This is a genomic window from Shewanella sp. GXUN23E (genome assembly GCF_050865035.1).
Lineage (GTDB): Bacteria > Pseudomonadota > Gammaproteobacteria > Enterobacterales > Shewanellaceae > Shewanella.
In genome coordinates this window covers 1-57,671 of record NZ_JBOZWP010000027.1, presented here as the reverse complement: position 1 = coordinate 57,671, position 57,671 = coordinate 1, and the positions used below count along the sequence as shown (strand labels likewise).

Here is a 57,671-nt window from a genome sequence, read left to right as displayed (position 1 = left end):
CAACTGGCCTAATAAGGTAGCGTTAATACTCATAACGACACACCTCCTCTATTCGGGAAATCCAGATTAGTTGCCAAGTTGACCTAAGAATGGGTTCGCGAATACGAAGAACAGAGCCACACCAACAGCGATCATAGAGATAGCGTCGAGCAGACCAGCAACGATGAACATCTTGGTTTGCAGAGCAGGAGCCAGTTCTGGCTGACGAGCAGAAGCTTCCAGGAACTTACCACCCAGGATAGCAAAGCCGATAGCAGTACCCAGAGCAGCCAGGCCAATCATCAAAGCAACAGCAATAGCAGTAAAGCTGATTACAGTTTCCATTATTCTCTCCGTAAAAAATAAGCTAACAAAAGTAAAGTTGAAAAATTATCAATGATCTTCATGTGCCATGCTGAGGTAAACCACAGTCAGCATCATGAAAATAAACGCCTGCAACACAATGACCAAAATGTGGAAAATTGCCCAGGGCACAGACAGTGCAAATTGGGTCCACCATGGCATCAGTGCAATCAGAATAAATATCAACTCCCCTGCGTACAGGTTACCGAACAGACGAAGTGCCAAAGAAATTGGCTTCGCAATCAGGGTGACTGTTTCCAGGACCAGGTTGACCGGGATCAGAGCCCAATGATTGAAAGGCTGCAGTGTCAGTTCCTTCACGAAACCGGACACACCCTTAACCTTAATGCTGTAATACACAATCAACAGGAACACGCCGATGGAGAGACCAAAGGTAATGTTCAGGTCGGTTGTGGGTACAATCTTCAGGTAAGGTACGCCCATCAGTCCGGCGGCATGGGGAATAAAGTCAACAGGGATCAAGTCCATCAGGTTCATCAGGAAAACCCAGACGAAGATGGTCAGGGCAAGCGGTGCGATAACAGGGTTGCGACCGTGGAAGGAGTCACGAACGATGCCATCGATAAATTCCACCATCATTTCAACGAAACACTGAAACTTAGTAGGAACGCCTGCTGTTGCCTTTTTACCTGCTCTGTAGAACATCCACAGGAACAGGGCACCCAAGCCAACTGAGAACAGGAGTGAGTCGACGTGCCAAGTCCAGAACCCTTCACCCACTGCCAGATTGGTCAGGTGGTGTTGGATATAACTGGAAGCAGTTAGCGCTTCACCTTGAGCAGCCATTTTTCATCCCGTTTTTTTGTTGAAAAGGAAAGGCGCTGTCCAATGCACTGCTAAGGCCAAAGTGTAGGTGGTAAACAAAGGCGCGAAATCTACCTTGAAGCCCGCGAACACAATACAAAACAATGCTATTGTTAACAGCAACTTAATCGCCTCCCCCCAGTAGAAAGTCTGAATAACCTTCCCTGATTGACTCGCTCCCATATGAGAGAAAGCAAGGGTGGCGAACACGAAATTGGGGAATACTGCAATGATCATCCCGGCTAATGCCGACATGCCATACTGCATTCCCCAAAGTACGAAGAAGAGAACCGAAGCCCCCCCGGCTACCGCCGCCTGCATCAACACCAATTTGTATGCTGACCACCGACCACGACGCGCCAAAATCTTACTCAAATCTTCTTCTCCGCAATTTCGCTTCTTGTTTTTTTGTTTAGATGACCGGAAGTCGAAAATCCGGTCAAAGTCAAGGTACAAAAAGCTTGCGAAAGTATACCGTTTCGGGCCTTAGATGCAACTTCGACATAAGTAAAAACGGCACTTTAAACGTGATGTACGCCCAAACTTTAAAAAATCCAAGCTTAACAAAGGTCACAAATTTACATAAAGGTGTTTTAACCTATGAAATTTAATGAATTTTGCTAAGAATTCCGTCAAGTTCTGCGAGATTTTGGAAGTTTATTACAAGTTTTCCACGACCTTTTTGGTTGTGGCTGATTGAGACCTTTGCACCAAGCCGTTCAATTAACTGAGACTCCAAACGGCTTACATCGGGATCTTTAGCTGCTTTTTCGGGAACTTCAGCAGGATTCAGAGCCTTAGTTACCAAACGTTCCGTATCACGAACGGTAAGTTCTTTAGCTGCAACTAATCTAGCCAGTTCAGTTTGCTGATCACCTTCAACGCCAAGCAAAGCCCGGGCATGGCCCATATCGATGTCGCCATTTTCCAGCAAACGCTTAACCGGTTCGTTCAGGCTGTTAAGACGCAGCAGGTTGGTAACCGTGGTTCTGGACTTGCCAACTGCGGTAGCCACTTCCTGATGAGTCAGAGAAAATTCTTCAATCAAACGATTAAGAGCGACAGCCTCTTCCATGGCATTGAGATCTTCGCGCTGAATATTTTCAATCAAAGCTATCGCCACAGCCGACTCATCCGGTACTTCTTTGACCAGACAAGGCACTTTATCCAGACCAGCCAACTGAGCTGCACGCCAGCGACGTTCACCGGCGATAATCTCATACTGGCCAGCAGCGACGGAACGTACCACGATTGGCTGAATAATTCCCTGAACCCGGATGGATTCTGACAATTCTTCCAGGGCCGCAGGTGACATGTCTTTACGGGGTTGATATTTGCCCGGACGCAGCAAATCCAGATCCAACTGCCGCAGCTCAGAATTGTCACGGGACAAAGAAGCCTGAGCTTCTTCCTGAATTTCCAGCTTTTTGCTGGCCGCATGACTGGTACTCAACAGTGCATCCAAGCCCTTACCCAGCCCACGTTTTTTGATTGTCATCGGTATTCCTTAAGCCTGTTTTACCTGCAATTTTTGCTCTGAACGCCGGATAATCTCCCCGGCCAATGCCAGATAAGCCTTGGCGCCTGCACTGGACTTGTCATAGTACATGGCTGGTGCACCAAAGCTGGGCGCTTCGGCCAGACGAATATTACGGGGGATGACGGTACGGTAAACCTTGTCGCCAAAGTGTTGTTTGAGCTGCTCAGACACATCATTGGCCAAACGATTGCGCGGGTCATACATGGTGCGCAGGATACCTTCGATAGCAAGCCCCGGGTTGACCATGGCCGCCAGCTTACCTATGGTATCCAGCAGCGCCGTCAGACCTTCCAGCGCATAATATTCGCACTGCATGGGCACCAGCACCGAATCAGCTGCCGACATGGCATTCACCGTCAGCATGTTGAGTGAAGGCGGACAGTCGATGAAAATGAAATCGTACTCGTCACGCACTGCCGCCAACGCATTGCGCAGACGAACCTCACGGGCGAAGAATTCCATCAATTTGATTTCAGCCGCCGTCACATCGCCATTACCGGCAATCAGATCGTACTTGCCGGCGGTATTGCGCACCACCACATCCTGGAATGGCTTTTCCTCAACCAGCAACTCATAGGCGGTATTCTCGACCTCATACTTGTCGACACCACTGCCCATGGTGGCATTGCCCTGAGGATCCAAATCGATCAGCAATACCTTGCGCTTGGTAGCCGCCAATGATGCCGCTAAATTTACGCATGTAGTTGTTTTTCCGACGCCTCCCTTCTGGTTAGCTACGGCAATTACCTTTCCCACAATGTCACCCTGTCAGTCATTGCTTGCCTTCATATCCCTTGCCTACAAATTGCTTGATACTTGTTCAGATTGCAACTTGTACTCTTTGCCAAGGCAAACAAGTTATTATTCTTTCACTATTTTCAGCAGATGACGCTGTTCATCCAGCGCAGGCACCTGCAAGCCTATGGTGTCTTTCAGGACAAAACCTTCCGGTATCAGGGCCATCTCATCATCGGCCAATTGCCCTTTGAGGGCATAGAATACCCCATTTTCATTGGGTAAATGGTGACACCAGTTGAGCATATCGCCAACGGAAGCGAACGCCCGGCTCAGAACGCCATCAAATCCGTCACCGGCATCATACGCTTCTACCCGACTTTCTGTCGGCACTATGTTGTCCAGACCCAGCTCAAACTGCACCTGTTTCTGGAAACGAATACGTTTACCCAGACTGTCGAGCAACACAAAGGTTTTGTCCGGGTTAAGAATGGCCAGCGGAATACCGGGCAAACCCGGACCTGTGCCCACATCGATAAATCGCTCGCCTTGCAGATGGGGAGAGACCACCAGAGAGTCCATCACATGACGGATCAGCATCTGCTGCGGATCGCGCACTGATGTCAGGTTGTAGGCCTTGTTCCATTTGCTGAGCAAGGCGACAAAGTCAATAAGTTGCTGTTTTTGCTTGTCTGTAGCCTGGATTTTGGCCTCGGCCAGGTAAGCATCGAGTTGAGCAGCTAGCACAGGGAGTCCCCCTTAAAAAATGCGTCGAATATTATGGATCTGGAGATAAACAAAGGGAAGCTCAGTGCTTCCCTTGTCTGACGGATGCTAACTCAATGCTCAGGCACTTTTGCGCAGCAAACCGCGTTTTTTCAAATGCACCAGCAAGATAGACACGGCAGCCGGAGTCACACCGGAAATCCGTGATGCCTGACCAATGGTTTCAGGCTTATGGGCATTGAGCTTGGCAGTCACTTCATTGGACAGGCCAGGCACTTCTGCATAATCCAGATCCAGTGGCAAACGGGTATTCTCGTTACGCTGGTGTTTGTTGATCTCTTCCTGCTGACGCTGGATATAACCGGCATATTTCACCTGAATTTGCACCTGCTCAGCGGCGTAAGGATCGGCAAGACCAGGGCCAAAGCCTTCGATACCCACGAGTTTCTGATAATCCATCTCTGGGCGGCGCAGCAGATCTTCAAAAGATGCTTCACGGGAGATAGGCGTATTGAGGTGAGGGTTCAGGTGATCCACCAAAGGTGAATTTACATGTACCCACTGGCTGCGCAGGCGCTGCAGCTCCTGTTCGATGGATTCACGTTTTTCGTTGAACTTGGCCCAGCGGTGATCATCAACCAATCCCAGCTCACGACCTTGCTCAGTCAAACGCAGATCGGCATTGTCTTCACGCAGCAGCAACCGATATTCAGCGCGGCTGGTGAACATACGGTAGGGCTCTTTGGTCCCCAGGGTTGACAGATCATCCACCAACACCCCCAGATAAGCTTCATCACGGCGCGGTGCCCAGGCCTCTTTGCCCTGAACCTGCAGTGCGGCGTTGGTACCGGCCAGCAAGCCCTGAGCACCGGCTTCTTCATAGCCAGTAGTGCCGTTGATCTGACCGGCGAAGAACAGACCGGAAATCGCTTTGGTTTCCAGTGAATTTTTCAGATCGCGCGGATCGAAATAATCATATTCGATCGCATAGCCGGGGCGAATGATCTCGGCGTTTTCCATCCCTTTGATGGAACGCACCAGATTCAGCTGCACATCAAATGGCAAACTGGTGGAGATACCATTGGGGTAGATCTCTGTGGTCGTCAGGCCTTCAGGTTCGATGAAGATCTGGTGTGAATTCTTGTCGGCAAAACGGTGGATCTTATCTTCGATACTTGGGCAATAACGTGGACCAATCCCTTCAATCACCCCTGAATACATAGGGCTTCTGTCCAGACCACCACGAATGATGTCGTGCGTCTTTTCATTGGTATGAGTGATGTAACAGGAGATCTGCTGTGGGTGCTGGCTGACATCTCCAATGAACGACATCACTGGCAGCGGGCTATCGCCTTTCTGCTCAATCATCTGAGAGAAATCAATGGTTCTGGCATCAATTCGTGGTGGTGTACCCGTCTTTAAACGACCAACGCGAATTGGCAGTTCGCGCAGACGATTGGCCAATGCGATAGCAGGCTGATCACCGGCACGGCCACCACCGTAATTTTCCAATCCAATATGAATGCGTCCCCCCAGGAAAGTACCAGCTGTCAACACCACAGCCGGCGCTTCAAAGGCCAGTCCCATTTGGGTTACGGCACCGATCACTTTGCCGCTCTCCACCACCAGATCGTCAACGGCTTGCTGGAAGATCTTCAGGTTAGGTTGATGTTGCAGGATCGACAGGATCGTTTGTTTATACAAAGCCCGATCTGCCTGCGCGCGGGTTGCTCTTACTGCCGGGCCTTTTGATGAGTTCAGGGTGCGGAACTGGATACCGGCAAAATCGGTCGCCGTTGCCATGGCACCACCCAGAGCATCGATCTCTTTAACCAGGTGACCTTTACCAATACCACCGATAGCCGGGTTACAGGACATCTGCCCAAGCGTATCGACGTTATGGGTTAACAACAGGGTTTTACACCCCATACGAGCTGCGGCCAATGCGGCTTCAGTTCCGGCATGACCACCACCAACAACAATTACATCAAACCGTTCATGAAATTGCATGACACTGCCTTCGATTCAGTAAGAGGAAAATTACAGAGCCGGATATTTTAGCACCTGCCACAGCCAAGGTGAATGATCTATTTAGTTTGAACAGATCAGTTTGGATCGGCTTTATAGATCTTAAGATCTTTATATAGATCTACTTATTATGTTTACTATTAGGATCGCAAGGATCTGTGTAAAACGCTAAAAAACATTTAAAATCATGGTTTAACGGACTTCTGATCCTGTGATCTGTCAGCGATCTAACTCGATATAAGGTGGGGATAGATCGGCTATTTATCCACAGGGTGGATCTTTGTGCGGTTGAGGTGTTAATTAGTACAAGGGTAGATCAGATCTAAATCATACCTTATCCACAAATTTATGCATTTCGATCGCAATCTGTGGATAAGGGTGATTTTGTATGTGGGCAAGATCTCGAGAAGGGGAGGTCTGGCGATCTTAAAGTTGATCCTGCCATTGGGCCAACCAAGACAGGGCGGCCTCTTCAGGGATGGGATCCTGTTGTACATCGATCCTGATCTTATTCACAAGAGCCTGTGCGCCCAGTTGTTCAAATTGCTCCACCAGCAGCTCTGGGCCCTGACAGAAAGTGTCATAACTGGAATCACCGATTGCACACAAAGCGTACTTTACCTGACTCAAATCCGGTTGATCGCTTTTCAGTTGTGCCAGCAATGGCTGAATATTGTCCGGCAGATCGCCGGCGCCATGGGTAGAACATACCAGTAGCCAAACACCCTGAAGATCCAGTTGATCCAGATCCGGACTGAGGTGAATATCGGCTTCGTGGCCGGTTTCTGCCAGCTGAGCGGCCAACTCATCCGCCACATACTCGCTGCCACCCAGGGTAGTTCCTACCAGAATATCAATGTTGCTCATCTTGTTTCCTGAAAATACGGGGAAAGGTTTGCCCAACATGTTAGCCGAATTGCCGGTGTGAAAGTATCTGCAGTGGGTTTTGATTTACCCCGGGATGCAGCGGGTCGCAGTCACGGGTACACTCAGGCCACTTACTTTTGAAACTCCTGACGATATGACGTCGTAAGCCATGACTTCGTTACTCTGTAAACCACCTGTTCTCCCCATAGATAGTCTGAAAGCCGAATTTGATGCTGCCATCGGGGTGGCAGATCTGGTGGTGCAGTCCGATACCGGCTCAGGCAAGTCAACGCGAATACCCATCTGGGCTGCATCCCTTGGAATGCGGGTGCTGATGATTGAACCCAGAAGAGTAGCCTGTGTGGCGCTGGCCGACTATTTGGGCGGTGAATCACAGCGGCAAGATCATGGGTTAGCTGTGGGCTACGCCATCCGTTTTGACTGCCAGGTTGATGACACTACCCGACTTGCCGTGGTTACACCGGGTATTGCGCTTAACTGGTTTGCTGAAAATCAGTTGCAGGACTTTGATCTGGTCATCATTGATGAGTTTCATGAGCGTCGCTGGGATACTGATCTGTTGCTGAGTCTGTTGAAATGTCAGGGATTACATCGATTACTGGTGATGTCTGCCACCATGGATGGCCACAGGCTGAGAGACTATTTGGGACCGGAAGCAAAGTTGCTCAGTGTCAGTGGTCAAAGGTATCAGGTTGAAACTTCTTATCTGGCGACCTGCGCTTCTCAGTTACCGGATAGCCGGGATCTGGCCGGTCGGATCAAACTGGCGGTGGAGCTGGCATTGAGCAAAATGACGGTGGCAGGCGACATTCTGGTGTTCTTGCCGGGTAAGGGGGAGATTAATCAGTGCCGGCAGCTGTTGGCAGCGTTGGATATTGCCTGTTTGACACTGCACGGCGGCTCAGATCTCACCGAGCAGCGGCAGGTGATGGCATCCACCGGGAATACTCGGGTGATCCTCGCGACCAATGTGGCCGAAACTTCGCTGACGATCCCCGGGGTGGTCTGCGTAATTGATGCGGGACTGGAGCGCAGGACTCACCAGCGCAATGGCCGGACTGTATTGTCCCTTGGACGTATTTCCAAAGCATCTGCTGCTCAGCGACTGGGCAGAGCCGGCAGGGTTGCTGACGGTTTGTGCATCCGCCTGTGGGGGGAACATGCCGTGCTGGTGGCCAGCAGTTCCCCCGAATTGCAGCGTGAGGAACTGACCGAACCCATGCTGGCGGCCGCAGCCTGCGGATATAAACTGGCGCAACTGCCCTGGGTGGATACCTTACTGCCCAGATCCGTTGCCGAGGCGAGTCAAAAGCTGCAAACCATGGGAGCACTGGATGCCGGGGGGATGATCACTGATCATGGGCGGCGGTTGTACCCTTTGCCGCTGGATACTCAGTTTGCCCATTTGATCAGTGCCATGAAGGATGATGAGTGTAAGGCCATGATGGTGGATCTGGCCGCCTGTTTAAGCGTTGGTGGGCGGCTGTGGCAATCGCCCCGCACTGAGGATGACTTGCTGGCGCTGTCTGCATGGGAACCGCTGGGCTGTGATGCCATGGCTCTGCTGCGGCTTATCCGCCAGGGCGTGCCGGATTTCCTCGCTGTCGATCCTCTGCTTGTTAACGAAGCCAGAGTGCTGGCATTGCAGATCCGCCGGGCGGTCGATCTGCCTGAGCGGGACCTGTCATTACCGGATTTTGATACCCGACTGCGCTGGTTGTCACAGGTGATTGCCGCCTTGCCTGAGCTGGCTTATGTGCAGCGTCTAAGTCGCGACAATGCTTATGGCAATGGTCATAGTGAAGTACAGGTAAGCCGCGAAGGACGGTTTGCACTGTTCCACGAGTCGCGCAAAACGCAGGCTGCTGTGGTATTTGATCAGTTTTCGCTGCCAGGCAGAGGCGTAAAACAAACGATCAACATGGCGACCTGTATGGCGCCGGTTTCCTGGTCACTGCTGGCTGAACTTGGACTGGGTGAAGAGCAGGTGGCTTCGCAGCAACCAGATCCGCAGCAGGGATGCCTGATTGAACGTGTGTATGCCGGGCGGGTGATCCACACAGCTTATCGAGCGGTAACCGGTGAACAGGCCTTGGATGCGGCGGTACAGGCGATATTAACCGGTGAACTGATGCCGGGGGTTGCTGCCAGATTGGCTGATGATCTGGCAGCATTTGCGCTGTGGCGATCTCTGCCTGATTCAAGCCGGCAGCAATATTTGTGTGGCGTGGCGGATGATTCTCATCTTCAGGAATTGGAGCGTGAGGTGGAGCCCTGCCTGCGGCGTCTGCTGAACGTGTTGGGGGTGAGTGAGCTGGATGATTTGGCGTTGATTGATGATACCGATCTGGTTATTGAGGGCATACCTGAGTGGTGTCGTAGCGCATTTGACGCCGCTTTTCCAAGAACACTGACATTGGCAGAACTCAAACTGGGCGTTAATTATGATGCCCGGTCAAAACGGGTTGAACTGGTGTATGAGTCCGGTGTTCGCAAAACAGATCCGAAGCGCTGGGAATTACCGACCTGGCCCGGCTGGCGGGTGCAATACCGCAAAGCCAGCCGGGTAGTCGAGATCAGATAAGAACTGCTTGGGTTATGTCAGTAAATGGCGGGCATGGAAGCGCAAATGATCCTCGATAAAACTGGCGATGAAGTAGTAGCTGTGATCATAACCAGGCTGCATTCGCAGGGTTAATGGATACTGATTTTCCCTGGCGGCTTGTTCCAGGCTGCCAGGATTTAGCTGCTGCTCAAGAAAGCTATCATCCAGTCCCTGATCCACCAGCGCAGGAACTTTTATCTGAGCGATGCGCATCAGCTCACTGGCGTCATACTGATACCAGTCTGCTCTGTTGTCACCCAAATAACCGGTAAAGGCTTTTATGCCCCAGGGGCACTCCATGGGATGACAGATGGGGCTGAACGCTGATACTGAACAATAGTTTGTCGCTTCCCGCAGGGCGATCACCAAGGCACCATGGCCGCCCATAGAATGGCCGGCGATGCTTCGCCGGGGAGCTACTGGGAAATGTTGCTCCACCAGGGCTGGCAGCTCAGTCACTATGTAGTCGTACATCTGGTAATGACGATTCCAGGGGGCCTGCGTGGCATTGACATAGAATCCCGCGCCCAGGCCAAAATCCCAGGCTCCATCGGGATCATCGGGCACACCTTCTCCTCTTGGACTGGTGTCCGGTGCGACAATTGCTATCCCCAGTTCTGCGGCCAGCCGCAAGGCGCCCGCTTTCTGCATAAAGTTTTCGTCGTTACAGGTCAGCCCGGATAACCAGTAGAGCACCGGGACTTTTTCGCTGACAGCCCGGGGCGGCAGGTAAACAGCGAACCGCATATGGCAATTCAGCAGTTTGGAGTCATGACTGTACTGTTTATGCCAACCGTCAAAACAGCGGTTGGCCGATACCAGTGATAAGGACATAGTGGGCTCCGGCTTAATCCTGCATATGAACAACACTGCGAATGCTCTGACCGCTGTGCATCAGGTCAAAAGCATCGTTGATCTTATCCAGTGTCATGGTGTGGGTGATGAAATCATCCAACCTGAATTCACCTCTGAGGTACTGCTCTACTATGCCAGGCAGCTCTGAGCGTCCTTTTACGCCGCCAAAGGCACTGCCGCGCCATACCCGACCGGTAACCAGTTGAAATGGGCGGGTGGATATTTCCTGTCCGGCCCCGGCGACACCGATAATGACGGATTCGCCCCAGCCTTTGTGGCAACACTCCAGCGCGCTGCGCATTACGTTGACATTGCCGATACATTCAAAGGAAAAGTCTACGCCGCCATCAGTCATTTCGACGATCACCTGCTGGATAGGCTTGTCATAGTCTTTGGGGTTGATGCAGTCGGTTGCGCCGAGTTTGCGGGCGAGCTCAAATTTGGATTCGTTCAGATCGATACCGATAATCCGGCTGGCACCGGCCATGGTGGCACCGATAACCGCCGACAAGCCAATACCGCCCAAACCGAAGATAGCTACGGTATCGCCCGGTTGTACTTTGGCGGTCTTGAGTACCGCGCCCATGCCAGTGGTAACACCACATCCGAGCAAACACACTTCTTCCAGTGGTGCAGTGGGATTGACTTTGGCCAGGGAGATTTCCGGCAGCACGGTATATTCGCTGAAGGTCGAGCAGCCCATATAGTGGTAGATAGGCTGACCATCTTTGTAGAAGCGGGTGGTACCATCGGGCATCAGGCCCTTCCCCTGGGTTTCTCGGATTTTCTGGCACAGATTGGTTTTACCGGATTTGCAGAATTTGCACTCGCCACACTCTGGGGTGTACAGCGGGATAACGTGGTCACCCACCGCCACGCTGGTGACACCTTCGCCTACCATTTCCACTATGCCGCCACCTTCGTGGCCCAGAATCGCCGGAAATACCCCTTCAGGATCATCGCCGGACAAGGTAAAGGCATCTGTGTGGCACACACCGGATGCGACAATCCTTACCAGCACTTCACCGGCTTTGGGCAGCATCACATCAACCTCTTCGATAGACAGTGGCTGACCGGGTCCCCAGGCGACGGCGGCTTTGGATTTGATAAATTGATGGGACATAAAGGCTCCAGAAGGATATTTCATCGGAATAGGATTGTTGCCGGTTATTGTATTTACCCTTGTGGGAGAGATAATCTGCCTGAAAAGCAAATGACTTTTACTGGAATGTAATAATCATGCGATGGGAAGGCGTTACTGAGTTTGTGTCTGTGGTCGATACCGGCAGTTTTACCTCGGCGGGTAAAGTTCTTGGTATTTCAACGGCTCAGGTCAGCCGACAGGTTAATCAGCTGGAGAATCGGCTCAATACCAAGCTGCTGTACCGGACAACCCGCAAGATATCTCTTACCGAAGAAGGGCGTATTTTCTATCAACATTGTCGACAGGCGCTGGATGGCCTGGAAGAAGCTGAAAGAGCGATGTCCAACTTGCACATTTCCCCTCAGGGTAGCCTTAAGATGACTGCGCCGGTCATTTTCGGTGAGCAGTATGTGATGCCTGCTGTGCTGGACTATATGCAGTTGTATCCTGAGGTGGAAGTGACCTGTGAGTTAACCAATCAACCACTGGATCTGGTGCAGGGCGGTTATGATCTGGCGGTTCGCCTCGGGCATCTCAAGGATTCCTCTATGATGGCCAGACTGCTGGGCAACAGAACCTTGCATGTGTGTGCATCCCCATCCTATTTAACCAGATTCGGCGCTCCTCATACGCTGTCTGAGTTGAATCAACACAATTGCCTGATAGGTACCAACAGTCATTGGCGTTTTATGGAAGAAGGGCGGTTACGCAGCATTAAAGTTAAAGGCACTCTGAATTGTGGCAGTGGTCATGTGCTGGTGGATGCTGCCATAAGGGGCATTGGGGTGATTCAGATGCCTGGCTATTATGTTGAGGACGCGATTGCCGATGGCCGTTTAATCCCGTTACTGCAGACATATCAGGAACCCAAGGAGGGAATTTGGGCGCTGTATCCTCATAATCGACACCAATCGCCGAAAGTTAGGTTACTGGTGGATATGCTGGCACAAAAGCTATCAGCAATGAGCCGATGAGCCTGATGATGTAGGGCCCCTGAGGGGCCCAAATGGTTTACTTACCTATACAGAAAGAGCTGAAAATTTTGCCCAGCAGATCATCTGAGGTGAAGGCGCCGGTGATTTCAGCCAGCGCCTGTTGAGTCATGCGCAGCTCTTCAGCCAGCAATTCGCCGGCCTGGAACACTTCCAGCTGCTCTTTGCCGATTTGCAGGTGCTCGGCGGCAATCGCCAGTGCTTCCAGATGACGGCGGCGGGCAATAAAGCCACCTTCCAGATTACTCTGATAACCCATCAATGATTTCAGATGTTGTTTGAGCTCATCTACACCCAATCCGGTTTTGGCTGAGATGCGATACACGCTGTAGCCCTGTTCTTCGGTGATTTCCAGTGATTCGCCGGTCAGATCAGCCTTATTGCGTACCACTGTTACGCCCAGATTGGCGGGCAGGCGGTCGATGAAATCAGGCCAGATATCATGGGGATTTACGGCATCTGTGGTGGTACCGTCCACCATAAACAATACCCGATCAGCAGAATTGATTTCGTTCCAGGCGCGCTCGATACCAATTTGTTCAACGGTATCATCAGTGTCGCGCAAACCGGCGGTATCGATAATGTGCAGCGGCATACCATCCAGGTGGATATGCTCACGCAAAACATCACGGGTAGTACCGGCAATTTCAGTCACGATGGCAGACTCTTTACCAGCCAGGGCATTGAGCAGACTGGATTTACCTGCGTTGGGGCGACCGGCTATCACCACTTTCATGCCTTCACGAATAATGGCGCCTTGCTTGGCACTGGCCTGTACACCATCCAGCTTGTCGATAATACGATACAGCGCTGCAGCGATTTTGCCGTCGGACAGGAAATCCACTTCTTCGTCGGGGAAGTCGATGGCGGCTTCCACATACAGGCGCAGATTGGTGACCTGATCCACCAACTCATGCACTTCTTTGGAGAATTCTCCCTGCAGCGACTGCAAGGCACTCTTGGCGGCCTGCTCGCTGGTGGCATCAATCAGGTCAGCAATCGCCTCGGCCTGGGTCAGATCCAGCTTGTCATTCATGAAAGCCTGTTCGCTGAATTCTCCCGGGCGGGCGATACGGATACCGGGCACTTCCAGTACTCGCTTAATCAGCATATCCAGAACGATTTGCCCGCCGTGGCCCTGCAGCTCCAGCACATCTTCACCGGTAAAGGAATTGGGGCCTTTGAAATACAGGGCGATACCCTGATCCAGCACGGCGCCGTCGGCGGCTTTAAAGTCGCAGTAATCAGCGTAACGAGGTTTGGGCAGATGACCCAGCAGTGCCTCGGCGGCGTCAGTTGCCTTGGGGCCTGAGATACGAATAATGCCGACACCGCCGCGTCCCGGAGCGGTTGCCTGTGCCACGATAGTCTCTGTTGTCACGCTAATTACCTGTATTACTGAGGATTACAAAAAAGGAAAGGCGGCCATTTGGGGCCGCCTTATGTTCAAGCTTTAGCCTGGAGGCTTATTTTAAGCCTTTTTTCTCCAGCTGGGCATAAATAATCTTCTGCTGGATGATGGCCACAATGTTACCGACCAACCAGTACAGTACCAGACCGGCTGGGAACCACAGGAAGAATACGGTAAATACCACTGGCATCCATTGCATCATCTTCTGCTGCATTGGGTCCATGGTAGGTGCCATAGGCTGCATCTTCTGCATCAGGAACATGGAGATACCCATCAGAATCGGCAGCACATAGTATGGATCCTGCACTGACAGGTCATGGATCCACAGCATAAATGGCGCATGACGCAGTTCAACGGATTCCAGCAGTACCCAGTACAGTGCGATGAAGATTGGCATCTGCAGCAGAATAGGCAGACAGCCCCCCATAGGGTTAACTTTCTCTTTCTTGTACAGCTCCATCATGGCCTGACCCAGCTTCTGACGGTCGTCGCCATAGCGGTCTTTGAGCTCCTGCAGTTTAGGTTGCAGGTTGCGCATCTTGGCCATGGAGGTGTACTGAGCTTTGGTCAGTGGGTACAGCAGACCACGCACGGTCAGGGTGATCAGAATAATCGCTACACCCCAGTTGCCAACGATGCTGTGGAAGAACATCAGCAGCTTGTAGATAGGTACAGCCAACCACCATAGGAAGCCATAGTCCACTACCAGGTTCAGGGTTGGTGACAGAGCAGACAGCGCCGCCTGATCCTTTGGACCAACGTAGAACTGAGCTGAGATATTGTCAGTCGCACCGGGAGCTACATTGTAAACCTGAGTCCGGAAACCAATATTGGCAACGCCGTTTTTCTCACTTGAGAACAACACGTTTTGCTCGTTGGCCTGAGGCACCCAGGCTGACACAAAGTAGTGCTGCAACATGGCAACCCAGCCACCCTGTGTTTTCTCGTCCAGGTTAGCTTTGGCAATCTCTTCGAAGTCATACTTTTCATAGCGAACTTCCTCAGTAGAGAAAGCTGCACCACGGTAAGTAGGCATCATCATGCTGGAATCACTGGGGCGCACTGTCTGCTTGATCTGACCATACATTTGTACAGCCAGTGGTTCTGCAGAGGTGTTGTGAATACGGTAATCCACACCTACATCAAACTGACCTTTACGGAAGGTAAAGATCTTGGTGTAGGTTACGCCATTGTCTGCCGTGTAAGTCAGCGGTACTTCCAGCGTATCGCCATTCATTACATAGTCAGTCTTGGCTGCGGTGAAGTGAGCGCGTCCTTTAACAGAGTCGATACCGCCATTACCAATCAGACCGCTTTGAGCGATATAGGTAAAGGCTGGAGTTTGCTCCATCAGCACAAATGGCTCGTCTTTGCCCAGCTCCAGCTTGTGAGACAGCAGAGCGGCGTAAACAATGTCACCACCGACAGGATTGATTTTCACATCCAGTTGGTCGGTTTTTACGTTGATCAGGTCCTTAGAGGCCGCAACTGTCGCAGGTACAGAGGCATCCGCTTCAGGAACGTCGGCGTTGTGATGGACGGTTTGAGTGGCCACATTTGCTTGTGGCTGAACTTGTGGCGCTTTATCAGATTGCCACTGTTGCCACAGCAAAACGCTGACGAACAGCAGGCCAATCAGCAATATATTGCGTTGAGATTCCATAACCTTATTTATTACACCTGTCGTTTTTAGGGGGGACGGGATCACTACCGCCGGGATGTAAAGGGTGACATTTTAATATGCGTTTGATGGCAAACCAACTCCCTTTCACAGTTCCGTGAGTTTGGATGGCTTCAATTGCATAGTTGGAGCATGTCGGAGTGAAACGACATCGAGGTCCCAGCAGGGGACTGATGAAGATTTGATAGCCGCGGATAACCGCGGTCGTCAGCCATTGCAGCGGCGAGAGAGTTTTCGCCATAGCTTTTCTATCAACTTGTGCAGGTCGGCATTTTCCATAGCCAAAACACCACCTCTGACCAGTACAACTATGTCAATCGGCGGCAATTCGTGCTGATGCAGACGGAAACTTTCGCGAACAAGGCGTTTAACCCGATTGCGTTGGTTGGCGCGTCGAACATGCTTTTTCGCCACAGTCAGACCCAAACGTGGATGATTTTCCGTATTTGGAATGGCGAGCAAAGTTATTTCAGCAGAAGAGGCTTTGATAGGGTTGGAAAATACAGATTTGAATTGCGCGGGAGTTAACAGACGTAACTCCCGCGAAAAGGTGTAGCCAGTCACCTGAAGCAATGCTCCGATTAGGCAGACAGGCGAGCACGACCTTTGGCGCGGCGACGAGCCAGCACCTTACGGCCGTTGGCAGTAGCCATGCGAGCGCGGAAGCCGTGAGAACGCTTGCGCTTCAGGTTGCTTGGTTGAAAAGTACGTTTACTCATGATTTGGCAATCCGTCTTTATAGGTTAACGTTACCTTATCTCTGCACGCAGAGGTAAGGACAAAAAAGAGGCCGAATTGTAATCACTTTAAGAAATGGCGTCAACACACATTACCCTGTCTGTGATGAATTCGTCTCCGGCTACTATCAACAAAATCCAGATCAAAACACTATAAAATGTGGATAACTCTGTGAAGAGCTACTACATCTGGTAGATCTATTGATTGTATCTATGATCGCAGGTCAGTCATTATAGATCAGGGGCGATCGCTTTATAAAGCGGGTTTTGCTCCGTTTTTGACAGTAAAAAGATCGCCACGGATCTTGACTCCGCTGAGTGGATTTGCTTCTCGGATCTCGCTGTTGATAAATCGCTTTTAAGGATAGCGATCCTTTGGATCTCACTATAGAATAACCCCCTTTCGGTTGATCTTTTGGGGATAAGTTCAGTGGCTGTTTCACTTTGGCAACAATGTATCGGGCGACTGCAGGATGAGCTTTCTGCACAGCAATTCAGTATGTGGATTAGACCGTTACAGGCTGAAATGGAAGGCGACACACTGGTGTTGTATGCACCAAACCGGTTCGTACTGGATTGGGTGCGTGACAAATACCTGAACATGATCACCCAGTTTTTTACTGAGCAGATGGGCAGTGATGCCCCCAAATTGCGCTTTGATATCGGCAGTCGTCCCTCTGCCCGTCCGGTAGCGCCGGTACAGACCACGCGCGCGACGGCAGCCGTTAAGCCCACGACTTCTTTTAATACCGTGGAGCCTGTCGTGGCACCGGCCGGTCATCGCAGCAATATCAACCCAACCTATCAGTTCGATAACTTCGTTGAAGGTAAATCCAACCAACTGGGTAAAGCCGCTGCATTGCAGGTGGCAGAAAATCCAGGTGGAGCCTATAACCCACTGTTTCTGTATGGCGGTACTGGTTTGGGTAAAACCCACCTGCTGCATGCTGTGGGTAATGGCATTATCAAGAACAACCCGAACGCCAAAGTGGTGTACATGCACTCTGAGCGTTTTGTGCAGGATATGGTTAAGGCGCTGCAGAATAACGCCATCGAAGAGTTCAAGCGGTACTACCGCAGTGTCGATGCGCTGTTTATTGATGACATTCAGTTTTTTGCCAATAAAGACAGATCCCAGGAAGAATTTTTCCATACCTTCAACGCCTTGCTTGAAGGGAACCACCAGATCATTCTGACTTCAGATCGCTATCCCAAAGAGATCGACGGCGTGGAAGATCGTCTCAAGTCCCGCTTTGGCTGGGGTCTGACCGTAGCGATTGAACCTCCTGAGCTGGAGACCCGGGTGGCCATTTTGATGCGCAAAGCGCAGGAGAGTGGCATTAATCTGGCGGATGAAGTGGCTTTCTTTATCGCCAAACGACTGAGATCCAATGTGCGTGAACTGGAAGGCGCCCTGAATCGGGTGATCGCCAACGCCAACTTTACCGGTCGTCCCATTACCATTGATTTTGTTAGGGAAGCACTGCGCGACCTCTTGGCTCTGCAGGAAAAATTGGTCACTATAGACAATATCCAAAAGACGGTAGCTGAGTACTATAAAATCAAGATGGCAGACATGCTGTCCAAGCGTCGCTCCCGCAGTGTTGCCCGTCCACGCCAGATGGCGATGGCGCTGGCCAAGGAGTTGACCAACCAAAGCCTGCCCGAAATCGGTGATGCCTTTGGTGGACGTGACCATACCACTGTGTTGCATGCCTGTCGCAAGATTGCCCAGCTGCGTGAAGAAAGCCACGACATTAAAGAAGATTACGCGAACCTGATCCGCACCTTGTCTTCCTAACATCGGGAACTGAAGATAATGAAATTTTCAATCGATAGGGATGCCCTGTTAAAGCCTTTACAATTGGTCAGCGGCGCCGTAGAACGTCGTCACAACTTACCTATTCTGTCAAATCTGCTGGTGGAAGTGAGTGGTTACACACTTAAGATGACCGGTACTGATTTGGAAGTAGAGTTGGTTGGCCAGGCTGCTGTTCAGGGGGATATCCAGGAAGGCCGCACCACAGTGCCAGCCAAGAAACTGCTCGATATCGTCAAGTCACTGCCTGAACAAACCGAGCTGCATGTTGAGCAGCAGGACAATAAATGGCTGCTGCGCTGCGGGCGCAGTAAATTCTCGCTGGCTACCTTGCCGGCAGAAGAATATCCAAATGTGGATGCGTTCCAGAGTGAGATTGAATTTACCGTCAAGCAGGGCACCATTAAGTCACTGATCGATGCCACCCAATTTTCCATGGCTAACCAGGACGTGCGCTACTACCTCAATGGTTTGCTGATTGAAACTGAAGGCAGTGTATTGCGTGCCGTGGCCACTGATGGCCACCGATTGGCGCTGAGCCACAGAGCGCTGGAAGTCAGTTTGCCGGAAAAACAGGTGATTGTGCCGCGCAAGGGTGTGACTGAATTGTCCCGTCTGCTGGACAGTGAAGAGCAGGATATCCACATCGCCATTGGTGATAATGCCATTCGTGCCACGACTGCCTCTGCGGTATTTACCAGTAAGCTGGTGGATGGTCGTTTCCCTGACTATCGCCGGGTGCTGCCAAAAGGTGGTGACAAAGTGGTGATAGCCAGCCGTCAGTCTCTGAAGCAGGCACTGATGCGGGCATCGATTCTGTCCAACGAGAAGTTCCGTGGCGTGCGCATCCAGCTGGAGCCTGATCTGCTGAAAATCACGGCCAACAACCCTGAGCAGGAAGAAGCGGAAGAGATCATCGACGTTGAATATCAATCCCAGCCGCTGGAGATTGGCTTTAACGTGTCTTACCTGCTGGATGTGCTTAACAGCCTGCGCAGTGAAGATGTCCGTATTACCCTGATGGACGGTAATTCCAGTGCACTGATTGAAAACCACGTGGAAGAAGACTCCATGTACGTGGTCATGCCAATGCGTCTCTAGTACAAGGAATGCCATCAGCAGCTGGTGGCAAGACTCCTCTGAATGAGCCTTATCCGTCTCAAAATCGATGCGTTTCGCAATATTGATTCAGCCCAGTTGCTGCCAGGCACCGGGCTGAATTTGATCTATGGCCAGAATGGCAGTGGCAAGACCAGCATACTGGAAGCTATTTACTTTCTGGGTATGGGGCGCTCGTTTCGCAGTCATCTGTCACAGCGGGTAATCAACACAGATGCCGAGCAGCTTACCGTGTTTGCTGCGATAGCCCAGCCACACGGCGAGGGAAAGGTTGGCTTTCGTCGCAGCCGTAATGGTGACACCGAGGTGCGCATCAATGGCGATAAGGTGAAGCGCCTGTCGGTGCTTGCTGAAACCTTGCCGATACAGGTGATCACCCCGGAAAGTTTTTCCCTGCTGTTTGAAGGCCCCAAAGCCAGACGCCAGTTTATCGACTGGGGGGCGTTTCATGCTGATCCCAATTTTTATCTGGCATGGACCAATACCCGGCGGATCCTCAAGCAGCGCAATCAGTTGCTTAGAGATGGTGCCAACTACGCCAATATCCAATTCTGGGACAGGGAGCTGGTGCGCTATGCCGAGCAGGTCACTGATATCCGAAACGCTTATGTAGACTCGTTAAATGAGCTGTTAAAGGGTATAATCGGAGAGTTTTTACCACGGGTTTCTGTTAAGGTGTCTTTTACCCGTGGCTGGGACAGTAAAACGGATTTGGCTCAGCTACTTGAACACCAATATCAACGTGATCTGTCGCTTGGACACACAGTCAGCGGTCCCCACAAAGCAGACTTGAGACTGCGGGTAGGAAATCTGCCCGCACAGGACGCTTTGTCCCGTGGGCAACTGAAATTGTTGGTGTGTGCACTGCGCATTGCCCAGGGCAAATTGCTCAAGCAGCAATCAGACAAAAACAGTATTTATCTGGTGGATGACCTGCCATCAGAGTTGGACGCCGAACACCGGCGATTGTTACTGAAGCAGCTGACGGATACCGGCGCTCAGGTATTTGTCACCGCCATTGAGCCTTCAGCCATAGTCGACTCGCTCCACAGGGCTCCGAGCAGGATGTTCCATGTGGAACAAGGGCGTGTAACGCAAGTTGAATAAACAACGAGAGAATAATATGTCAGAGAATAGTTACGATTCTTCGAGTATTAAGGTACTTAAAGGCCTTGATGCGGTACGTAAAAGACCTGGGATGTATATTGGTGATACCGATGATGGCACGGGTCTGCATCACATGGTGTTCGAAGTAGTCGATAACTCTATCGATGAAGCCCTGGCCGGTTACTGCAGCGACATTACCATCACCATCCATTCCGACGGCTCTGTGTCCGTGCAGGATGATGGCCGTGGTATTCCGGTTGCCATTCACCCGGAAGAAGGGGTGTCTGCTGCCGAAGTGATCATGACGGTACTGCACGCCGGTGGTAAGTTCGATGACAACTCCTACAAGGTGTCCGGCGGTCTGCACGGTGTGGGTGTCTCTGTGGTTAACGCCCTGTCTGAAAAGCTGCAGCTGACCATTCGTCGTGAAGGCAAGGTGCACGAGCAGTTTTATACTCATGGTGTGCCTGATGCGCCTATCGCTGTGGTGGGGGAATCCTCCAAAACAGGTACCAGCATCCGTTTCTGGCCAAGTAAAGAAACCTTCACTGACACCCTGTTCCACTATGAAATTCTGGCCAAGCGTGTTCGCGAGCTGTCGTTCCTGAACTCTGGCGTGGGCATTCGTCTGGTGGATGAGCGTGACAACAAAGATGAATTCTTCAAATATGAAGGTGGTATCAGCGCCTTCGTAGATTACCTGAACCGCAATAAAACCCCGGTTAACAAAGACGTGTTCCATTTCACCGCCGAGCGTGAGGAAGATGGCATTACCGTTGAAGTGGCCATGCAGTGGAATGACGGTTTCCAGGAAAACATTTACTGTTTTACCAACAACATCCCACAGCGCGATGGTGGTACTCACCTGGCCGGTTTCCGTGGTGCCCTGACCCGTAACCTCAATAACTATATGGAGCGTGAAGGGTTCAACAAGAAAGGCAAGACCAATGCCACCGGCGATGATGCCCGTGAAGGTCTGACTGCGGTTATTTCCGTTAAAGTGCCGGATCCCAAGTTCAGCTCCCAGACCAAAGACAAGCTGGTTTCCAGTGAAGTGAAGGCTGCGGTTGAGCAGACCATGGGTGAGAAGCTGAATGACTATCTGCTGGAGAACCCTGCAGATGCCAAGATGATTGTTGGCAAAATCATTGATGCGGCCCGTGCCCGTGAAGCGGCCCGTAAGGCCCGTGAAATGACCCGCCGTAAAGGCGCATTGGATTTGGGCGGTCTGCCGGGTAAATTGGCTGACTGTCAGGAAAAAGACCCTGGTCTTTCCGAAATCTACATAGTGGAAGGGGACTCGGCCGGCGGCAGCGCCAAACAGGGCCGAAACCGTAAGAATCAGGCGATTCTGCCACTGAAAGGTAAGATCCTTAACGTCGAGAAAGCCCGCTTCGACAAGATGCTGTCGTCTCAGGAAGTGGCCACTCTGATCACTGCCCTGGGCTGTGGTATTGGCCGCGACGAGTACGATCCTGACAAGACCCGTTATCACAACATCATCATCATGACGGATGCTGACGTCGACGGCTCGCACATTCGTACGCTGCTGTTGACCTTCTTCTTCCGTCAGATGCCTGAGCTGATTGAACGTGGTTACGTGTATATCGCCCAGCCGCCTCTGTACAAGGTGAAGAAGGGTAAGCAAGAGCAGTATCTGAAAGACGAAGCAGCCCGTATCGAGTACCTGACCACTCAGGCGCTTGACAGTGCCAGCCTGTACTCTGCGCCGGGTACTCCTGGTATGACAGGTGAGCCGCTGGAGCGTCTGGTTAACCAATACCGTGAAGTGGAAGCTGTGATTGAGCGCCTGTCGTTGCGTTATCCTCAGGTAGTGACTGATCGCATGATCTATCATCCGGCGATCACCAAAGAGATGCTGGCAGACGAAGCAACGATCACCAAATGGTGTGAAGCTATGGTGAACGATCTTACCGAGCGTGAGTCTTCCGGCATTCTTTACAGTGCCTCGACTGTGATGGATCCTGAGCGCAACGCTTACCTGCCGCAGATTACTATCCGCAAGCACGGTATCGACACACACTATCTGTTCAGCTATGACTTCTTCCTGTCTGCTGACTATCAGCGTATTGCCAAAATGGGCCAGGCGCTGGATGGTTTGGTTGAAGAAGGTGGTTATGTGCAGCGTGGTGAGCGCAGTAAGGAAGTCAGTTCCTTCGTTGAAGCACTGGAATGGCTGATGAGCGAATCCAAGCGTGGCCTGTATATCCAGCGCTATAAAGGTCTGGGTGAGATGAACCCAGAGCAGCTGTGGGAAACTACCATGGATCCCGAGCAGCGCCGCATGCTGCAGGTGACTATTGAAGATGCTATCGGTGCCGATCAGCTGTTCAATACTCTGATGGGTGACCAGGTTGAGCCTCGTCGTGACTTCATTGAAGCGAATGCACTGAATGCAACTCTGGATATCTAAGTATTAATATCCTGGTTTGAATAGCGTTTGAGTCAATCATCGTTGTTATAAAAGCCGGCCTTTGGGGCCGGTTTTTTTATGGAAATTGGCGGCCGGATTTTCAGTGGTAAACATTGCCGTCTTCTATACTGACTCATATGAATTCAGGGTCTGGTGCTCTGAATGAATTAACCGGGAAGCGATTATCTTGTTCAAAAAAATAATGAAGTCAGTTTTTAATGTCAGAGATGACAAACAGCTGAAAAATGAAGATGCATTCAAAGGACCACAGCAAAAAGCTGTCGTCCAGCAATCTGCCGCCAATAAGCCCAAAATTCCGCAACCAGGAGTCAGGCAACCCGTTGCTGCCGCTTTGGCAAGCCACATCGATGTGACCGCATTGTTTTACAGCCTGCTGTTTCAGGTCGGCGCCGATGATACCGGTGGTGTCGCCAATACGCTTGAAAAACGGGTGATTGACGCTGTGACCGAGGCACTGGCTTCGCCCCAGATTATTGCGGACAGAGTTCTGTCTTTACCCAGCCGGCTGGTGGAGTTGGACCGGCAGTTAAAATTGCCTGAGACCGATATCAATCAGATCCTGGCGTTAATTCAACAGGATCCGGTATTGAGTGTTGAAGTGTTGAGACTGTGTAACTCTCCGGCATTCAGGCGATCCAGCAAAGAGATTACCGGACTGCAGCAAGCGGTTGTGCAATTGGGCAGAGAGCAGATCCGCCAGCTGGTAACCTCCTGTATGGTGAAGGAGATGATGGCGATTAAACCCATTTATTTTCGCCGTTTTGGTGCTCAGATATGGCGTCATTCACAACAGGTTGCCTGGCTTGCAGGGCAATTGGCTGACAAAGACCTGGCTGATGATGCCTTTTTGATTGCGCTGCTGCATGATGTGGGAAAGATCGCCATTTTTAAACTCATGTTGGATGCTTTCGCCAGGGCGGAACCCGGCGAACAGCCAAGTTCATCGTTGTTCCGCCAGGTGATGACGGCACGTAGTCTGTCATTAAGCGCGGTACTGACCAAGTGTTGGGGGTTGCCTGATACCATTACCGAGACCTTGTCCGATCTGGCTGCTCAGGATGGGATATTACAGGACGGTATCGCCAGAGTGATTTGGCAGGCCAACCTGATCAGTGAGATTGCCATGCTGCATGAAGCGGGCAGACTTGAGCCCAATATATTTGTCGCTCTGTTAAACCGGGCGGGAGTATCTGAGCAGGAGTTTGAACTGTTCAATGTAAGATTGAAGGAAATTACCGAATAAAAAAACGCGCCGTCTGGCGCGTTTTTCTTTTATCAATAACGGGTTATCGTAAACCGGTCATCAATATTTAGTCACTGTTACTGCAGCAGCGAGATATCAGCGACATGCAGGAACTGCTCTCGCAGTTGATTCAGCAGTGCCAGGCGGTTGTTACGCAGTGCCATATCATCTGCCATTACCATCACATCTTCGAAGAAGGCGTCAACAGCATTTCGCAGGCTGGCCAGCAGCGTCAGCGCCTGCTGGTATTCTCCGGCGGCAAACAGCGGCGCCAGTTGTGGCTGCAGCTCGGCCAGCTTAGCGGCCAGCGCCTGCTCGGCAGCTTCAGTCAGCAGCTGAGGCTTGATCTCGGTAGGCAGTTCACCTTCGACCTTGGCAAGGATGTTGGATACCCGCTTGTTGGCCGCAGCCAGTGCCAGTGCTTCATCCATGGTGCGGAAGTGCGCCACAGCCAGGATACGGGCATCAAAGTCTGCCGGACGGGTAGGGCGACGGGCCAGCACTGCCAGGATTACATCAGTGCTGATGCCTTTGTCCTGGTACCAGGCGCGGAAACGGGCCATCAGGAACTCCAGTACCTCTTCACCCGCATTGGCATTGGTGAGGTTGTCACCATGCAGCTCAATACCTTTGGCAATCAGTTCGACCAGATCCAGTGGCAGCTTGTTTTCCACGATAATACGCAGCACTCCAATGGCGGCGCGGCGCAGGGCAAATGGGTCAGCAGCACCTTTTGGTGCTTGGCCTATACCGAAGATACCTGTCAGGGTATCCAGCTTCTCAGCCAAGGCTACAGCACATGATACGCCGGCTGTCGGTACGGTATCACCGGAGAACTTAGGCTTGTACTGCTCTTCCAGTGCCATCGCCACAGCTTCGGTTTCACCGTCCAGACGGGCATAGTGCATGCCCATGGTGCCCTGGGTGTCGGTAAACTCCATCACCATGTTGGTCATGAGGTCGCATTTGGACAGCAGACCGGCACGCTCAGCATCCGCTATGTTGGCGTCGATACCGGCAGCGATAAAGCCAGCCAGCTTGGAGATGCGCTCCACGCGGGCTTTCAGTGTGCCCAGCTTCTGTTGGAATACCACGGTTTCCAGGCTGGCCAGACGGGACTCCAGTGTTTGTTTCTTATCAGTGTTAAAGAAAAACTCGGCGTCAGCCAGACGAGGGCGAACCACTTTCTCGTTACCAGAGATAATCTGCTGAGGGTCTTTGGAAACAATGTTGGATACGAAGATAAAGTTAGGCAGCAGTTTGCCCGCTGTGTCGAACACCGGGAAGTACTTCTGGTCACCCTTCATGGTGTATACCAGTGCTTCGGCAGGAACGGCCAGGAACTTGTCTTCGAAAGAGGCGGTCAGCACTACTGGCCATTCAACCAGAGAGGTCACTTCTTCCAGCAGATCTTCTTCGATATTCGGGATACCGCCAATCTGCTCAGCCGCTTTCAGTGCATCGGCTTTGATGATGGCTTTACGGGCTTCGTAGTCAGCCATGACCTTACCGCGCTCCAGCAGCGCAGCCAGATAGTTGTCGGCATGATCCAGTTCGAAGCTGGACTCACCCATAAAGCGGTGACCGCGCACTGTGCGGGCAGATTCAATGCCCAGCAGCTCGCCGGCAATCAGTTCATCACCCATCAGCATGGTGACAGTATGCACAGGGCGGATAAACTGAGTCTTGTTGGCACCCCAGCGCATCGGCTTGGGAATGGGCAACTTGTCCAGGGCGCGCTGTGCCATGGCCGGTACCAGAGTCTTGGTTTGCACGCCTTCTACTTTGGCGCGGTACACCAGCCACTCACCTTTATCGGTTGCCAGACGCTCGGCCTGATCAACGGTAATGCCATTACCACGGGCCCAGCCTTCGGCGGCCTTGGTTGGCTTGCCTTCGGCATCGAACGCGGAGCTGACAGCCGGTCCACGCTTTTCTACAACCTTATCTTGCTGGGCGACGGCCAGGCCATCGATCTTCAGCGCCAGACGGCGTGGAGCCGCAAACCACAGGCTTTTTTCAAACGCCAGATCAGCTTTGTTCAGCTCTTCTGTGAAGTTAGCCAGAAAAGATTCAGCCAGTGTACGCAGGGCTTTTGGTGGCAGCTCTTCGGTGCCAATTTCAATCAGCAAATTTTGATGTTTCATTGATTTTACCTCTACTTACACATAGGGAAGCCCAGAGCCTCACGGGACTGGTAATAAGCTTCTGCAACGCCCTTGGCCAAAGTTCGAACGCGCAGGATATAGCGCTGACGCTCAGTAACAGAGATGGCGTGACGGGCATCCAACAGGTTGAAAGCATGAGAGGCTTTCATTACCTGCTCGTAGGCTGGCAGAGGTAAAGGTTTTTCCAGCGATAGCAGGTGCTGGCACATCTTTTCGCATTGATCAAACATCTGGAACAGGAAGTCTACATCAGCATGTTCGAAGTTGTAGGTAGACTGTTCGACTTCGTTTTGATGGAACACATCACCGTAGGTGATACGGCCCATTGGACCATCGGTCCATACTAGGTCATAAACGCTGTCTACGCCCTGAATGTACATGGCCAGACGTTCCAGACCATAGGTGATCTCACCGGTGACCGGGGAGCATTCCAGACCGCCGACCTGCTGGAAGTAAGTAAACTGAGTCACTTCCATGCCGTTGAGCCAAACTTCCCAGCCCAGACCCCAGGCGCCCAGGGTCGGGGATTCCCAGTTGTCTTCCACAAAGCGGATATCGTGTACTTTGGTATCAATACCCAGCGCTTCCAGCGAGCCAAGATACAGCTCCTGAATATTGTCAGGAGATGGCTTGAGAACCACCTGAAACTGATAGTAGTGCTGCAGACGGTTAGGGTTGTCACCGTAACGACCATCGGTAGGACGACGGGAAGGCTGTACGTAGGCACTGCTCATTGGCTCAGGGCCCAGAGAGCGCAGGAAGGTTTGCGGATGGAATGTACCAGCGCCCACTTCCATGTCTAAAGGTTGGACAATTGCACAGCCTTGCTGCGCCCAATATTCCTGCAGGGTCAGAATGAAACCCTGGAATGTTTTCACGTCGTGTTTGCTAGTCATATTACTGCTGTCAGGCTGTATATAGAAAATGGTTCAGATTATACCTTGTCGCTCAGATCTGATGTAGGTTAATTTTTAACGTATTAGCCAAAATTTTTGAAAGAAGCGCCAGGAAGGTAGCTGACGAAAGCCTGATATTTTTGTCAGGAGAGTTTGTCTGTGTCCGCCTGACGTTTTGTTGCAGAGGGATCCATATGCCGGAAATTAAACGTTGTAGCTGGGTAACCAGTGACCCCTTGTATCAGGATTATCATGACAAAGTGTGGGGGAGACCTGTTTATGATGCCCGGGAGTTGTTCGCCAAGCTTTGTTTGGATGGGCAGCAGGCTGGGTTATCATGGTTAACCATACTTAAAAAGCAGGGTAACTATGAGATGGCTTTTGTTGATTTCGATCCTTATAAAATAGCTGAGTTCGATCAGGCTAAAGTTGAAGAGTTGTTGCAGAATCCAGGGATCATCAGAAACAGGCTCAAGGTTAATTCTATTATTCAGAATGCAAAGGCGTACATTGCTTTTGTTGAAGCGGGAAATGACTTCAGTCGGTTTCTTTGGGATTTTGTTGGCGGTAAGCCGATACAGAATACCTATAGCCGGGAAGACTCATTGCCTGCACAAACTCCTGAGTCAGAGGCAATGTCAAAAGCACTGAAGAAGTTGGGCTTTAACTTTGTTGGCCCGACAATTGTGTATGCTTTTATGCAGGCTGTTGGAATGGTTAACGATCATCTGGTGGATTGTCATTGCTATCAGGAGTGTCAGGCGTTAGCCGGTTCATTCCGGAAATGAACCAACACCGGCCAACTCAACACTGAAAGTAGATTTGTAGCCTTGTGGTTGGTGTATCTGAATTTACCGTTGTTTTGCGTAATGCGTTTGGGATAGAAAAGGGAGTGTTCCACGTGAAACACTCCCTTTATTTGCTTCTGACTTCAAGCCATCAAATCGGCAATCTATCAATTTTCGAAGAAGAAAGGTTCGCGTTTGCGTTGCTCACCGTTGAGTTCATTCATGGTTTCTGCATCGTACAGTTTGCCGTTTACCATGGTATAGATCACTCGGTCGGTTACCCGAATATCTTCCAGTGGATTTCCGTCTATGACAATTATGTCTGCCAGCTTGCCCGGGGCCAGTGAGCCCAATTGATGATCCATGGCAAAGTGTCTAGCTGGATTGATTGTGGCTGTTTTGAGTGCTTCCAGGTTGCTCATTCCACCCTGAGCGAACATCCAGATTTCCCAGTGTGCAGCCAAGCCTTCACGTTGACCATGGGCCCCGATATTGGGCTTAATGCCAAGGTTATTTACTTCATTGGCAACACGGGCCACATTAAAGTGGTTGTAGTGTTCATCCGGAGCTGTCGGACGGCGCATGGAGCGGGCATCCAGAATATCATGTGGAACGTATCTGGACAGGCGCGGGTGGGCCCAAACATCAGTTTTGTCATACCAATAATTTTCCCCAGCAATACCACCATAGGCGACAACCAGGGTGGGAGTGTAGCCAACTTTCGTCTGACTCCAGAACTGCTTAATATCATCATAAATAGCGGCAGTAGGCAGTGAGTGTTCAATACCGGTATGACCGTCAGCAATCATGGTCAGGTTGTGTTGCAGCAAGCTGCCACCTTCAGGCACAACCATCATTTCCAGTTCTCGTGCCGCTGCAATAACCTGCTGACGCTGATTACGACGTGGCTGGTTGTAGCTCTTCACACTGAAGGCTCCCACTTTCTTGAGTCGCTCCAAATGGAACTTGGCGTCATCCAGTGAGTCAATGTGAGAGGTATAGCCGGGCAGGTTGGCTCCATACAATATTGTGCCGGTACTGAAGATACGTGGCCCGGCAATCTTGCCAGCCTTTTGCAACTCAGAGGCGGCAAAGATCTCTGTGGTGTCACTTGACGGATCGTGGATGGCGGTGACACCCAAAGCTAAACCTGAATACAGTTCCCAGTTTTGCTGGGGAATAATTTCACTTTCTCCCTGAGCGCCGTGGGCGTGGGCATCAAACAAGCCAGGCATAATGGTTTTGCCGCTGATATCGTAGACCTTGGCATTGTCAGGAATCACTGTGTTGCTGTCGCCAACAGCGATAATTTTGTTATTTTCAACCACTACCACGCCATTTGGGATTATCTGATTGTTGTCCTCGCCATCCATGGTAATGACTTGTCCACCAACAAATGCAATGGTTCCACGTGGAACATCCGCGGCTTGTTCGAAGCCGATGGAGGTAACTTTGGTCTTTGTTTCGCTATCTGACAGGTAGCTGCTATCGATGGCGGCCTGATATAACTCAGGGCCAAGCGTCCAATAGAGAGAGCGATTATCACCACCCCAACTGATACTTTCACCGGCTCTTGTGCTTAGTTGGCTCACTGGCAGGTTATCTGCTTTGGGACCTATCTCTATGGTCTCACCATGCTTGGCAAAAGGCGTGACATAAACCCTAAAGCGTTCGGCAAAAGCCAGATGCTCGCCATCTGGGCTGATACGGAATTCAGTGGCATGCTTGCTGGTGTAGTGGGTACGCTTCTCGTGGCCATTGATATTGATGGAAGAGAACTGTGGCGTCTCGCCAGACTCCATAAAGTAAACCCGCTCAATGTCACTGCCAAACTGAGGTTGGAAGCCGGAGGTCGCAATCTTGGTCAGGCCATTACCCTTTATGTCTACCCAATACAGGCCGGGATCTGCTGACCAGGTCCTTGGTGTGATATAGCCGCCTTTCTCTTTGCGGAAAACCACAGCGTTGCCATCGGGACTGAAGGTTGGTTCAACATACTTACCTGGTTCATTGGTCAGATTTATGATGCGGTTACGTTTGACGTCTATGACTTTAACACTGCCTTGATCCCTGTCGTTCCAGGTAGTAAATACGATGCGCTTACCATCGCGTGACCATTGTGGAAACAGCTCGTTCTGACTGCTATCCAGTTTGGTAAGACGCTTAACCTCACCATCAGGTAATGATTTTAGCCAGAGTTTTCCTAACGCTTCGTAGACGACTTGCTTCCCGTCTGGAGACACCTGAGCCATACGCAGCATCTTGACCGGAAACACGGCTTTATCCAGATCCTGAGTAAAACGTACCGCAGGCTGCACATCCATCTGGGTTTCGACAGTAAAAGGGACTTGTTCAATTCTGCTATCGTCGATATTCAGTCTATTAATTTTACCTTTGGCCCAGAACAGGATTTCCTCACTGTCGGGCGTCCATGACATGGTGGGGTAGACGCCGTGAATGGCCCAGGTCTCTTGCATATCACGGTCAAGATCGCCATGGAGTTTCTTGGTTTCGCCGGATTTCAAATCCAACAGGTACAGGGAGGATTGAAAACCATCACGTTTTATATAGGCCAGTTTCTTGCCATCCGGGCTTGGCGTTGGCCGAATTGCTCCACCGGTCCCTTCAAGCAGCACTTCAATATCGCCGGTTTGAGTATCATAACGCTTGATTTTGTAGATGCCCTTTACTGAGTCCTTGGAGTAGTGGAAGGTCTTCCCTGGGGTGTCATCCTGGCTGAAGTAGATGTAGCGGCCATCCGGTGAGTAGGCTGGCTCTCCTAAGTCCTTCTCTTCGTTAGGGCGCTCCGTCAGCTTTACGCCGGTGCCCCCTGCAACATGGTATAGCCACACTTCCCCGGCACCCAGACTGCGGCTGGCGGTAAAGTGCTTACGGGCAACCAGATACTGCGAATCAGGGCTCCAGGCAGGGCTGTTGAGCAGGCGGAAGGTTTCTGAGGTAATGGCCCGAGGATTGCTGCCATCAGCCTCCATGATCCAGATATTGTCACCGCCATCTTCGTCCGAGGTGAAGGCGATGTATTTTCCATCCGGGCTGTATACCGGTTGCATCTGCCAGGCAATGCCTTTAGCCAGTACCTCTGCTTTGCCACCTTTCGCCGGGATGCGATAGATGTCACCCAGCAGATCAAACAGAATGTATTTGCCATCGGGTGACATGGACAGGTTCATCCAGGTGCCTTCATTCACACTTATCTTTACTTGTTCGAGTGGTGCGTTTGCCGGTGCATTGACTTGCCAGTCATTGTTGTCAGCCTTTGCTGCTGGACTGCCCAACAGTAGTGCCAACGCGAGTGAAACGGGTGTGAGTCTTGTGGGGGTCATATCTGCGGTCCTGCTTTCATTATCATTTTTGTCTGGTCATCCTGATCAGGTGAATAAACACTCTGCTCATTTTTTCTGCACCGGTGTTATCTCATAAATTGGTAATATTGAGTACCCCGCATTTGCAACAACTTGGTTTCAATTTAATTAGACAATAAAAAAGGGACTCATATTGAGTCCCATGGGATATACCAGTGCAGTCAGATGATTGAGAGCTCATCCTGAACAGTTATCTGGCCAGGAGAAATAACCCTGCAGGTTACACCGCCTCGCCAACCTACGGCCAGTGCAGCTTCCAATCCGACACATGCCTGCTCCATTTTTCTACAGGGATCTGTCTCCCCTGTAATCTCTAACACCAGATCGCCAATGCGTACTTGTTGCCCAACCAGTGATTCGTTAAATTCCAGGCCATCAACCATGATATTGGCTCGGCGGACGGTCCACGGGAGCTCCTGGTTTACTTGTTCACAGGCTGCTTGCCATTGCTGTCTGGATATCAGGGTCACTTGACGCTTTCCGGGTTTACCATAGATATCCTGACCTACTCCTGATTCCCTGGTAACCAATGCCGTTTGAACTTCGAGCATGGCTCCTCGCTTTTGTGTTTTGAAAGCAATAGCAACAACCTGTGGCATATCAAATTCCTTATGAAAGACCTTTTTTTATCAAATAACGATAGGGCAGCGCATCCGTTTGACTGGCAATCAGAGTGTGGTCCATGAATTGGCAAAAGCTGGGAATGTCTCGGGTTGTCGCTGGATCATCAGCAATAATCAGCAGGGTTTCTCCTTCTGCCATATGACGAACGGTTTTTCGTACCATCATGACAGGTTCCGGACATCTCAGTCCCAATGCATCCAATTGATGTTGAGCAGATTCAAATACGTCGCTCATATTACCTCTGTTTAAGCGGACTGACTGATTGCACAATATTACTGCAGAGCCATTGATAAACCAAGGTAAGGGGAGTGGTTCCACGTGGAACATTACCACCTGACAATATTCAATTCCTGATGGCGTGAGCTTTCTTGGCTGACTTGGCTTTATACATAAGTTGATCCGCCTGGCTAATTAATTCAGCTACAGTGGTCAGTACACTGGCTTCCTGACAAACCATGCCGAAACTGATCTCCAATCCTTCTGTTCTTGCGATCAGTTCCTGGAATTTTGTTGAGAATGAAGATGTGAGAGCATCCAGGTCGGTGCCTGGGCGCAGGATAAGAAACTCATCGCCTCCTATCCGATAGCATTGGTCACCTTCCTGTGCCATCGTCCTGATAATATCGGAAAGTTGACGAAGCACTTCATCTCCCCGGTCATGTCCTTCAATATCATTGATTTCTTTGAAGTTGTCTATGTCGATATACACTGCTGCCAACGGGATATTACGGCGTTTGCAGCGGGCAAACAGCTTTGGGCTTTGATTGTTTAAACAGTAGCGGTTATTCAGTTGGGTCAGGGTGTCGGTATTGGTCAGGCGGGTAAGTTCAGCATTCAACGCTTCAACTTTTTCGGCATATTGCTGCGATCTGTTTCTTTCATTCTCCACTTCTGCCATCAGCGCATTGTGATAAGTCTCGATAATTAAGCTGGTATCGAATGTCAGCAAGCGGTCCAGGGCGAAGCCAATCATTTGAGTCTGTTCTGATGTTAAGTGGGGGTTTTCAATAAAGAGTTTAATCATCTCCCCTTTTAGCAAAGACAGTCCAGACAGAAACATCCTGACATCGACCCCAATGCGTTTATGAACCACGCCAATTCTGAGGCGATAGTTCACGTATTCCATATCGTATTCACCTAAAAAAAGTGTCTCGATATATTCAGTCAAGGAGGATTGCAAACGGGACAGGGTTTGCGCATCCCCAATCAGCAGCGCTGCTTTGGCATCATTCAGCTGCTCTTCGTAAAACACGCAGGTTAGCCGGCTGATATTGTCCATCACCAAATCATGTACGGACTGCAAATGCCTGCTGTCTGAAGGCATAACGCCAAATTGCCGCTTGAGATCCTGGAGCTGCATCTGTTCAGATAAAAATTTGGTAGCTCTTTGTTTGGGGAGAAGTCTGTGCATCGTCATTTCCGCTGATGTGGCAATTTTCTAAGTAAAGTTCAGCCGACGATGAATTGCATCTGTGTGATTTAATTGATTGTTATATCTCGAAATGGCACTGGGCAACCATAGTGGTTTGTCTCTGCGCCGGCATAAATACAACAAAGCCGGCATGTACGCCGGCTTTGTTGCTGTTAGTCTGGGTCAGACCCGCTCAAAAACTGTGGCAATACCCTGACCAAGACCAATACACATGGTTGCCAGTCCCAGCCTGGCGTCCTTGCGCTCCATGAGATTGATCAGGGTCGTCGAGATCCGTGCGCCAGAGCAGCCAAGGGGGTGACCCAACGCAATGGCACCTCCGTTGAGATTCACTTTCTCATCAACTAATTCCAACAATCCCAAATCTTTAACGCAGGGCAGTGATTGCGCCGCGAAGGCTTCGTTCAGTTCAATGACATCCATATCCTGAATAGTGAGGCCAGCTCGGGCCAGCGCCTTCTGCGTTGCCGGGACTGGACCATATCCCATGACTGCCGGGTCACAACCAGCTACGGCCATCGATCTGACGCGAGCCCTTATGGTTAAACCAAGTGCTTTAGCCTTTTCCTCCTCCATGACCAGCATGGCTGCCGCACCATCAGAGAGCGCGGATGAGGTTCCGGCGGTGACAGTACCGTTGACCGGATCAAACACGGGTCTGAGCGCCGCAAGCGATTCAATGGATGTCTCTGGACGGATTACTTCATCGTAATCCACTTTGATGAGTGTACCGTCGGCATCATGCCCTTCAATGGCCCAGATTTCATTGGCAAACCGGCCTTCCACACTGGCGGCATGAGCTCGTTGGTGAGAGCGAACTGCAAATTGGTCCTGCATCTCCCGGCTGATGCCATGCAGTTTGCCCAGCATTTCAGCGGTCAATCCCATCATTCCGGATGCCTTGGCGACATTGTTTGCCAGACCGGGGTGAAAGTCGACACCATGACTCATGGGGACGTGGCCCATATGTTCCACGCCGCCGATGATGAAGGTATCACCCATGCCGGTCATAATGGCTCTGGATGCCTGATGCAGCGCTTCCATGGATGAACCACACAGACGGTTTACTGTGACTGCACCTGCCTGTTTGGGGATCCCGGCAAGTAAAGAGGCGTTGCGGGCAATATTAAAACCCTGTTCCAGCGTTTGCTGCACACACCCCCAAATAACATCTTCGATATCGTTGGGGTCAACCTGAGGATTACGCAGCAGCAGTGCTTTCATCAGTTCGGCAGACAGGGTTTCGGCTCGAACATGACGGAACACGCCACCCTTGGAGCGTCCCATGGGAGTCCGGATACAGTCGACAATTACGGCTTGTTTCATTTTTTAAATTCCTTTCCCTGTTAACCCGCCTGATAGTAGCTGCCATTGCTGGCGGCCAGTTCACGCATTTTATCGGTTACCTGATAAAGCCCACCGAGATGAGCATATTGATCTGCCAGTGCTACAAAGTTGGCTACGTCCAAGGTATCCAGATAACGGAATACTCCCCCGCGGAACATGGGGAATCCCAGACCATAGATCAGACCCATGTCGGCTTCCGCTGGTGATCCTATGATCCCTTCCTCCAGGCAGCGCACGGTTTCGATAATCATGGGGATCATGGTGCGGGCAATGATTTCGTCATTGCTGAATTGTTTGGTATCGCCATATTCAGCCGCCAGCAAGCTTACTGCAGCCGGATCCATCTCTTTCTTCGGTTTGCCGCGCTTGTCAGTGGTGTAGCTGTAGAAACCCTTGCCATTTTTTTGACCGAGTCGCTGGTTGTCGAACATGATATCAATGGCATCGCGACCTGATTTACCCATGCGGTCAGGAAATCCATCTGCCATGACTGCCTGAGCATGATGGCCGGTATCCAGCCCGACGACATCGAGTAAATAAGCTGGGCCCATAGGCCAGCCGAATTGCTTCTCCATTACTTTGTCGATAGCAGCGAAGTCGCCACCATCTGCCAGCAATCCATTGAAGCCGGCAAAGTAGGGGAATAGTACCCGGTTAACGAAGAAGCCAGGACAGTCGTTGACTACGATAGGGGTCTTGCCCATTTTGCTGGCATAAGCGACGACTGTTGCAATCGTTTCCTCTGAGGTCTGCTCTCCACGAATCACCTCAACCAGTGGCATACGGTGGACCGGATTAAAAAAGTGCATGCCGCAGAACTGGGCTGGACGCTTGAGGTTTTTTGCGAGCAAATTGATGGATATGGTAGATGTGTTGGAGGCCAGAATTGCCTGTTGATCAACCTTGTCTTCTACTTCGGCCAGTACCATAGCTTTAATCCTGGGGTTTTCCACCACGGCTTCAACCACTACATCAGCATGAGCGACGGGCGCATAGTCCAGTGCTGGAGTGATATTGTTGAGCACCTGGGCCATTTGAGCGGGAGTTGAACGACCGGTTTCGACTTGTTTTGCCAGCAGTTTGGCAGCTTCACCCAGGCCTAAATCCAGTGCTGCCTGAGCGATGTCTTTCATGATGATGGGAGTACCTTTACTGGCACTTTGGTAGGCAATACCGCCGCCCATAATACCGGCTCCCAAAACCGCTGCCTGATTGACAGGCTTGGCTGACTTGGCCGCTTTTTTGGCTTTACCTTTTACTACCTGGTCATTCAGAAAGAGTCCAATTAATGCCGTGGCAACGTCGGTTTTGGCGAGCTGGGCAAATGCCTTGTGCTCAACCATCAAGGCTTCGGCGCGACTCATTACTGCTGCAGCTTCAATGACATTCACCGCGGCCATTGGCGCAGGGTAATGCTTGCCTGCCAACTGGAATACCATGCCTTTGGCTGTGGTAAAGCTCATCAGGGCTTCTAATTTTGGCAGCGTCAGTGGCGACTGTTTGCGCTTGCGGCGGGCTTGCCAATCCAGACGTTGATTGATGGCATCCATAAGCATTTTAAGTGCGGCTTCTTCGAGCTGTTGCGGCGCAACCACAGCGTCCAGTGCGCCAACTGCCAATGCTGCATCTGGCTTTTGCTCTTTACCTGAGGTAATCCATTCCATGGCATTATCGGCTCCGATGATTCTGGGCAAGCGAACCGTGCCACCGAACCCCGGAATGATCCCAAGTTTGGTCTCAGGTAAACCGATACGGGCAGTGGTGTCTGCAATACGCAGATCAGTTGCCAGAATCGTTTCACAACCACCACCCAGCGCGAATCCTCTTATTACCGATAGGGTAGGAAAGGGCAGATCTTCCAGTTTGTTGAAAACCGCATTTGCCTGTTCCAGCCAATTCAGCAGAATGTCATCACTCTGGGAAAACAGCCCCAGAAATTCGGTTATGTCGGCGCCGACGATAAAGGTGTCTTTGCCACTGACCAGCAGCAGGCCTTTTGCGTTACCGTCAGCGATCAGCGTATCGAGTGCCTGATCGAGAGATTCCAGGGTTTCCCGGTCGAATTTGTTTACTGAACCCGGAGCATTGAAGCACAGACGTGCGACCTGGTTGTCCAGTAGCTCAACCTGAATCGTGGGACTTTGGTAGATCATTTGCTTGCATCCTTATTGCTGAGGCGGGGTTAGCGGCCGGGCTCAGTGGTATGGATTGCTTTTCAGCAAAACTTCGACTGAGGATTCTTGGCTTTATTTCCCTGTCCATCTGTTCCGCAACGCGGTCATGGTTTGACCAGTTGCAGCTCAGTGTGCTTCCAAAAATTACAAAACACAACACCCAATTTAAACGATCGTTTAACTTTAATCACCTGTCAGAAATATATTACCCCTGTGATACACTTCCGGTATCCTCGATTTGTATGAATCGGGTGGAAAATACCTGAACATTATTAATTAATTACCCAGGGCGAATAGCATGGAACACTGGTCTGAACTTTATCGGGAACATCTGGCGCGACTGAATGAGCGGGCCCATGAGATTTTAACCAGAGAAAAATTGGCCGGCATGGTCATTCATTCAGGCCAGTTGCACAGGCAATTCCTTGATGACATGGATTATCCATTTAAAGTGAATCCTCACTTCAAAGCCTGGGTTCCGGTAGTTGATAACCCTAATTGCTGGCTGGTGATTAATGGTCACACCAAGCCCAGATTGATTTTCTACAAGCCAAAGGATTTTTGGCACAAAGTCGCTGACGTCCCTCAGGATTACTGGACTTCCCATATTGATATTCAGGTACTGACTAAAGCAGATCAGGTCGCGGCCCTGTTGCCACCGGATTTACAGGACTGGGCTTATATCGGTGAGCATTTGGATGTTGCCAGTGTATTGGGATTTGGTTGGCGTAATCCTGATGCTGTAATGCACTTTATGCATTTCCACCGAACGGTGAAAACTCCTTATGAACAAGCCTGTATGCGACAGGCCAATCGTATTGCTGTTAAGGGGCATGTTGCCGCGCGTGAGGCATTTTTCGCCGGTGGCAGTGAGTACGATATTCAGCTGGCCTATCTCGCTGCGACCAGCCAGGGGGAGAACGACTTGCCCTATGGCAATATTATTGGTCTTAACCAACATGCTGCAATTCTGCATTACATGGTACAGGAGCGGAAGTCGCCGACGCTGCGCCATTCAATGCTGATCGATGCCGGAGCGGCTTATATGGGATACGCAGCCGATATTACCCGTACTTATGCATTTGAAAAAAATGAGTTTCATGATCTCATTCAAGCGATGGACGCATTACAGCAAGAGATCATCGGCATGATGACAATCGGTTTGTCCTATGTGGATTTGCATCTCGCGACTCATCAGAAGCTGGCGGGAGTGCTGCTGCAATCCGGGCTGGCGACCGGAGATGAGCAGGCACTTATCGCCGGAGGGGTGACCAAGGCGTTCTTTCCACACGGCTTGGGTCATATGCTGGGACTGCAGGTTCATGATGTTGGTGGCTTTGCGCAGGATGAGCGGGGAACGCATCTGGCCGCTCCTGAACAACACCCGTTTTTGCGCTGTACGAGGCAATTGGCGGCAGGTCAGGTGCTGACCATTGAGCCGGGTCTGTATATCATTGACTCCCTGTTGGCCGATCTCAGAAATACCGGCGCTGCGCAGTTGGTTAACTGGCAGAAGGTTGAAGCTACCCGTCCTTTTGGGGGCATCCGTATTGAGGATAACGTGATAGTGCATGAGAGCGGTATAGAAAATATGACCCGAGAGTGTGGATTAGTTGAGTGAGTCTTTCTCCATACCCGCTGCTGAGCTGGTATTTGAAGAGGAGATAAAGCATAGCCGCTTTATCTCGCTGTTGTTTCACTGCCAGAGTGCTGAAGATTTTCGATGTACGCTTAAGGACATTCGTCAGCGTTATCCGGGGGCGACACACTATTGTCAGGCGTTTGTCGCAGGCAGGCCAGGCGATACCATGATGGTGGGATTCAGTGATGATGGAGAGCCTGCTGGCAGTGCCGGGCGCCCTATGCTGGCCGTGTTGCAGGGAAGTGGTATCGGGGAGATTGGTGCTGTGGTGGTGCGTTACTATGGTGGAATTAAGCTGGGAGTGGGCGGTTTGGTCAGAGCCTACGCCTCCGGTTTGAAACAGGCCTTACCCCAGTTAACCACAGCGCAGAAATTGCTGAGATATCCTGCCAGCATTGAGTGCGATTACGCCATGCTGCGGGATGTGGAATATATGATTGAACGTCATCAGGGGGTGATTACCCACAGGGATTTTGGTGGCGCGGTTGCTCTGAAGTTCGAGTTGCCTGCAAGTCAGCGGGTTGAACTCAACCAACAATTGGCAACTGTGAGTCAGGGGGCGGTTCAGGCCCGTTTTGACCAGTGAATGACCTGTATCTTTATGCGAAAATGCAGGTTTTATTTTGACGTTGCAGTAACTCCTGCAGCATGACAGAACCCTTTGAATGCAATACAGAACGATAATCAGAATAATAGGCCTGTTGGTAGGCTTGTTCTCCATGACCATGCTGCCGTCGGCTCTGGTAGCCTTTATCTACAAAGATGGTGGGGGAACCGCTTTCTTTCAGGCGTTTTTTGTCAGTCTGTTTATCGGCTTTTTACTCTGGTATCCCAATCGCCAGCACAAAGCAGAGTTGAGAACCCGGGAGGGGTTTCTGATTGTGGTGCTGTTCTGGACTGTACTGGGGCTTATCGGTACTTTACCTTTCGTCTTTTCCAGTCAGCCGGATCTTAGCTGGACCGACAGTATCTTTGAATCTTTCTCCGCACTGACTACCACCGGGGCGACAGTCATCGTTGGCCTGGACTCCTTGCCAAAGGCGATATTGTTTTATCGCCATTTGCTGCAGTGGCTCGGCGGTATGGGGATCATTGTGCTGGCAGTGGCGATTCTGCCAGTGTTGGGCGTCGGGGGGATGCAGCTTTACCGGGCAGAGATCCCCGGGCCTGTTAAAGACTCCAAAATGACGCCCCGAATCGCCGAAACCGCCAAGGCGCTTTGGTATATCTATCTGTTGCTGACCATTGCCTGTGCTGTCGCCTATTGGATTGCAGGCATGAGTGCCTTTGATGCCATCTGCCATTCATTTTCAACCATCGCGATTGGGGGATTTTCTACCCACGATGCCAGTATGGGGTATTTTGATAGCCCAACTATCAATATGATTTGTGTGGTCTTTTTGCTGATCGCTGCGATTAACTTCAGTGTTCACTTTGCCGCCTTTTCCCGCCGTGGCATCAATCTCAAAGTGTACTTCCGCGATACAGAATTTAAAGTGCTGATCGGCATCCAATTCCTGCTCACCGCCATCTGTTTCGCCACGCTTTATCATTCCGGTATCTATGATTCCGCGGAAGAAACTTTTGATTATGCCTTGTTCCAGGCGGTTTCTATTTCCACCACGGCGGGGTTCGGTACCGAGAGTTTTCATCTGTGGCCCTTATTCCTGCCAATGCTGCTGATTTTCTCCAGCTTTATTGGTGGTTGTGGCGGTTCGACTGCTGGTGGTATCAAGGTTATGCGGGTGATTTTGCTGCTGCTTCAGGGGTCGCGTGAGCTGAAGCGTCTGGTGCATCCGCGGGCCATGTTCTCTATTCGTATTGGTTCTACGGCTTTGCCGGATAGGGTAATTGATGCGGTATGGGGATTTTTCTCGGCTTATACCATGGTATTTGTTCTCTGCATGCTGGTGCTACTGGCGCTGGGTATGGATAACATTACCGCATTCAGTGCCGTGGCAGCCTGTTTGAACAACCTGGGACCGGGGCTTGGAGAAGTGGCCAGTAATTATGCCAGTATCTCCGATGGTGCCAAATGGGTGCTGGTGGTCGCTATGTTGTTTGGCCGACTGGAAGTCTTTACTTTGCTGGTGTTGTTTACACCGACATTCTGGAAAAACTGATGAGCCGGACTCTGATCCTTTACTCCACTGTTGATGGTCATACGCTGCGGATTTGTCAGCGTATAGCGGATCGGTTGCTTGCCGCGGGCGAGCTGGTCGAGGTGCGCGATATAGAGAGGGTGGATGACGCGCTGCTGGCTTGTCATGACAAGATTCTGGTCGGCGCCAGTATCAGATATGGTAAACACCGGCCCGCCTTATTTGAATTTGGTCGTCGTTACCAAGCTTTACTGGATGCCAGAATCAATGGTTTTTTCACGGTCAATGTGGTCGCCAGAAAACCTCTTAAAAACACGCCACAGACCAATCCCTATATGCAGAAGTTTCTGACTTTATCTGCCTGGCAGCCCCAGCAACTCGGGGTCTTTGCCGGGAAGATAGATTATCCAAAATATCGCTTGTTTGACCGCACCATGATCCGCTTCATCATGTGGCTGACCAAGGGCCCGACCGATATCCGCGGTAGCTTCGAGTTTACCGACTGGGACATGGTCGACGCTTTCGCCAAAGCATTCGGCGAGCGTTAGCGCTGCCGGCAGACTATCCGCGTTATTTTTGATTACCGGGAGCGCAGAACTGCTTGTACATAATGGCTATTACTTCCCTCACTTTTTCGTTCTTCAGTTTGTAATAAACAATTTGTGAGCTTTTTCGGCAGTCAACCAAATCCTGTTCGCGCAATACCGCCAGATGCTGAGACAATGCAGACTGACTCAGAGGAATGTTTTCATTCAGTTCGGTCACGCTCAGCTCTTTGTCCAGCAGCTGGCATAACGTCATCAGACGATAAGGATTGGCAATGGCTTTCAGCCATTTTGCGGCCTGCTCGGCGTTGCTCACCATCTCTTCAGCATTAATTTCTTTCTGCATATTCAATTGAGTTGTGATTTACGGATTAGATAATTCTAATGAAAAGTGCGCTTGCTTGCCAGTGATAGGCGGCATTGTGATTTATTGAGCTCATAAGCTGCGAAAATGTGATCTCAAGGCGAGCGTGCTTTGCTGCTTGGGTTAACATGGGGCCATCTGAATCAAGCTTGCCAGGGTGGTAAATGAAATCCGTATTAGTGCTCTATTTTTCGCGGGGCGGGCATACAGCCAAGATCGCCGCTGCGATAGCGGCCCGTATTCGCAGTCAGGGACATCATTGTGATGTACTCAATATCAATGACGGGACAGTGCCAGAGTGGGATAAGTATGACACCCTGGTGCTGGGAGCCTGTGTGTTGTATGGCACTTATCACAAGTCGGTATTTGCTTTTGTGCAGCAATATCAGGCGCAGCTATCTGCCAAACCCAACAGCTTTTTCTGCGTTAACGTAGTTGCCAGAAAGCCGGAAAAGCGGGTACTGGAGAACAACAAGTATCTGCAGAAGTTTTTGATGATGTCGCCCTGGCAGCCTGCGGATCTGAAGATTATTCCCGGTAAGGTCGATTATCCTTCCTGGCCATGGTACGACAGGCTGGCGATCCAACTGATCATGAAGATGACCGATGGACCGACAGATCCCAAATCCGTCATTGACTATACCGATTGGCAGGATGTGGATGTCTATGCTGATCATCTACTGACGCTCTAGTCGTTACCCGGATAGCAAAACGCCCGCAACTGCGGGCGTTGTTGTCTCTGTTGTCGGTGCTGAATCAGTATTTCCAGAATCCTGGATGGAACAGGACGGCTACCGTCAGGATTTCCAGTCGTCCCATCAGCATACCAACCGCCAGTGCCCACTTGGCAACATCCGGCAGGCTGGCGAAGTTGCCGGCAGGTCCAATGACTGGGCCAAGCCCCGGGCCGACGTTGGCCACCGCAGTGATGGCTCCAGACAGGCTGGTGATGGGATCCAGTCCGGTCAGTACCAGTATCAGGCTCAGCAGTACAATAACCCCCGCCAGTAACAGGCTGAAGGTCACTATCGAACGAACAATGTCGTCGGTAACGAAGCGATTGTTATAGGACTGACGAGTCACTGCACTGGGATGAAATTGCTGTTTAACCTGAGCTTTCATCACGGACAGCGCAATCTGAAAGCGGAATATCTTGATGCCACCTGCAGTTGAACCGGAGCAGCCGCCGACCAGCATTAAAAACAGGAAAGTGATAAAGGCAAAACCGCCCCAGGTGCCATAATCCGTCAATCCATAACCTGTGGTGGTAACCACTGACACCACATTGAAGCTGGTCAGGCGGATAGCATCCATAAAGGCTATTTCCCGGGTCAGCCACATCCATATTGCCAGAGTGAAAGAAACGACAATCAGCAGTATGACATAGCCTTTAATTTGCTGGTCGCCCCACACTTTGAGCGTGCGGTTTTTCAGGCTCTGCATAAACAGCAACAGCGGCAGGCCGCCGGCAGCCATAAACAGCGTGCCGACCCACTGGGCATTGTCACTGAAGTTCGCCATCGACTTATCGGATGTGGAATAGCCGCCAGTGGACAGTGTGGTCATGGCATGATTAATGGCATCAAACCATTTCATCCCTGCCAGGTGATAACTCATTGCACACAAAACGGTGAGCAGGAAATACACCCAGAACAGATCTTTGGCCATACTGCGGGTGCGGGGCACGGTCTTATCGCCCCAATCGGAGCTTTCGGTGCGAAACAGCTTCATCCCCCCGACGTTAAGGAACGGCAGAATGGCTACCGCCATCACAATAAAGCCTATGCCGCCGAGCCATTGCAACAGTGAGCGCCACATCAGAATACTGTGATCCATCTGATCCAGCCCTGACAATACGGTTGAGCCAGTGGTGGTGACACCTGACATGGTTTCAAAAAAGGCGTCGGTATAGTTGATGCCGTGATACAGGGTAAAGGGCATGGCCGCAAACAGGCTGACGATAAACCAGGTCAGACTGGTGAGCAGAAACATGTCTCTAATATTCAGCTTGAGATGGCGGCGTTTGCCGCCTTGCATACAGATGCTGGCCACTGTGCCGGTCAGCAGGGCGGAAAGCATAAATGCGCCTGCAGTTTCTTCGCCATAATAGAGGGCGAAGACTAAAGGCAGACACATAAACCCCGCCATCATCGACAGCAGTATGCCGAGAAGGAAGAGTAAATGTCTGATATTAAGCATAATGTTGGCCTGGCAGGCTCAGAAGAAAAAGGCGCTCGGCTGGAACAGCTTTTCCACCTCACCGATAAACTTCTTGTTGACCAAAAACAGAATCACATGATCCCCCTGTTCGATCACTGTCTTATCGTGTGCCATCAGCACTTCGTCATCGCGAACGATAGCGCCGATAGTTGTGCCGGGTGGCAGTTTAATGTCTTCCACCGCTTTACCCACCACTTTGGAAGTGGCTGGATCGCCGTGAGCGATGGCTTCAATTGCTTCTGCCGCGCCGCGTCTGAGCGAATATACGTTGCAGATATCGCCCTGGCGAATATGAGTCAGCAGGGCAGAGATAGTCGCCTGTTGGGGAGAGATGGCGATGTCGATATTGGCTTCCTGCACTATGTCGACGTAGGCCTCGCGCTGAATAAGCACCATTACCTTCTTGGCGCCCATGCGTTTAGCGAGTAATGCCGACATAATGTTGGCTTCATCGTCGTTGGTCACCGCAATGAATACATCGGTCTGATCTATGTGCTCTTCCTGCAGCAGTTCCTGATCTGAGGCATCCCCACAGAAGACTGTGGTGTTTTCCAGTTTCTCTGACAGTAACTCCGCCTGCTCCTGGCGGTGTTCTATTAATTTAACCGAGTGATTGCGTTCTAGTTTTTTAGCCAGACCAAAGCCGATATTACCGCCACCGGCAATCATGATGTTGCGGTAGGAGTTATCTAGCTTCTGCATCTCACTCATTACTGCGCGGATATGGCGGCTGTCAGCGACGAAGAACACTTCATCATCGGCTTCAATAATGGTGGTGCCCCTGGGCATGATAGGCCGTCCCTGACGGAAAATTGCGGCAACCCGGGTATCAATATTAGGCATGTGTTCACGCAGAGTGGCCAGCGCGTTGCCGACAAGCGGACCGCCATAATAGGCGCGTACTGCCACCAGGCTGAGGCGTCCTTCAGCAAACTCCAGTACCTGCAGTGCCCCAGGATACTCGACCAATCTATGTATGTAAGCGGTTACCAACTGCTCAGGGGCTATCAACTCGTCGATAATGAAACCGCCACGAATGCGGTTTTCACTGTTCTTGGTTTCACTGTCGATAAACAGCTTGTCCCTGAGGCTCAGGTAAGGCTCAGATCGAATACGGGCAATTTTGGTCGGAGTGCCATACAGGGAATAGGCTATCTGACAGGCTGCCATGTTGCACTCATCGCTGTTGGTAACCGCAATCAGCATGTCGGCATCTTCGGCGCCTGCTTCTTTGAGGACATCCGGATGAGCACCGTGACCGGTAATCACCCTCAGGTCAAACTTGTCCTGCAGGGATTGCAATCTGGCTCTATTGGTATCAATCAGGGTGATATCGTTATTTTCACCCACCAGATTCTCGGCCAGGGTTCCACCCACCTGTCCCGCGCCTAAAATGATAATTTTCATTCGTTGCCCGTTCGATCTTATCGCTGTGGTTCAATGCTACCGGGATTGGATTGGCTAATCACGCCTGTTTGCGCAGGCGCGCATAATAAAATCCATCCATCTGTTGCTGGCCTGGCAGGATTTGCCAACCCGTTTCACCAGTATTGCTTTGTGGCAGGACATCTAGGGTAGCATCCGCCGTGCGCGCAAGGAAGGCGTTGATCTGGTCGCGGTTTTCCGCAGGCATGATAGAGCAGGTGGCATACAGCAAGGTGCCGCCAGGCTTCAGCCACTGCCAGCAGTGATCAAGAATTTTGCTCTGCAGGGCGGCCAGCTCTTCAATGTCTTTGGCTTTACGCAGCCATTTGATATCCGGGTGACGACGGATCACGCCGGTTGCCGAGCAGGGCGCATCCAGCAAAATGCGATCAAACTTGTCACCTTGCCACCAGGAATCGATATCAGACGCGTCGCCGTGGATCACCTCGGCCTGCAGATTCAGGCGACTGAGGTTTTCGCTGACTCGCTTGAGGCGCTTGTCATCAAAGTCGACGGCGACCAGAGTCGCTTCAGGGGCCAGCTCGAGGATGTGGCAGGTCTTGCCGCCGGGCGCCGCGCAGGCATCGAGAATCAGCTCATGGTTTTGTGGCTCCAGCAATGTCGCAGCCCACTGGGCGGCACCATCCTGCACCGAGGCGTGGCCTTCAAAGAAACCAGGCAACAGGCCGACATCAGTAGGGGACTCCAGCAAAATAGCTTGTGGTGAGCTACCTGCTGAGGCGGCTATTTGCGCTTCCGCCAGCGTGCTGAGGTATTCATCTCTGGTTTGCTTCAGCGCGTTGTTACGCAGCCACATGGGTGGACGCTGATGTGACTGCTCGATGATCTCCTGCCATTGGTTCGGATAGGCGGCTTTCAGGGATTTGACAATCCAGCCGGGCATATTGAATTTCAGGGTATCGTTGTCTTCCGACAATGGTGCCTGATTACGCTGAATGCTGCGCAATACGCCATTGACCACTTTAACCAGATTTTCGAAGCCAAGCTGGCGGCAGGCTTCGGCTGTTTCTGATATTGCCGCATGGGCAGGAATACGGGTGAAGTAGAGTTGATAGCAGCCAACCAGCAGCAGTTGGTGAACAATACGCTGTTTACCTTTGATGGGCTTGCTCAGACAATCACTGACCAGTTTGTCCAATTGCGGTAAGTGACGCATCACGCCATAGCAAATCTCTGCCAGCAGCCCTTTGTCTTTGCCACTGACCTTGGCCTGTTGCTCCGGCAGTGCGGCAGACAGTGAGATACCGCGCTCCAGTACGTCGAAAACGGCCTTGGCCGCCAATGCTCGAATATTCATGTATTACTCTGCCTGTGCGCTGGCCAACACTGTGCCCGGTGCGAACCATTCGCCACGGGCATTGAGGATATCGGCCACTGCCAGCGGCTTCTTACCCGGCAGTTGCATGGTTTTGAGAACCAGAATGCCTTCTCCAGTGGCAATTTCCAGCCCTTGCTTACCTGCAGCAATCACAGTGCCCGGCATAGCCTGGGTGGCGTCGGCTTTGACTTCAGCCTGCTGCACTTTGATGGTCTGGCCTTCGTGGTCGAAGTGGCTGATCGGCCAGGGATTAAAGGCGCGAATTTCACGCCACAAAGCCACTGCCGGTTTATTCCAGTCCAGGCGTGCTTCTTCTTTACTGAGCTTTTCGGCGTAGTTGGCCAGCGACTCGTCCTGCTTTTCTGCACTCAGCGTTCCGGCTGCCAGCCCTTCCAGTGCCTGCAGCAATGCTTCTGGCCCCTGGGCTGCCAGTTTCTCATACAGACTGGCAGAGGTATCCTGGTCTTCGATGTTCAGCTCGGTTTTCAGCAGCATATCGCCGGTATCCAGGCCGACATCCATCTGCATGATAGTGACACCGGTTTTTTCATCACCGGCCCACAGCGCCCGTTGGATCGGCGCTGCGCCGCGCCAGCGAGGCAAAATTGAACCATGCACGTTTATGCAGCCCAGTCTGGGCATCTCCAGCACTACTTTGGGCAGGATTAAACCATAGGCCACAACGACCATAATATCGGCGTTCAGTGCGGCCAATTGCTGTTGGGCGTCTTCTTTACGCAAAGAGGCTGGCTGAAAGACAGGAATATCATGTTCCTGCGCCAGCACTTTCACCGGACTTGGAGTCAGCTTCTTGCCGCGACCAGCTGGTTTATCCGGTTGGGTATACACTGCAACAATGTTGTGGCGGGAACCCATTAACGCCTGTAGATGGCGAGCGGCGAAATCCGGCGTACCGGCAAAAATGATATTGAGTGGTTTCAAGTGAGATCCTGTGTATCAGTTGGCTTTGGCCTGGCGTGCGGCCTTTTCCATTTTCTGGCGAATACGCTGGCGTTTCAGTGGCGACAGATAATCCACAAACAATTTGCCCTGCAGATGGTCCATTTCGTGTTGAATACAGATGGCAAACAGCCCATCTGCTTCAACGGTGAACTCGTTGCCGTGACGATCCTGTGCCTTGACTGTGACCTGCTCACAGCGGTCGACCTTGGCAAAAATGCCGGGTACAGACAGGCAACCCTCTTCATTACAGAAGTCACCACTGGACGCCATGATTTGCGGATTGATAAAGACTTTTGGCCGGTCAACTTCATCCTGCAGGTCCATCACGATCAGCTGGTGATGAAAATCGACCTGAGTGGCGGCGAGCCCGATGCCTTTTTCCTGGTACATGGTGTCAAACATGTCGTCAATTTGGGTTTGCAGGGCATCGCCAAAATCAGTTACAGGTTTGGCGACTGTGCGTAATCTTTCATCCGGGAAACAGAGCACCTGGAGTAAAGCCATAATAGTTAAACTCTTAACAAGTCTGTCAAAATTACACCAGTTGGTTATACTGGCCTGTGTGGTTGGATTAATTTTAATCCCAAGCGGCATTCATTGACAGCAAAAGCTCACTGAAGAGTCAATCATCATGGACGGTCCGATGAAACGCATTTTCTTACCCTTAACGCTGGGGGTGGCCCTGGTAGCCCAGGCCGGTGCAGCGCTGGCAGATGTGATTACCCTTAAACCCGGGCATCCAGACTCCTACGTTGTGCAAAAAGGTGACACCCTGTGGGATATCTCGGCCCACTTCCTGAATGATCCCTGGCGCTGGCCAAATTTGTGGGGTAACAATCCACAAATTGCCAACCCCCACCTTATTTATCCAGGGGACAGACTCAGCCTGATTTTTGTCGATGGCCAGCCCAGACTGGTGCATAAGCCTGTGGTACGCAAGTCTCCAGAAGGACGGGTTCAGTCCAAGGGGGATGCGGTGCCTGCTGTTGACTTGGCGTTGATCCAACCCTATCTGATCCAAAATCGGGTGGTTGATGTGGCGTGGTTTGAACAACAGCCGGTTTTACTCGGAGGTGAAACTGCATCACGACATCATGTTGCCGGTCAGCAGGTTTATGTTGATGGACCGTTGATAGTTGGCCAGAAGGTCGGCTTTTATACCGGTGGCAGAATTTTTAATCGTGACACAGATGGCGAGACTTTGGGACAGGAAGCGATTTTAACGGCAACCGGACAGGTAGTGGCAAGTGGTGATGTGTCCACTGTGATGTTAAAGACCAGTTTCAGAGAAACCAAGCCGGGCAACAGATTACTGGCTTTGGATGATACTTCTTTGCTGCCTATCTATTTTATGCCCAAGGCTGCCGAGGTGGCTGAGCCGACGAAAATTCTGGCTTCAGGCATTGATGTCCGTGAAATGGGCAAGCTGGATGTGGTTTATATTGACCGTGGCACAACAGATGGCGTGACCCAGGGCGATGTGTTTGCCATATTCAGGGATGGCGATGAAGTCGTCATCGATAAAGATGGAATTCCCGTTCCTTCTGCCGATCGCTCCTCCTATGACAAGGTGTTGGCCACTATTTCAGATTCCAGTACATATCAATTACCTGCCAACTATCATGGCAATTTGATGGTATTCAAGGTGTTTGATAATACTGCCCTGGGCCTGATAATGGTTAATGAAAGGCCTGTACGGGTAAATGACCGTCTGGAAACGCCCAAACCGCCATTACTCGGAGAATAACACTGACAGACAGCCTGCCTGATTGGCTGGCGGTTGCTGCGGTATCCGGTTTGGGGCCTGCCGGAATACAACGCCAATTGGAATCCATGACGCTGCCTGAACTCAGGCAGCGTCTTCAGTTTGAGCCTGACTCACTTGAAGGTGCTGGGCGCAGTCGTTTCCGTTTGCAACCCGAGCGGGTCGAAATGGCGTTATCCTGGCAAGCGGCCGCCGCCGATCATGCCATCATCTGTTTTGATGACCCCTTTTATCCGCCTTTGCTGCGCACTATCTACGATCCTCCCCCTGTTCTGTTTGCCAAAGGGCGACCCGAATTACTGCAGGTACCCGCTGTAGCTGTGGTTGGCAGTCGCAGTTCCAGTCCGGCCGGTTTGCAAAGCGGCCGTATGCTCAGCCATCAATTGGCAGCTCAGGGGGTGATGGTGTGCAGTGGTCTGGCGTCCGGCATTGATGCTGCAGCTCATTTGGGCGCACTGGATGCTGGTGGCGCTACCGTTGCAGTGTTGGGAACCGGGGTGGATGAGTGTTATCCCAGACGCAATCAGCAACTCTATCTGGCGATTCGTGAGCAGGGATGTTTGATCAGTGAGTTCTGGCCGGATACTAAAGCCTTTGCCGGTAATTTCCCCAAACGGAATCGCATTATCAGTGGCATTTCGCTGGGAACGCTGGTGGTGGAGGCCAGATTAAAAAGTGGTTCGCTTATTACCGCCAGGCTGGCGGCCGAGCAGGGGCGGGAGGTTTTTGCTGTGCCTGGTGGAATTTTGGGCGGTCAGAGTGAAGGTTGTCATGAATTGCTTAAAAATGGTGCCAAACTTGTGGAGAATGCGGTCGATATTACTGAAGAGCTTGCTGCTCTGTGTGGTTGGCACCTTGAAGCCTTGCATTTATGTCACCATATAGCGCAGGAAAGCACCGCTGAGTTGCCAACTCCCTCTTTGTTGTCTAGTGTCAGATATGAAGTGACAACTTTGGATGAGGTGGTTGAACATAGTGGAAAAACGATAGATCACGTGTTGGAACAAATACTTGAACTTGAGTTACAGGGCTGGGTTGCTGCGGTGCCCGGGGGTTACGTCAGACTAAAGAGGAACTAGCCATGTTCGACATTCTCATGTATCTGTTTGAAAACTATGTGCACAGCGAAATGGAAATGATGGTGGATGAGGATGAACTGACTCAGGAATTGACCCGGGCAGGATTCCACCAGTCAGAAATTCTTAAAGCTCTCTCCTGGCTTGAACATCTTGCTGAATTGCAGGAAAGTGACAAACCCTATCTGCGCACCCATGATCAAACCTCTTTCCGTATCTATACCGATGCTGAGATGAGTAAGCTGGATGTTGAGTGTCGTGGTTTCCTGATGTTTCTGGAGCATATTCAGGTGCTCAGTGTTACCACCCGGGAAATGGTCATCGACAGAGTGATGGAGTTGGATGAGCCAACTTTGGTACTGGATGATCTCAAGTGGGTGATCCTGATGGTACTGTTCAACGCGCCCGGTAATGAATCAGCTTATGCCCAGATGGAAGATTTGGTGTTTGAGCAGCCCGACGGCATGCTGCATTCCTGAGTGGCACCACCAATCGTCTGGACACTGTGCTTGTTCAGCGGCATAGATAAAGGAGGTCTGGGCCTCCTTTTTTGATGTCCGATTGCGGGCAACGGCTGGTCGACATACCTGCAGGCAACACCTTACATCGACACTTTCCGGTGATAGATATTAAAAGTGCTGGTGCAATTCATCCGTTGGCAGGTGTGCAGGTTGCAGGTAGTCACGGTAGGCGTAGCGGTCGATTTTATTTATGTGTCGTTCTGTTGCCTCAGTTTTTGAACTTTCCTGTGCTACATCTGCGAGCCACTGTGTAAAGTCACTATCCAATTTGCTGAATTCTTCTAACTTGTTCATGTATCCGTCGAAATAATCAGATTTGAGCAAGGCGGCTGCCTGTCGTAATCCGACCTGGTGTTGTTCTGCCAGGAAGCGCATAGCCAGATAACTCCAGCGATAGGTATAGTCGACGCCGTCTTCATATTGAGTTGCAAAAATTCGTGCCAGTGTTGGTTGTGCTTGGTTATTGTCTTTGATTAGCGCCACTGCTTTGGGATTGTCATTGCCCTTGGAGATGTATTCGGCCAGTCCTTCTGCCCACCACACCAGATGCGAGGGGAAGTGCTCGAATCCGGCGTATTTAACATAACGTCCATCCAGGTAGTGCACATACTCATGATTCAGGTTCCAAATCGCAAAGTCATCGATCCAAAACTGTCTGAACGCGAAGAAGCTGGCTTGGTTGTCTGGATTTTGTGGTGTGCCTTCAATGTACATGCCGCCGTTATCGGTACTGATGTCATACAGTAGTTGTCCATAGGCGTTGTACTGGGTCCAGTTGCTAAAAGTAACAACCTGCAGCGCATCGTTGTAGTCGTTTGCCACTGGTTGGTGGTTGGTCGCCAGCAGGCTATGAAAATCCATTTCCTGAGACGTGAGTTTGTGACAGCTGATATTCAGCTCATCAGAATTGAGATCCTGATGCCGGATGAATAATGACTCCGAGCAGGAGTGAACATAGGGCAGCACTGCTTCAATCGTTGGGATCCGGCAGATATCAGACAGTTGCTCACACAACTGCTTCTTGCCGAAGATATTGACATGGTAGCCCAGGGTGTAACTCTGTCTGGCGTTATCCCCCCTGAGCCGTAAATCCTGACGGGCAATGGCTGCTGCGCGGTCATCCACCATGGTTTCAGAGATGGGTTGTTCATCCGCCAGTGCCAGACGATACATGGCCAATGCCCAGTAACCATTGTCGATTCGCCAACTGGCGTAACCCTGTGCAAGTTGCGATTCAGTGAACGCAGACAACGCGTAGAAGACACTATCATCAGTCATGACACCGGCGAGCTCAGAGTCGGTATGTTTTTGACTGAGGTGCAATAAAAAGCCGTAGGCCCTTAATGTTTCCCACAGGGCATAGTCGGAAGCCTGGCTTGGTGTGAGGCGATTAAGTTGCGCCAGTTGAGCGTGGAGTCTGGGCAGCAGGCTTGCCAGCTGCGCAGGTGTGTTTTCGTTGAAGTAGCGATACAGAGTTACGGCAAAATGTTCCTGCAGACGGGGTGTCGTTGGCAGCCTGTCCAGATTGCTGGCGAGTCTATCTAAATCTGCGTCGTTTAATGCTTTGATATCACCGTAGTAGCTGAAGGCTCGCAGGTAATAGAGCAGCTTATCAAGCTCATCAGGGGATTGAGTTTGTCCCAGTTTGAAAATAGTGTCTCGAGCCGTGAGCAGATCATACTCAGTCGTGTCGGTAAAATACTGCTGCGCATCGTATTGCAGCAGTGCATCTGCCTTGGGCGTGGGTCTTTCTGGCAGGCTTAGCTGACTGCAGCCGACCAACCCCGAGATTGCTATCGCCAGCAGCAAAGTGTTGAGTTTCATGGTTACTCCCTAACCTTATTGTTATTTTGTATACAATATATCCACTTGCAGCGGTTGAGTATATGGATATTTCCCACGCTTCTGAGCTGGCTGAATTCCACCGGTGCATGAGGCTTGGTAAAATAGTGCAATCTCACTGCAGGAATTTTCCATGTCCAAGATTGATGACCAGCTTTTCAGTGCCCATGAACATGCATTGGAAAAAGAATATGAACTCTGTCCCAAGTGCGGCAGCGAGTTATCTGTCCGTCACTCCAAACATGGTGGTTTTATCGGTTGTAACAACTATCCGGTATGCGACTATACCCGACCATTGGTGCAACATGAGAATCTTGAAGCTCAGGTAATTGAGGGCTCTGTATGCCCCGAATGTGGTCATGAACTGGCAGTAAAATCAGGGCGCTTCGGCATTTTTATCGGCTGTACCAACTATCCGGCCTGTCATCACATTGAAAAGCCCGGTCAGGATGAAGCCCAAGCCATAGCCTGCCCGGTATGCAACAAAGGCCATATGGAGCAAAGAACCAGCCGATTTGGCAAGTCTTTCTATGCCTGCAACACCTATCCCAAGTGCAAGTTTTTGGTGAATTATCCGCCAGTGGCCGAATCTTGTCCTGATTGTGGTTTTGGCATACTGGTTGAGCGTAACACCGTCTCCGGAAAACGCCTGGAATGTCCGCAAAAATCCTGTAAATTCAAACGTAAACTCTGACATTTCAGGACGGTTATTCAGTAATCTGTGATCCTGGTCATAATGTTTGGCGCAGAATAGGGACAGAGATTATAATCTGCCGCGGTCGGGATGGGGCGACCGGAATGGGCGTATTAGCCCGCTGTCAGGATATGCTAATAACAGGTGGAACCAAGATGCTGCAATTGCACCCATCAGATGCAAACAATGTCATTCAACTGGGCGGTGTTGTCGCCTATCCAACAGAGGCTGTATATGGTTTGGGCTGCGATCCGGACAATGATGCGGCTATCGAAAAACTACTGCAAATAAAGCAGCGCCCCTGGCAAAAAGGCCTGATTTTAGTGGCTGCCAATATTCAACAGTTGGCTCCTTATGTGGATTTCAGTCGTTTGAGCAGTGAACAGCTGCAACGAGCACAGGATAAATGGCCAGGCCCCTTTACTTTCGTCATGCCAACTTTTGCCCATACCTCGACTATGCTGCGCGGGCAATTCGACTCCATTGCCGTGAGAGTCTCAGCCCATCCCGTTGTCCGGGAGTTGTGTGATACTTTGGGTAAGCCCCTGGTATCGACCAGTGCCAATCTGGCGGGTGAGGAGCCGGCATTGCATGCTGAGACTATTTTGAGTGACTTTGCTGACAAGGTTGATGCCCTAATCTTGGGCGAGTTGGGATTGCAGCGCCAGCCATCAACCATCATCGATGCCATCAGTGGACAAGTATTAAGACAAGGATAATCAGTATGGGATTGCCGGACAGCGGCCAGGTGAAGGCCTTTTTAATCGCTTTGCAGCAACAGATCTGTGAGGGGCTTGAGCAACTCGATGGTCAGGCAACTTTTATTGCCGACAGTTGGACCCGCGAAGAGGGCGGTGGTGGAACCAGTAGGGTATTGCGTGATGGTGCGGTATTTGAGCAGGCTGGGGTGAATTTTTCCCATGTCACCGGCGCCATGATGCCTGCGTCAGCCACGGCACATCGTCCTGAGTTGGCGGGCCGCAGTTTTGAGGCCATGGGTGTGTCGTTGGTTATTCATCCCCGCAATCCCTACATTCCAACGACCCATGCCAATGTGCGATTTTTTATTGCCTACAAAGAGGGGCAAGACCCGGTTTGGTGGTTTGGCGGTGGCTTTGACCTGACCCCGTATTACCCATTCCGCGAAGATGTAGTGCAGTGGCATCAGGCGGTCAGAGACATTTGCCTGCCGTTTGGAAAGCCGGTTTACCCTAAATACAAACAATGGTGTGATGAATACTTCTTCCTGCCTCATCGGGGAGAAACCCGTGGTGTTGGAGGGTTGTTCTTCGATGATCTCAATACCTGGGAATTTGAGCGCTGTTTTGACTTTATGCAAGCCGTGGGTGAAGGCTTTCTCAAGGCTTATGCGCCTATTGTTGAGCGCCGCAAAAACACTGAGTACGGCGAGCGGGAACGTCAGTTTCAGCTCTATCGCCGCGGCCGATATGTGGAGTTCAATCTGGTGTATGACAGGGGCACGCTATTTGGCCTGCAGACGGGTGGACGTACCGAATCTATCCTGATGTCCATGCCACCGTTGGTTCGCTGGGAATACAGCTACAATCCTGAGGAAGGGAGCCCGGAAGCTGAGTTGTATGAGACCTACCTGAAACCTCAGCAATGGTTGGACTGAGTCTTACGTAATAAAGTGAAAGCCAGCAACTGCTGGCTTTTGTCTTAAAACGCTAATCAATACCTATTATCTGAAGGTTATTGATTTCGCATATGATCAGCCAGTTCAGATACGGCTTGAAAGATGGCTTGCCTGTGTTGAGGGTTTTTCACCTCTTTAACCAGTGCTGCCTGCATGCAGATTAACCATTGATCCCGAAGATTATCATCGATGGCAAAGGGCATGTGCCTGGCTCTAAGCGCTGGGTGACCATACTTCTGTTGATAAAGTTGCGGGCCGCCAAGCCAGCCGCTGAGAAACTCAAATAATTTCTGCTCTGACTGAGCGATGGGTGCTTTGTGGATTGCCAGCAGTTCCCGGGTTTCAGGTTGGCTTTGCATTTCCTGGTAAAACTGGTGCGCCAGGGCTTTTATTACCGCTTCCCCACCAATTCTGTCATAGGCATTGGATTGCCGGGGATCCCGCTCACCGTTGTCGGTACTTTCCTGGCCGCTAAATAGCTTCTTCAACCATTTCATCTGTATTGTTGACTTCCCTTTACTGAGATAGCTGAAGTCTACTGCAGCACAAGCGATGGAATACAGGCCAATCTGCGTGATGGGCTTGCACTCATATAGTGTGGCGGTAGACTGCCTGTAACTCAGGTTATAACGCAGGTTGATGATGTCTGACAGATATACCGTTTTTGGTAACCCCATCGCTCACAGCAAGTCTCCCGTTATCCATGCCTCATTCGCGGCACAGACTCATCAGGATATGAGTTATGACACCTCGTTGGTGCCGCTGGATGGATTTGAAATGGCAGTTCGCCGTTTTATGGCACAGGGAGGGCGGGGCGCAAATGTGACTGTTCCATTCAAAGAGCAGGCTTATCAACTGTGCGACCAGCTGAGTGATGAAGCCCGCCTTGCCGGTGCTGTGAATACCCTGAGTTTTTCCGATGATGGCCGTATTTATGGGGATAACACTGATGGGCGTGGGCTGGTGGCCGATCTTGAGCGACATATAAGATTGCAAGGCAAGCGTATTTTGCTTCTTGGCGCAGGTGGTGCAGCCAGGGGCGCGATTCTGCCACTGCTGCAGGCGAAGCCTGCTGAGTTGGTGATCTGCAATCGTACCGAGTCCAAAGCTCAGGCATTGGCGGCCTTATTCAGAAAGTATGGTGGCATCAGGGCTGAGGCAATAACCACACCAGGGCGCGGTTTTGATATTGTCATCAATTCAACCTCTGCCAGCCTTGCGGGTGAGCTTCCACCGGTGCCCGCTGAGATTTTTAACGCGGATACACTGTGTTACGACATGATGTACGGCGCCGACATGACCGCTTTTAATCGTTGGGCAAGCGCACAGGGCGTCATTCATACCCTGGATGGATTGGGAATGTTGGTCGGTCAGGCGGCTATTGCCTTTAAGTTGTGGCGCAATGTCATGCCGGATGTAGATGTTGTATTGGCATCGTTAAGAAGCCGTTTGGAGGCGTAATGAACCAAAGTGTTATTTTTCCGGATTTACAAAGCTGGGATGCGACGAAACAGCAGATGGTTTTTCCCGTACAGGTAGATGGCCAAACCCTGTTTTGTGTCATTGGGTTGGCCGGATTGGCTAAATTGAGCGGTGTATCAGATGTCACCGCTGAGAATGTGTTGGATGTGTTTTCCCAATGCCGATTTGATGTTGAAGACTTGGCTGAGCTGAAGTTGGTCGCCGAAGCGTTTGATGCAGAAGGGCATGTGCTGTTGGGTTAACCTGCCTGGTTACACCAAAGGGAGCCGCAGCTCCCTTTCAATTGTCATCTCCAAAGCACCAGAGACGGTGACTTTACCTTTAGCTTATTTCCTCAATATATTCATTTTTCAATCTGACATAGTTATCGGCAGACTGTTTGAGGAATGTTTTTTCTGCTTCAGTCAGTGCTCTGGCTTGTTTGGCCGGACTGCCAACGTATAGAAAGCCGCTTTGCAGCACTTTGTTTGGAGGTACCAGGGTGCCGCCGCCGATCATTACATCGTCCTCGATGATGGCGCCGTCCAATACAATGGCTCCCATACCTACCAGTACCCGATTGCCTATAGTGCAGCCATGTAACATGGCCTTATGTCCCACCGTCACGTCATCACCAATAATCAGAGGATAGCCAGCAGGGTTATTTGCTGAAGTTCGGGTTACATGAAGAACGCTGCCATCCTGCACATTTGAACGCTTGCCTATCTTGATGAAGTTTACGTCGCCCCGGCCGGCAACCAGAGGCCAAATGCTGGCGTCTTCTGCCAGTTCAATATCTCCAACCAGCACAGCGCTTTCATCGACGTAGACTTTCTGCCCCAGAGTGGGGTGCTTTCCTTTGTATGAACGAATAGAAGATGACATGTATTTCCCCTGAAATGGCGTTTTTTGACAGTATAAAGGTTAAAAAAACGCAGACCAGGGCGAAATTTGGTCAAGTGAGCAGAAAAATGTATTTTTCTTTCATATC

At 51.1% G+C, this 57,671-nt stretch carries 54 protein-coding genes (1 of these 54 running past the window's edge); 21 read left to right on the top strand and 33 right to left on the bottom strand.

Translation table 11 applies throughout. The annotated features are described in order from the left end of the window. From atpF to mioC, 9 genes are all read right to left on the bottom strand, one after another. Window positions 1-33: the beginning of a F0F1 ATP synthase subunit B gene (gene atpF / locus ACRRUX_RS18690; protein ID WP_248937748.1), read on the bottom strand. Its footprint begins 438 nt before the window's first position; 33 of the gene's 471 nt are visible here — the first part of the coding sequence; the start codon lies at window positions 31-33; the stop codon falls past the left edge of the window. Between the two features lie 33 nt (window positions 34-66). After that, entirely contained in the window at window positions 67-324 is a 258-nt protein-coding gene (atpE, locus tag ACRRUX_RS18685; RefSeq protein WP_432533281.1) for a F0F1 ATP synthase subunit C, read from the bottom strand. 48 nt (window positions 325-372) lie between these two features. Next, on the bottom strand, window positions 373-1,149 hold the full coding sequence (atpB, locus tag ACRRUX_RS18680) for a F0F1 ATP synthase subunit A (RefSeq protein ID WP_432533278.1): 777 nt from the start codon (window positions 1,147-1,149) through the stop codon (window positions 373-375). A gap of 3 nt (window positions 1,150-1,152) precedes the next feature. Further along, on the bottom strand, window positions 1,153-1,542 hold the full coding sequence (locus ACRRUX_RS18675) for an ATP synthase subunit I (protein WP_432533275.1): 390 nt from the start codon (window positions 1,540-1,542) through the stop codon (window positions 1,153-1,155). A 232-nt stretch (window positions 1,543-1,774) separates the two neighbouring features. After that, window positions 1,775-2,665: a ParB/RepB/Spo0J family partition protein gene (locus tag ACRRUX_RS18670; RefSeq protein WP_432533272.1), complete on the bottom strand. Its 891-nt coding sequence runs from the start codon at window positions 2,663-2,665 to the stop codon at window positions 1,775-1,777. Between the two features lie 9 nt (window positions 2,666-2,674). Next, window positions 2,675-3,463 (bottom strand): ParA family protein, encoded by a 789-nt coding sequence (locus ACRRUX_RS18665; protein ID WP_432533269.1) that lies wholly within the window; start codon window positions 3,461-3,463, stop codon window positions 2,675-2,677. A gap of 105 nt (window positions 3,464-3,568) precedes the next feature. Further along, window positions 3,569-4,189 carry a 16S rRNA (guanine(527)-N(7))-methyltransferase RsmG gene (gene rsmG, locus ACRRUX_RS18660; RefSeq protein WP_432533266.1) on the bottom strand — a complete coding sequence of 207 codons (621 nt, stop codon included), beginning with the start codon at window positions 4,187-4,189 and terminating at the stop codon, window positions 3,569-3,571. 99 nt (window positions 4,190-4,288) lie between these two features. Next, window positions 4,289-6,178, bottom strand: coding sequence for a tRNA uridine-5-carboxymethylaminomethyl(34) synthesis enzyme MnmG (gene mnmG, locus ACRRUX_RS18655; RefSeq protein WP_432533264.1), 1,890 nt, complete (start codon window positions 6,176-6,178; stop codon window positions 4,289-4,291). Window positions 6,179-6,622: 444 nt separating this feature from the next. Then, a complete protein-coding gene (mioC, locus tag ACRRUX_RS18650) occupies window positions 6,623-7,063 on the bottom strand; it encodes an FMN-binding protein MioC (RefSeq protein ID WP_432533262.1) in 441 nt (146 codons plus the stop codon). Window positions 7,064-7,232: 169 nt separating this feature from the next. Between mioC and ACRRUX_RS18645 the strand changes: the two genes are divergently transcribed. Then, window positions 7,233-9,668, top strand: a complete 2,436-nt coding sequence (locus ACRRUX_RS18645; RefSeq protein ID WP_432533259.1) for a helicase-related protein — start codon at window positions 7,233-7,235, stop codon at window positions 9,666-9,668. A gap of 12 nt (window positions 9,669-9,680) precedes the next feature. Here the strand turns inward: ACRRUX_RS18645 and fghA are convergent, their stop codons facing one another. Both fghA and ACRRUX_RS18635 read right to left on the bottom strand, forming a co-directional pair. Next, window positions 9,681-10,523, bottom strand: a complete 843-nt coding sequence (gene fghA, locus ACRRUX_RS18640; protein ID WP_432533256.1) for an S-formylglutathione hydrolase — start codon at window positions 10,521-10,523, stop codon at window positions 9,681-9,683. A gap of 13 nt (window positions 10,524-10,536) precedes the next feature. After that, window positions 10,537-11,667 carry an S-(hydroxymethyl)glutathione dehydrogenase/class III alcohol dehydrogenase gene (locus tag ACRRUX_RS18635; RefSeq protein WP_432533253.1) on the bottom strand — a complete coding sequence of 377 codons (1,131 nt, stop codon included), beginning with the start codon at window positions 11,665-11,667 and terminating at the stop codon, window positions 10,537-10,539. 113 nt (window positions 11,668-11,780) lie between these two features. Here ACRRUX_RS18635 and ACRRUX_RS18630 point away from each other — a divergent pair, with 113 nt between their 5' ends. Then, window positions 11,781-12,662, top strand: coding sequence for a LysR substrate-binding domain-containing protein (locus ACRRUX_RS18630; protein ID WP_432533333.1), 882 nt, complete (start codon window positions 11,781-11,783; stop codon window positions 12,660-12,662). 37 nt (window positions 12,663-12,699) lie between these two features. On the opposite strand, the gene mnmE is transcribed toward ACRRUX_RS18630, so the two are convergent. The 5 genes from mnmE to rpmH form a co-directional block, all read right to left on the bottom strand. Then, window positions 12,700-14,061 carry a tRNA uridine-5-carboxymethylaminomethyl(34) synthesis GTPase MnmE gene (mnmE, locus tag ACRRUX_RS18625; RefSeq protein WP_432533250.1) on the bottom strand — a complete coding sequence of 454 codons (1,362 nt, stop codon included), beginning with the start codon at window positions 14,059-14,061 and terminating at the stop codon, window positions 12,700-12,702. 85 nt (window positions 14,062-14,146) lie between these two features. Next, a complete protein-coding gene (gene yidC, locus ACRRUX_RS18620; protein ID WP_432533248.1) occupies window positions 14,147-15,754 on the bottom strand; it encodes a membrane protein insertase YidC in 1,608 nt (535 codons plus the stop codon). 4 nt (window positions 15,755-15,758) lie between these two features. Then, window positions 15,759-16,013: a membrane protein insertion efficiency factor YidD gene (yidD, locus tag ACRRUX_RS18615; protein ID WP_432533245.1), complete on the bottom strand. Its 255-nt coding sequence runs from the start codon at window positions 16,011-16,013 to the stop codon at window positions 15,759-15,761. Continuing rightward, complete coding sequence (rnpA, locus tag ACRRUX_RS18610) at window positions 15,980-16,336, bottom strand: ribonuclease P protein component (RefSeq protein WP_432533242.1); 357 nt, start codon at window positions 16,334-16,336, stop codon at window positions 15,980-15,982. Before rnpA ends, yidD begins: the two co-directional genes overlap by 34 nt. A 17-nt stretch (window positions 16,337-16,353) precedes the next feature. Continuing rightward, window positions 16,354-16,491, bottom strand: coding sequence for a 50S ribosomal protein L34 (rpmH, locus tag ACRRUX_RS18605; protein WP_011758135.1), 138 nt, complete (start codon window positions 16,489-16,491; stop codon window positions 16,354-16,356). A gap of 448 nt (window positions 16,492-16,939) precedes the next feature. Between rpmH and dnaA the strand changes: the two genes are divergently transcribed. The 5 genes from dnaA to ACRRUX_RS18580 all read left to right on the top strand — a co-directional run bounded on the left by dnaA (window position 16,940) and on the right by ACRRUX_RS18580 (window position 24,252). Beyond that, window positions 16,940-18,310, top strand: a complete 1,371-nt coding sequence (gene dnaA, locus ACRRUX_RS18600) for a chromosomal replication initiator protein DnaA (protein ID WP_432533240.1) — start codon at window positions 16,940-16,942, stop codon at window positions 18,308-18,310. Between the two features lie 18 nt (window positions 18,311-18,328). Continuing rightward, window positions 18,329-19,429 (top strand): DNA polymerase III subunit beta, encoded by a 1,101-nt coding sequence (dnaN, locus tag ACRRUX_RS18595; protein ID WP_432533237.1) that lies wholly within the window; start codon window positions 18,329-18,331, stop codon window positions 19,427-19,429. A 42-nt stretch (window positions 19,430-19,471) separates the two neighbouring features. Next, window positions 19,472-20,554, top strand: a complete 1,083-nt coding sequence (gene recF / locus ACRRUX_RS18590) for a DNA replication/repair protein RecF (protein ID WP_432533234.1) — start codon at window positions 19,472-19,474, stop codon at window positions 20,552-20,554. Window positions 20,555-20,570: 16 nt separating this feature from the next. After that, window positions 20,571-22,988, top strand: coding sequence for a DNA topoisomerase (ATP-hydrolyzing) subunit B (gyrB, locus tag ACRRUX_RS18585; RefSeq protein ID WP_432533231.1), 2,418 nt, complete (start codon window positions 20,571-20,573; stop codon window positions 22,986-22,988). A 187-nt stretch (window positions 22,989-23,175) separates the two neighbouring features. Beyond that, window positions 23,176-24,252 carry an HDOD domain-containing protein gene (locus ACRRUX_RS18580; RefSeq protein WP_432533229.1) on the top strand — a complete coding sequence of 359 codons (1,077 nt, stop codon included), beginning with the start codon at window positions 23,176-23,178 and terminating at the stop codon, window positions 24,250-24,252. A gap of 77 nt (window positions 24,253-24,329) precedes the next feature. On the opposite strand, the gene glyS is transcribed toward ACRRUX_RS18580, so the two are convergent. Both glyS and glyQ read right to left on the bottom strand, forming a co-directional pair. Beyond that, a complete protein-coding gene (gene glyS / locus ACRRUX_RS18575) occupies window positions 24,330-26,399 on the bottom strand; it encodes a glycine--tRNA ligase subunit beta (RefSeq protein ID WP_432533226.1) in 2,070 nt (689 codons plus the stop codon). Between the two features lie 11 nt (window positions 26,400-26,410). Next, the gene (glyQ, locus tag ACRRUX_RS18570) at window positions 26,411-27,316 is read right to left on the bottom strand and encodes a glycine--tRNA ligase subunit alpha (RefSeq protein ID WP_432533223.1); all 906 of its coding nucleotides are present in this window, start codon (window positions 27,314-27,316) and stop codon (window positions 26,411-26,413) included. Between the two features lie 194 nt (window positions 27,317-27,510). Between glyQ and ACRRUX_RS18565 the strand changes: the two genes are divergently transcribed. Then, complete coding sequence (locus ACRRUX_RS18565) at window positions 27,511-28,104, top strand: DNA-3-methyladenine glycosylase I (RefSeq protein WP_432533220.1); 594 nt, start codon at window positions 27,511-27,513, stop codon at window positions 28,102-28,104. A 167-nt stretch (window positions 28,105-28,271) separates the two neighbouring features. On the opposite strand, the gene ACRRUX_RS18560 is transcribed toward ACRRUX_RS18565, so the two are convergent. The 6 genes from ACRRUX_RS18560 to fadB all read right to left on the bottom strand — a co-directional run bounded on the left by ACRRUX_RS18560 (window position 28,272) and on the right by fadB (window position 37,043). Next, complete coding sequence (locus tag ACRRUX_RS18560) at window positions 28,272-31,448, bottom strand: amidohydrolase family protein (protein ID WP_432533218.1); 3,177 nt, start codon at window positions 31,446-31,448, stop codon at window positions 28,272-28,274. 200 nt (window positions 31,449-31,648) lie between these two features. Further along, on the bottom strand, window positions 31,649-32,086 hold the full coding sequence (locus tag ACRRUX_RS18555) for an MOSC domain-containing protein (RefSeq protein WP_432533215.1): 438 nt from the start codon (window positions 32,084-32,086) through the stop codon (window positions 31,649-31,651). Between the two features lie 10 nt (window positions 32,087-32,096). Continuing rightward, the gene (tusA, locus tag ACRRUX_RS18550) at window positions 32,097-32,345 is read right to left on the bottom strand and encodes a sulfurtransferase TusA (protein ID WP_432533212.1); all 249 of its coding nucleotides are present in this window, start codon (window positions 32,343-32,345) and stop codon (window positions 32,097-32,099) included. A 109-nt stretch (window positions 32,346-32,454) separates the two neighbouring features. After that, on the bottom strand, window positions 32,455-33,522 hold the full coding sequence (locus ACRRUX_RS18545; RefSeq protein WP_432533209.1) for a GGDEF domain-containing protein: 1,068 nt from the start codon (window positions 33,520-33,522) through the stop codon (window positions 32,455-32,457). A gap of 183 nt (window positions 33,523-33,705) precedes the next feature. Next, window positions 33,706-34,869 carry an acetyl-CoA C-acyltransferase FadA gene (gene fadA, locus ACRRUX_RS18540; RefSeq protein ID WP_432533206.1) on the bottom strand — a complete coding sequence of 388 codons (1,164 nt, stop codon included), beginning with the start codon at window positions 34,867-34,869 and terminating at the stop codon, window positions 33,706-33,708. A gap of 20 nt (window positions 34,870-34,889) precedes the next feature. Then, window positions 34,890-37,043, bottom strand: a complete 2,154-nt coding sequence (gene fadB / locus ACRRUX_RS18535) for a fatty acid oxidation complex subunit alpha FadB (protein WP_432533203.1) — start codon at window positions 37,041-37,043, stop codon at window positions 34,890-34,892. Window positions 37,044-37,362: 319 nt separating this feature from the next. Between fadB and pepQ the strand changes: the two genes are divergently transcribed. From pepQ to hemG (ACRRUX_RS18515), 4 genes are all read left to right on the top strand, one after another. Further along, window positions 37,363-38,685, top strand: a complete 1,323-nt coding sequence (gene pepQ, locus ACRRUX_RS18530; RefSeq protein WP_432533200.1) for a Xaa-Pro dipeptidase — start codon at window positions 37,363-37,365, stop codon at window positions 38,683-38,685. Beyond that, window positions 38,678-39,292, top strand: coding sequence for a YigZ family protein (locus ACRRUX_RS18525; RefSeq protein WP_432533198.1), 615 nt, complete (start codon window positions 38,678-38,680; stop codon window positions 39,290-39,292). Before pepQ ends, ACRRUX_RS18525 begins: the two co-directional genes overlap by 8 nt. 79 nt (window positions 39,293-39,371) lie before the next feature. Beyond that, complete coding sequence (locus ACRRUX_RS18520) at window positions 39,372-40,829, top strand: TrkH family potassium uptake protein (protein ID WP_432533195.1); 1,458 nt, start codon at window positions 39,372-39,374, stop codon at window positions 40,827-40,829. Then, window positions 40,829-41,356: a menaquinone-dependent protoporphyrinogen IX dehydrogenase gene (gene hemG, locus ACRRUX_RS18515; protein WP_432533192.1), complete on the top strand. Its 528-nt coding sequence runs from the start codon at window positions 40,829-40,831 to the stop codon at window positions 41,354-41,356. The genes ACRRUX_RS18520 and hemG (ACRRUX_RS18515) overlap by 1 nt, the downstream gene beginning before the upstream one ends. Window positions 41,357-41,378: 22 nt before the next feature. Here hemG (ACRRUX_RS18515) and ACRRUX_RS18510 read toward each other — a convergent pair whose 3' ends face one another. Then, window positions 41,379-41,699 (bottom strand): ArsR/SmtB family transcription factor, encoded by a 321-nt coding sequence (locus ACRRUX_RS18510; protein ID WP_432533189.1) that lies wholly within the window; start codon window positions 41,697-41,699, stop codon window positions 41,379-41,381. A gap of 182 nt (window positions 41,700-41,881) precedes the next feature. On the opposite strand from ACRRUX_RS18510, the gene hemG (ACRRUX_RS18505) reads away from it, so the two are divergent. Further along, window positions 41,882-42,409: a menaquinone-dependent protoporphyrinogen IX dehydrogenase gene (hemG, locus tag ACRRUX_RS18505; protein ID WP_432533186.1), complete on the top strand. Its 528-nt coding sequence runs from the start codon at window positions 41,882-41,884 to the stop codon at window positions 42,407-42,409. A 64-nt stretch (window positions 42,410-42,473) separates the two neighbouring features. Here the strand turns inward: hemG (ACRRUX_RS18505) and ACRRUX_RS18500 are convergent, their stop codons facing one another. Genes ACRRUX_RS18500 through def form a run of 5 tightly spaced genes read right to left on the bottom strand, consistent with a single transcriptional unit; the run spans window position 42,474 to window position 48,168 of the window. Then, a complete protein-coding gene (locus ACRRUX_RS18500) occupies window positions 42,474-43,916 on the bottom strand; it encodes a TrkH family potassium uptake protein (RefSeq protein WP_432533183.1) in 1,443 nt (480 codons plus the stop codon). 18 nt (window positions 43,917-43,934) lie between these two features. Then, the gene (trkA, locus tag ACRRUX_RS18495; protein ID WP_432533180.1) at window positions 43,935-45,344 is read right to left on the bottom strand and encodes a Trk system potassium transporter TrkA; all 1,410 of its coding nucleotides are present in this window, start codon (window positions 45,342-45,344) and stop codon (window positions 43,935-43,937) included. A 58-nt stretch (window positions 45,345-45,402) separates the two neighbouring features. Then, window positions 45,403-46,680, bottom strand: coding sequence for a 16S rRNA (cytosine(967)-C(5))-methyltransferase RsmB (gene rsmB / locus ACRRUX_RS18490; RefSeq protein ID WP_432533177.1), 1,278 nt, complete (start codon window positions 46,678-46,680; stop codon window positions 45,403-45,405). Window positions 46,681-46,683: 3 nt separating this feature from the next. Then, complete coding sequence (gene fmt / locus ACRRUX_RS18485) at window positions 46,684-47,643, bottom strand: methionyl-tRNA formyltransferase (RefSeq protein WP_432533175.1); 960 nt, start codon at window positions 47,641-47,643, stop codon at window positions 46,684-46,686. 15 nt (window positions 47,644-47,658) lie between these two features. Then, window positions 47,659-48,168: a peptide deformylase gene (gene def, locus ACRRUX_RS18480; RefSeq protein WP_432533172.1), complete on the bottom strand. Its 510-nt coding sequence runs from the start codon at window positions 48,166-48,168 to the stop codon at window positions 47,659-47,661. 127 nt (window positions 48,169-48,295) lie between these two features. On the opposite strand from def, the gene ACRRUX_RS18475 reads away from it, so the two are divergent. From ACRRUX_RS18475 to ACRRUX_RS18465, 3 genes are all read left to right on the top strand, one after another. Beyond that, entirely contained in the window at window positions 48,296-49,411 is a 1,116-nt protein-coding gene (locus ACRRUX_RS18475) for a LysM peptidoglycan-binding domain-containing protein (protein ID WP_432533169.1), read from the top strand. An 86-nt stretch (window positions 49,412-49,497) separates the two neighbouring features. Then, window positions 49,498-50,508 (top strand): DNA-processing protein DprA, encoded by a 1,011-nt coding sequence (gene dprA / locus ACRRUX_RS18470; RefSeq protein ID WP_432533330.1) that lies wholly within the window; start codon window positions 49,498-49,500, stop codon window positions 50,506-50,508. Window positions 50,509-50,510: 2 nt separating this feature from the next. After that, window positions 50,511-50,984: a DUF494 family protein gene (locus tag ACRRUX_RS18465; protein ID WP_432533166.1), complete on the top strand. Its 474-nt coding sequence runs from the start codon at window positions 50,511-50,513 to the stop codon at window positions 50,982-50,984. A 150-nt stretch (window positions 50,985-51,134) separates the two neighbouring features. Here ACRRUX_RS18465 and ACRRUX_RS18460 read toward each other — a convergent pair whose 3' ends face one another. Further along, complete coding sequence (locus tag ACRRUX_RS18460; RefSeq protein ID WP_432533163.1) at window positions 51,135-52,850, bottom strand: collagenase; 1,716 nt, start codon at window positions 52,848-52,850, stop codon at window positions 51,135-51,137. A 151-nt stretch (window positions 52,851-53,001) separates the two neighbouring features. Between ACRRUX_RS18460 and ACRRUX_RS18455 the strand changes: the two genes are divergently transcribed. The 3 genes from ACRRUX_RS18455 to hemF all read left to right on the top strand — a co-directional run bounded on the left by ACRRUX_RS18455 (window position 53,002) and on the right by hemF (window position 55,198). Continuing rightward, window positions 53,002-53,562: a topoisomerase DNA-binding C4 zinc finger domain-containing protein gene (locus ACRRUX_RS18455; RefSeq protein WP_432533160.1), complete on the top strand. Its 561-nt coding sequence runs from the start codon at window positions 53,002-53,004 to the stop codon at window positions 53,560-53,562. 155 nt (window positions 53,563-53,717) lie between these two features. After that, a complete protein-coding gene (locus tag ACRRUX_RS18450; RefSeq protein ID WP_432533157.1) occupies window positions 53,718-54,281 on the top strand; it encodes an L-threonylcarbamoyladenylate synthase in 564 nt (187 codons plus the stop codon). A gap of 5 nt (window positions 54,282-54,286) precedes the next feature. Then, window positions 54,287-55,198: an oxygen-dependent coproporphyrinogen oxidase gene (gene hemF, locus ACRRUX_RS18445; protein ID WP_432533154.1), complete on the top strand. Its 912-nt coding sequence runs from the start codon at window positions 54,287-54,289 to the stop codon at window positions 55,196-55,198. A gap of 77 nt (window positions 55,199-55,275) precedes the next feature. Here hemF and ACRRUX_RS18440 read toward each other — a convergent pair whose 3' ends face one another. Beyond that, on the bottom strand, window positions 55,276-55,716 hold the full coding sequence (locus ACRRUX_RS18440; RefSeq protein WP_432533151.1) for a group II truncated hemoglobin: 441 nt from the start codon (window positions 55,714-55,716) through the stop codon (window positions 55,276-55,278). A gap of 145 nt (window positions 55,717-55,861) precedes the next feature. On the opposite strand from ACRRUX_RS18440, the gene aroE reads away from it, so the two are divergent. Together aroE and ACRRUX_RS18430 are read left to right on the top strand one after the other, a co-directional pair. Further along, window positions 55,862-56,680, top strand: a complete 819-nt coding sequence (aroE, locus tag ACRRUX_RS18435; protein WP_432533327.1) for a shikimate dehydrogenase — start codon at window positions 55,862-55,864, stop codon at window positions 56,678-56,680. Next, window positions 56,680-56,943, top strand: a complete 264-nt coding sequence (locus ACRRUX_RS18430) for a DUF1488 domain-containing protein (protein WP_432533148.1) — start codon at window positions 56,680-56,682, stop codon at window positions 56,941-56,943. The genes aroE and ACRRUX_RS18430 overlap by 1 nt, the downstream gene beginning before the upstream one ends. A gap of 79 nt (window positions 56,944-57,022) precedes the next feature. Here ACRRUX_RS18430 and ACRRUX_RS18425 read toward each other — a convergent pair whose 3' ends face one another. Then, on the bottom strand, window positions 57,023-57,565 hold the full coding sequence (locus ACRRUX_RS18425) for a gamma carbonic anhydrase family protein (RefSeq protein WP_432533145.1): 543 nt from the start codon (window positions 57,563-57,565) through the stop codon (window positions 57,023-57,025). Window positions 57,566-57,671: the final 106 nt, after the last annotated feature.

Bases quoted from the DNA above. Each gene is read 5' to 3' on its own strand.
- rpmH (WP_011758135.1), bottom strand. From the start codon at position 16,491: ATGAGTAAACGTACTTTTCAACCAAGCAACCTGAAGCGCAAGCGTTCT.
- rsmB (WP_432533177.1), bottom strand. From the start codon at position 46,680: ATGAATATTCGAGCATTGGCGGCCAAGGCCGTTTTCGACGTACTGGAG.
- recF (WP_432533234.1), top strand. From the start codon at position 19,472: ATGAGCCTTATCCGTCTCAAAATCGATGCGTTTCGCAATATTGATTCA.
- trkA (WP_432533180.1), bottom strand. From the start codon at position 45,344: ATGAAAATTATCATTTTAGGCGCGGGACAGGTGGGTGGAACCCTGGCC.
- atpE (WP_432533281.1), bottom strand. From the start codon at position 324: ATGGAAACTGTAATCAGCTTTACTGCTATTGCTGTTGCTTTGATGATT.
- gyrB (WP_432533231.1), top strand. From the start codon at position 20,571: ATGTCAGAGAATAGTTACGATTCTTCGAGTATTAAGGTACTTAAAGGC.
- glyS (WP_432533226.1), bottom strand. From the start codon at position 26,399: ATGAAACATCAAAATTTGCTGATTGAAATTGGCACCGAAGAGCTGCCA.
- ACRRUX_RS18545 (WP_432533209.1), bottom strand. From the start codon at position 33,522: ATGCACAGACTTCTCCCCAAACAAAGAGCTACCAAATTTTTATCTGAA.
- glyQ (WP_432533223.1), bottom strand. From the start codon at position 27,316: ATGACTAGCAAACACGACGTGAAAACATTCCAGGGTTTCATTCTGACC.
- hemF (WP_432533154.1), top strand. From the start codon at position 54,287: ATGGGATTGCCGGACAGCGGCCAGGTGAAGGCCTTTTTAATCGCTTTG.
- dnaN (WP_432533237.1), top strand. From the start codon at position 18,329: ATGAAATTTTCAATCGATAGGGATGCCCTGTTAAAGCCTTTACAATTG.
- ACRRUX_RS18450 (WP_432533157.1), top strand. From the start codon at position 53,718: ATGCTGCAATTGCACCCATCAGATGCAAACAATGTCATTCAACTGGGC.
- ACRRUX_RS18465 (WP_432533166.1), top strand. From the start codon at position 50,511: ATGTTCGACATTCTCATGTATCTGTTTGAAAACTATGTGCACAGCGAA.
- def (WP_432533172.1), bottom strand. From the start codon at position 48,168: ATGGCTTTACTCCAGGTGCTCTGTTTCCCGGATGAAAGATTACGCACA.
- tusA (WP_432533212.1), bottom strand. From the start codon at position 32,345: ATGAGCGACGTATTTGAATCTGCTCAACATCAATTGGATGCATTGGGA.
- ACRRUX_RS18500 (WP_432533183.1), bottom strand. From the start codon at position 43,916: ATGCTTAATATCAGACATTTACTCTTCCTTCTCGGCATACTGCTGTCG.
- hemG (WP_432533186.1), top strand. From the start codon at position 41,882: ATGAAATCCGTATTAGTGCTCTATTTTTCGCGGGGCGGGCATACAGCC.
- fghA (WP_432533256.1), bottom strand. From the start codon at position 10,523: ATGTCCTTATCACTGGTATCGGCCAACCGCTGTTTTGACGGTTGGCAT.
- ACRRUX_RS18455 (WP_432533160.1), top strand. From the start codon at position 53,002: ATGTCCAAGATTGATGACCAGCTTTTCAGTGCCCATGAACATGCATTG.
- ACRRUX_RS18645 (WP_432533259.1), top strand. From the start codon at position 7,233: ATGACTTCGTTACTCTGTAAACCACCTGTTCTCCCCATAGATAGTCTG.
- ACRRUX_RS18440 (WP_432533151.1), bottom strand. From the start codon at position 55,716: ATGAAATGGTTGAAGAAGCTATTTAGCGGCCAGGAAAGTACCGACAAC.
- ACRRUX_RS18560 (WP_432533218.1), bottom strand. From the start codon at position 31,448: ATGACCCCCACAAGACTCACACCCGTTTCACTCGCGTTGGCACTACTG.
- ACRRUX_RS18460 (WP_432533163.1), bottom strand. From the start codon at position 52,850: ATGAAACTCAACACTTTGCTGCTGGCGATAGCAATCTCGGGGTTGGTC.
- ACRRUX_RS18555 (WP_432533215.1), bottom strand. From the start codon at position 32,086: ATGCCACAGGTTGTTGCTATTGCTTTCAAAACACAAAAGCGAGGAGCC.
- mnmG (WP_432533264.1), bottom strand. From the start codon at position 6,178: ATGCAATTTCATGAACGGTTTGATGTAATTGTTGTTGGTGGTGGTCAT.
- fadB (WP_432533203.1), bottom strand. From the start codon at position 37,043: ATGATCTACCAAAGTCCCACGATTCAGGTTGAGCTACTGGACAACCAG.
- ACRRUX_RS18520 (WP_432533195.1), top strand. From the start codon at position 39,372: ATGCAATACAGAACGATAATCAGAATAATAGGCCTGTTGGTAGGCTTG.
- ACRRUX_RS18430 (WP_432533148.1), top strand. From the start codon at position 56,680: ATGAACCAAAGTGTTATTTTTCCGGATTTACAAAGCTGGGATGCGACG.
- yidC (WP_432533248.1), bottom strand. From the start codon at position 15,754: ATGGAATCTCAACGCAATATATTGCTGATTGGCCTGCTGTTCGTCAGC.
- fadA (WP_432533206.1), bottom strand. From the start codon at position 34,869: ATGAAACAAGCCGTAATTGTCGACTGTATCCGGACTCCCATGGGACGC.
- ACRRUX_RS18635 (WP_432533253.1), bottom strand. From the start codon at position 11,667: ATGTCCCATCAATTTATCAAATCCAAAGCCGCCGTCGCCTGGGGACCC.
- hemG (WP_432533192.1), top strand. From the start codon at position 40,829: ATGAGCCGGACTCTGATCCTTTACTCCACTGTTGATGGTCATACGCTG.
- yidD (WP_432533245.1), bottom strand. From the start codon at position 16,013: ATGGCGAAAACTCTCTCGCCGCTGCAATGGCTGACGACCGCGGTTATC.
- ACRRUX_RS18475 (WP_432533169.1), top strand. From the start codon at position 48,296: ATGGACGGTCCGATGAAACGCATTTTCTTACCCTTAACGCTGGGGGTG.
- ACRRUX_RS18565 (WP_432533220.1), top strand. From the start codon at position 27,511: ATGCCGGAAATTAAACGTTGTAGCTGGGTAACCAGTGACCCCTTGTAT.
- pepQ (WP_432533200.1), top strand. From the start codon at position 37,363: ATGGAACACTGGTCTGAACTTTATCGGGAACATCTGGCGCGACTGAAT.
- ACRRUX_RS18510 (WP_432533189.1), bottom strand. From the start codon at position 41,699: ATGCAGAAAGAAATTAATGCTGAAGAGATGGTGAGCAACGCCGAGCAG.
- ACRRUX_RS18425 (WP_432533145.1), bottom strand. From the start codon at position 57,565: ATGTCATCTTCTATTCGTTCATACAAAGGAAAGCACCCCACTCTGGGG.
- mioC (WP_432533262.1), bottom strand. From the start codon at position 7,063: ATGAGCAACATTGATATTCTGGTAGGAACTACCCTGGGTGGCAGCGAG.
- aroE (WP_432533327.1), top strand. From the start codon at position 55,862: ATGTCTGACAGATATACCGTTTTTGGTAACCCCATCGCTCACAGCAAG.
- ACRRUX_RS18670 (WP_432533272.1), bottom strand. From the start codon at position 2,665: ATGACAATCAAAAAACGTGGGCTGGGTAAGGGCTTGGATGCACTGTTG.
- atpB (WP_432533278.1), bottom strand. From the start codon at position 1,149: ATGGCTGCTCAAGGTGAAGCGCTAACTGCTTCCAGTTATATCCAACAC.
- dprA (WP_432533330.1), top strand. From the start codon at position 49,498: ATGACGCTGCCTGAACTCAGGCAGCGTCTTCAGTTTGAGCCTGACTCA.